General features: G+C 68.6%; 51 protein-coding genes (2 of these 51 running past the window's edge). 23 read left to right on the forward strand and 28 right to left on the reverse strand.

Annotation, left to right across the window (positions count from 1 at the left end; genetic code table 11):
* The 5 genes from sufD to FHR90_RS11535 form a co-directional block, all read right to left on the reverse strand.
* Positions 1-420, reverse strand: the 5' end (the start) of a protein-coding gene (sufD, locus tag FHR90_RS11515) for a Fe-S cluster assembly protein SufD (protein ID WP_176622422.1). Its footprint begins 849 nt before the window's first position; 420 of the gene's 1,269 nt are visible here — the first part of the coding sequence; it begins with the start codon at positions 418-420; its stop codon lies off the left edge, out of view.
* Positions 417-1,175, reverse strand: coding sequence for a Fe-S cluster assembly ATPase SufC (gene sufC, locus FHR90_RS11520; RefSeq protein ID WP_176622420.1), 759 nt, complete (start codon positions 1,173-1,175; stop codon positions 417-419). Before sufC ends, sufD begins: the two co-directional genes overlap by 4 nt.
* The gene (sufB, locus tag FHR90_RS11525; protein ID WP_176622418.1) at positions 1,172-2,662 is read right to left on the reverse strand and encodes a Fe-S cluster assembly protein SufB; all 1,491 of its coding nucleotides are present in this window, start codon (positions 2,660-2,662) and stop codon (positions 1,172-1,174) included. The genes sufC and sufB overlap by 4 nt, the downstream gene beginning before the upstream one ends.
* A gap of 3 nt (positions 2,663-2,665) precedes the next feature.
* Positions 2,666-3,214, reverse strand: a complete 549-nt coding sequence (locus tag FHR90_RS11530) for an SUF system Fe-S cluster assembly regulator (RefSeq protein WP_176622434.1) — start codon at positions 3,212-3,214, stop codon at positions 2,666-2,668.
* A 180-nt stretch (positions 3,215-3,394) separates the two neighbouring features.
* On the reverse strand, positions 3,395-4,708 hold the full coding sequence (locus FHR90_RS11535) for a DUF445 domain-containing protein (RefSeq protein ID WP_183275282.1): 1,314 nt from the start codon (positions 4,706-4,708) through the stop codon (positions 3,395-3,397).
* A gap of 149 nt (positions 4,709-4,857) precedes the next feature.
* Here FHR90_RS11535 and FHR90_RS11540 point away from each other — a divergent pair, with 149 nt between their 5' ends.
* The 3 genes from FHR90_RS11540 to FHR90_RS11550 are packed head-to-tail and all read left to right on the forward strand — an operon-like array spanning position 4,858 to position 9,757.
* Positions 4,858-7,710, forward strand: a complete 2,853-nt coding sequence (locus FHR90_RS11540; protein ID WP_183275283.1) for a phosphoenolpyruvate carboxylase — start codon at positions 4,858-4,860, stop codon at positions 7,708-7,710.
* Positions 7,711-7,769: 59 nt separating this feature from the next.
* A complete protein-coding gene (locus FHR90_RS11545; protein WP_176626118.1) occupies positions 7,770-8,651 on the forward strand; it encodes an MBL fold metallo-hydrolase in 882 nt (293 codons plus the stop codon).
* On the forward strand, positions 8,648-9,757 hold the full coding sequence (locus FHR90_RS11550) for a CatB-related O-acetyltransferase (protein WP_183275284.1): 1,110 nt from the start codon (positions 8,648-8,650) through the stop codon (positions 9,755-9,757). The genes FHR90_RS11545 and FHR90_RS11550 overlap by 4 nt, the downstream gene beginning before the upstream one ends.
* Here FHR90_RS11550 and FHR90_RS11555 read toward each other — a convergent pair.
* Positions 9,701-10,921 carry an MFS transporter gene (locus FHR90_RS11555; protein WP_183275285.1) on the reverse strand — a complete coding sequence of 407 codons (1,221 nt, stop codon included), beginning with the start codon at positions 10,919-10,921 and terminating at the stop codon, positions 9,701-9,703. The genes FHR90_RS11550 and FHR90_RS11555 overlap by 57 nt on opposite strands.
* A gap of 62 nt (positions 10,922-10,983) precedes the next feature.
* On the opposite strand from FHR90_RS11555, the gene FHR90_RS11560 reads away from it, so the two are divergent.
* Positions 10,984-11,496, forward strand: coding sequence for a DUF4232 domain-containing protein (locus FHR90_RS11560; RefSeq protein ID WP_183275286.1), 513 nt, complete (start codon positions 10,984-10,986; stop codon positions 11,494-11,496).
* Positions 11,497-11,566: 70 nt separating this feature from the next.
* Here FHR90_RS11560 and fusA read toward each other — a convergent pair whose 3' ends face one another.
* From fusA to FHR90_RS11595, 7 genes are all read right to left on the reverse strand, one after another.
* Positions 11,567-13,651, reverse strand: a complete 2,085-nt coding sequence (gene fusA / locus FHR90_RS11565) for an elongation factor G (RefSeq protein ID WP_394367835.1) — start codon at positions 13,649-13,651, stop codon at positions 11,567-11,569.
* Between the two features lie 250 nt (positions 13,652-13,901).
* On the reverse strand, positions 13,902-14,204 hold the full coding sequence (gene rpmB, locus FHR90_RS11570) for a 50S ribosomal protein L28 (protein WP_176623490.1): 303 nt from the start codon (positions 14,202-14,204) through the stop codon (positions 13,902-13,904).
* 172 nt (positions 14,205-14,376) lie between these two features.
* Complete coding sequence (locus FHR90_RS11575; protein WP_176623488.1) at positions 14,377-14,631, reverse strand: hypothetical protein; 255 nt, start codon at positions 14,629-14,631, stop codon at positions 14,377-14,379.
* Positions 14,632-14,682: 51 nt separating this feature from the next.
* Positions 14,683-14,934: a helix-turn-helix transcriptional regulator gene (locus FHR90_RS11580; protein ID WP_176623486.1), complete on the reverse strand. Its 252-nt coding sequence runs from the start codon at positions 14,932-14,934 to the stop codon at positions 14,683-14,685.
* On the reverse strand, positions 14,927-15,337 hold the full coding sequence (locus FHR90_RS11585) for a hypothetical protein (RefSeq protein ID WP_183275287.1): 411 nt from the start codon (positions 15,335-15,337) through the stop codon (positions 14,927-14,929). Before FHR90_RS11585 ends, FHR90_RS11580 begins: the two co-directional genes overlap by 8 nt.
* Positions 15,338-15,873: 536 nt before the next feature.
* Positions 15,874-16,419 (reverse strand): GNAT family N-acetyltransferase, encoded by a 546-nt coding sequence (locus tag FHR90_RS11590; RefSeq protein WP_176623482.1) that lies wholly within the window; start codon positions 16,417-16,419, stop codon positions 15,874-15,876.
* A gap of 123 nt (positions 16,420-16,542) precedes the next feature.
* On the reverse strand, positions 16,543-18,414 hold the full coding sequence (locus tag FHR90_RS11595; RefSeq protein WP_176623480.1) for an ABCB family ABC transporter ATP-binding protein/permease: 1,872 nt from the start codon (positions 18,412-18,414) through the stop codon (positions 16,543-16,545).
* 83 nt (positions 18,415-18,497) lie between these two features.
* Here FHR90_RS11595 and FHR90_RS11600 point away from each other — a divergent pair, with 83 nt between their 5' ends.
* The 9 genes from FHR90_RS11600 (at position 18,498) to FHR90_RS11640 (ending at position 28,163) form a co-directional block, all read left to right on the forward strand.
* Positions 18,498-19,340, forward strand: coding sequence for an NUDIX hydrolase (locus FHR90_RS11600; protein ID WP_183275288.1), 843 nt, complete (start codon positions 18,498-18,500; stop codon positions 19,338-19,340).
* On the forward strand, positions 19,337-19,747 hold the full coding sequence (locus FHR90_RS11605; RefSeq protein WP_176626803.1) for a DUF3574 domain-containing protein: 411 nt from the start codon (positions 19,337-19,339) through the stop codon (positions 19,745-19,747). Before FHR90_RS11600 ends, FHR90_RS11605 begins: the two co-directional genes overlap by 4 nt.
* 10 nt (positions 19,748-19,757) lie before the next feature.
* Positions 19,758-20,627, forward strand: a complete 870-nt coding sequence (locus FHR90_RS11610) for a LysR family transcriptional regulator (protein WP_183275289.1) — start codon at positions 19,758-19,760, stop codon at positions 20,625-20,627.
* 114 nt (positions 20,628-20,741) lie between these two features.
* Positions 20,742-22,181, forward strand: coding sequence for an aldehyde dehydrogenase (aldA, locus tag FHR90_RS11615; RefSeq protein WP_176622140.1), 1,440 nt, complete (start codon positions 20,742-20,744; stop codon positions 22,179-22,181).
* 19 nt (positions 22,182-22,200) lie between these two features.
* Positions 22,201-22,650 carry a cupin domain-containing protein gene (locus FHR90_RS11620; RefSeq protein ID WP_176622139.1) on the forward strand — a complete coding sequence of 150 codons (450 nt, stop codon included), beginning with the start codon at positions 22,201-22,203 and terminating at the stop codon, positions 22,648-22,650.
* A 25-nt stretch (positions 22,651-22,675) separates the two neighbouring features.
* Positions 22,676-23,533: an SDR family oxidoreductase gene (locus FHR90_RS11625; protein ID WP_176622138.1), complete on the forward strand. Its 858-nt coding sequence runs from the start codon at positions 22,676-22,678 to the stop codon at positions 23,531-23,533.
* A gap of 17 nt (positions 23,534-23,550) precedes the next feature.
* Positions 23,551-24,534 carry an AEC family transporter gene (locus FHR90_RS11630; protein ID WP_176622137.1) on the forward strand — a complete coding sequence of 328 codons (984 nt, stop codon included), beginning with the start codon at positions 23,551-23,553 and terminating at the stop codon, positions 24,532-24,534.
* Between the two features lie 122 nt (positions 24,535-24,656).
* Complete coding sequence (locus FHR90_RS11635; protein WP_176622136.1) at positions 24,657-26,171, forward strand: catalase; 1,515 nt, start codon at positions 24,657-24,659, stop codon at positions 26,169-26,171.
* A gap of 627 nt (positions 26,172-26,798) precedes the next feature.
* Positions 26,799-28,163, forward strand: coding sequence for a GGDEF domain-containing protein (locus FHR90_RS11640; protein WP_176622135.1), 1,365 nt, complete (start codon positions 26,799-26,801; stop codon positions 28,161-28,163).
* 18 nt (positions 28,164-28,181) lie between these two features.
* Here the strand turns inward: FHR90_RS11640 and iolG are convergent, their stop codons facing one another.
* Genes iolG through FHR90_RS11675 form a run of 7 tightly spaced genes read right to left on the reverse strand, consistent with a single transcriptional unit; the run spans position 28,182 to position 37,121 of the window.
* Positions 28,182-29,168 carry an inositol 2-dehydrogenase gene (gene iolG / locus FHR90_RS11645; RefSeq protein ID WP_176622134.1) on the reverse strand — a complete coding sequence of 329 codons (987 nt, stop codon included), beginning with the start codon at positions 29,166-29,168 and terminating at the stop codon, positions 28,182-28,184.
* A 32-nt stretch (positions 29,169-29,200) separates the two neighbouring features.
* Positions 29,201-30,022, reverse strand: a complete 822-nt coding sequence (locus FHR90_RS11650; protein ID WP_176622133.1) for a TIM barrel protein — start codon at positions 30,020-30,022, stop codon at positions 29,201-29,203.
* A gap of 12 nt (positions 30,023-30,034) precedes the next feature.
* Positions 30,035-31,549, reverse strand: a complete 1,515-nt coding sequence (locus tag FHR90_RS11655; RefSeq protein ID WP_246330221.1) for a CoA-acylating methylmalonate-semialdehyde dehydrogenase — start codon at positions 31,547-31,549, stop codon at positions 30,035-30,037.
* A gap of 18 nt (positions 31,550-31,567) precedes the next feature.
* The gene (iolB, locus tag FHR90_RS11660; protein WP_176622132.1) at positions 31,568-32,353 is read right to left on the reverse strand and encodes a 5-deoxy-glucuronate isomerase; all 786 of its coding nucleotides are present in this window, start codon (positions 32,351-32,353) and stop codon (positions 31,568-31,570) included.
* On the reverse strand, positions 32,350-33,237 hold the full coding sequence (gene iolE / locus FHR90_RS11665; RefSeq protein WP_176622131.1) for a myo-inosose-2 dehydratase: 888 nt from the start codon (positions 33,235-33,237) through the stop codon (positions 32,350-32,352). The genes iolB and iolE overlap by 4 nt, the downstream gene beginning before the upstream one ends.
* 49 nt (positions 33,238-33,286) lie before the next feature.
* Positions 33,287-35,131 carry a 3D-(3,5/4)-trihydroxycyclohexane-1,2-dione acylhydrolase (decyclizing) gene (gene iolD / locus FHR90_RS11670; RefSeq protein WP_221188265.1) on the reverse strand — a complete coding sequence of 615 codons (1,845 nt, stop codon included), beginning with the start codon at positions 35,129-35,131 and terminating at the stop codon, positions 33,287-33,289.
* A gap of 19 nt (positions 35,132-35,150) precedes the next feature.
* A complete protein-coding gene (locus FHR90_RS11675; RefSeq protein ID WP_183275290.1) occupies positions 35,151-37,121 on the reverse strand; it encodes a bifunctional 5-dehydro-2-deoxygluconokinase/5-dehydro-2-deoxyphosphogluconate aldolase in 1,971 nt (656 codons plus the stop codon).
* Between the two features lie 228 nt (positions 37,122-37,349).
* On the opposite strand from FHR90_RS11675, the gene FHR90_RS11680 reads away from it, so the two are divergent.
* The 5 genes from FHR90_RS11680 to FHR90_RS11700 all read left to right on the forward strand — a co-directional run bounded on the left by FHR90_RS11680 (position 37,350) and on the right by FHR90_RS11700 (position 42,475).
* Positions 37,350-38,498, forward strand: coding sequence for an ABC transporter permease (locus FHR90_RS11680; RefSeq protein WP_218061964.1), 1,149 nt, complete (start codon positions 37,350-37,352; stop codon positions 38,496-38,498).
* Between the two features lie 18 nt (positions 38,499-38,516).
* Complete coding sequence (locus tag FHR90_RS11685) at positions 38,517-39,347, forward strand: ATP-binding cassette domain-containing protein (RefSeq protein WP_246330222.1); 831 nt, start codon at positions 38,517-38,519, stop codon at positions 39,345-39,347.
* Positions 39,348-39,422: 75 nt separating this feature from the next.
* The gene (locus tag FHR90_RS11690; protein WP_176622690.1) at positions 39,423-40,367 is read left to right on the forward strand and encodes a sugar ABC transporter substrate-binding protein; all 945 of its coding nucleotides are present in this window, start codon (positions 39,423-39,425) and stop codon (positions 40,365-40,367) included.
* A 24-nt stretch (positions 40,368-40,391) separates the two neighbouring features.
* The gene (locus tag FHR90_RS11695; RefSeq protein ID WP_176622693.1) at positions 40,392-41,252 is read left to right on the forward strand and encodes a MurR/RpiR family transcriptional regulator; all 861 of its coding nucleotides are present in this window, start codon (positions 40,392-40,394) and stop codon (positions 41,250-41,252) included.
* A gap of 14 nt (positions 41,253-41,266) precedes the next feature.
* A complete protein-coding gene (locus FHR90_RS11700; protein ID WP_176622695.1) occupies positions 41,267-42,475 on the forward strand; it encodes a Gfo/Idh/MocA family protein in 1,209 nt (402 codons plus the stop codon).
* On the opposite strand, the gene cysK is transcribed toward FHR90_RS11700, so the two are convergent.
* Positions 42,439-43,491, reverse strand: a complete 1,053-nt coding sequence (gene cysK / locus FHR90_RS11705) for a cysteine synthase A (protein WP_176622697.1) — start codon at positions 43,489-43,491, stop codon at positions 42,439-42,441. The two genes, FHR90_RS11700 and cysK, sit on opposite strands and share 37 nt — an antisense overlap.
* 98 nt (positions 43,492-43,589) lie before the next feature.
* Here cysK and FHR90_RS11710 point away from each other — a divergent pair, with 98 nt between their 5' ends.
* The 3 genes from FHR90_RS11710 (at position 43,590) to FHR90_RS11720 (ending at position 46,555) form a co-directional block, all read left to right on the forward strand.
* Positions 43,590-44,039: an RrF2 family transcriptional regulator gene (locus FHR90_RS11710; RefSeq protein ID WP_176622707.1), complete on the forward strand. Its 450-nt coding sequence runs from the start codon at positions 43,590-43,592 to the stop codon at positions 44,037-44,039.
* Positions 44,040-44,179: 140 nt separating this feature from the next.
* Positions 44,180-44,812, forward strand: a complete 633-nt coding sequence (locus FHR90_RS11715; RefSeq protein WP_176622699.1) for a peroxiredoxin — start codon at positions 44,180-44,182, stop codon at positions 44,810-44,812.
* 12 nt (positions 44,813-44,824) lie between these two features.
* Positions 44,825-46,555, forward strand: coding sequence for an NADPH-dependent assimilatory sulfite reductase hemoprotein subunit (locus FHR90_RS11720; protein WP_183275291.1), 1,731 nt, complete (start codon positions 44,825-44,827; stop codon positions 46,553-46,555).
* A 12-nt stretch (positions 46,556-46,567) separates the two neighbouring features.
* On the opposite strand, the gene FHR90_RS11725 is transcribed toward FHR90_RS11720, so the two are convergent.
* On the reverse strand, positions 46,568-47,317 hold the full coding sequence (locus FHR90_RS11725; RefSeq protein WP_246330223.1) for a hypothetical protein: 750 nt from the start codon (positions 47,315-47,317) through the stop codon (positions 46,568-46,570).
* Between the two features lie 190 nt (positions 47,318-47,507).
* Between FHR90_RS11725 and FHR90_RS11730 the strand changes: the two genes are divergently transcribed.
* Together FHR90_RS11730 and parE are read left to right on the forward strand one after the other, a co-directional pair.
* The gene (locus FHR90_RS11730) at positions 47,508-48,086 is read left to right on the forward strand and encodes a hypothetical protein (RefSeq protein ID WP_246330224.1); all 579 of its coding nucleotides are present in this window, start codon (positions 47,508-47,510) and stop codon (positions 48,084-48,086) included.
* 57 nt (positions 48,087-48,143) lie between these two features.
* Positions 48,144-50,192 carry a DNA topoisomerase IV subunit B gene (gene parE / locus FHR90_RS11735; protein WP_176624364.1) on the forward strand — a complete coding sequence of 683 codons (2,049 nt, stop codon included), beginning with the start codon at positions 48,144-48,146 and terminating at the stop codon, positions 50,190-50,192.
* Positions 50,193-50,283: 91 nt separating this feature from the next.
* Here the strand turns inward: parE and FHR90_RS11740 are convergent, their stop codons facing one another.
* From FHR90_RS11740 to FHR90_RS11765, 6 genes are all read right to left on the reverse strand, one after another.
* The gene (locus tag FHR90_RS11740) at positions 50,284-51,186 is read right to left on the reverse strand and encodes a peptidylprolyl isomerase (protein ID WP_176624362.1); all 903 of its coding nucleotides are present in this window, start codon (positions 51,184-51,186) and stop codon (positions 50,284-50,286) included.
* Positions 51,186-52,688 (reverse strand): complex I subunit 4 family protein, encoded by a 1,503-nt coding sequence (locus FHR90_RS11745; protein WP_183275292.1) that lies wholly within the window; start codon positions 52,686-52,688, stop codon positions 51,186-51,188. Before FHR90_RS11745 ends, FHR90_RS11740 begins: the two co-directional genes overlap by 1 nt.
* Positions 52,689-52,756: 68 nt before the next feature.
* Entirely contained in the window at positions 52,757-54,571 is a 1,815-nt protein-coding gene (gene mutL, locus FHR90_RS11750) for a DNA mismatch repair endonuclease MutL (protein WP_183275297.1), read from the reverse strand.
* Positions 54,547-55,098 carry a DUF3035 domain-containing protein gene (locus FHR90_RS11755; RefSeq protein WP_176622520.1) on the reverse strand — a complete coding sequence of 184 codons (552 nt, stop codon included), beginning with the start codon at positions 55,096-55,098 and terminating at the stop codon, positions 54,547-54,549. Before FHR90_RS11755 ends, mutL begins: the two co-directional genes overlap by 25 nt.
* Before the next feature lie 114 nt (positions 55,099-55,212).
* Positions 55,213-56,040, reverse strand: a complete 828-nt coding sequence (locus tag FHR90_RS11760; RefSeq protein WP_176622518.1) for an aldo/keto reductase — start codon at positions 56,038-56,040, stop codon at positions 55,213-55,215.
* A 19-nt stretch (positions 56,041-56,059) separates the two neighbouring features.
* Positions 56,060-57,342: the 3' portion of a sugar porter family MFS transporter gene (locus tag FHR90_RS11765; RefSeq protein ID WP_176622524.1), read on the reverse strand. 202 nt of this gene lie beyond the right edge of the window; only the last 1,283 of its 1,485 coding nucleotides appear in the window; its start codon lies beyond the right edge, outside the window; its stop codon occupies positions 56,060-56,062.

Below are 57,342 nucleotides of genomic sequence, written 5' to 3' on the forward strand. Positions count from 1 at the left end.
CAGCATCGCATTGAGGGCGAGCAGCGCGCCCTCACCCGGCTCGTCGGCATCCTCGACGAGGGTGGTCGCAACCTCGGCCGACGGCACCGAGAGGCCCGCGGACACCAGCCCGTCCACCACCACCACCCGCGCGACATCCGCGAGACCCTGCGCGGCGAGAAACGGATGCAGGATCGCGCCGGCGCGGGCCTCGGCCTGCGCACCCTGCGCGCCAGGTGCGATGAAGCGCGCCAGGGCCGCGAGATCCGTGTAGCGGAACGCCTCGCTGCGCCGGGTCGGGATACCGTGCTCGGCGAGGAAGCCGCGCGCCGCCTCGCGCACCGGTGCGGCGCCGAGCGCCTCCCGCTGCGCATCGAACGCGGCGATCAGCGCGCCGGCATCGCTGCCCAAGCGCGGCGTGATGCGACGATCATGGCTCATGCCGCCTCCTGGATCAGCGCGCTGTAGCCCTCGCGCTCGATCTCGCGGGCCAGCTGCGCATCGCCGCTGCGGATGATGCGGCCCTTGCTCATCACATGCACCCGGTCCGGCACCAGGATCTCCAGCAGGCGCTGGTGGTGGGTGATGACCAGGGCGGAGAAATCCGGCGCGCGCAGCGCACGCACGCCCTCGGCGACGATCCTGAGCGCGTCGACGTCGAGCCCGCTGTCGGTCTCGTCGAGAATGGCCAGGCTCGGCTTGAGAAGCGCCATCTGCAACACCTCGTTGCGCTTCTTCTCGCCACCGGAGAAACCGACATTGACCGCCCGCTTGAGCATGTCGTCGGGCATCGACAGCCGCTTCCCCGCCTCGCGCGCCAGCTTGAGGAACGCCACCGCGTCGATCTCGTCCTGCCCGCGGGCCCGGCGCTGCGCATTGAGTGCGGTGCGCAGGAAATTGGCATTATTGACGCCAGGCAGCTCCACCGGCGCCTGGAAGGCGAGAAAGATCCCCGCCGCCGCCCGCGCCTCGGGCTCCATCTCCAGCAGATCCGCCTCGCCATAGGTCGCCGAGCCGCCGGTGACCTCGTAATCGGCGCGGCCGGCCAGCACATAGGACAGCGTCGACTTGCCCGAGCCGTTCGGCCCCATCACGGCATGGATCTCGCCGGGCGGCACTACAAGATCGATGCCGCGCAGGATCGGGGTGTCGCCGATCGCGGCCTTCAGTCCGCTGACGGTGAGGATGTGGCTCATCCAACGCTTCCTTCGAGAGAGATGGCGAGGAGCTTCTGCGCCTCGACGGCAAATTCCATCGGCAGTTCCTTCAGCACGTCACGGCAGAAGCCATTGACGATCAGACCCACCGCGTCTTCCTGGGACAGACCGCGCGAGCGGCAGTAGAACAACTGGTCGTCGGCGATCTTCGAGGTGGTCGCCTCGTGCTCGACCCGTGCGCGTCGGTTGCGATTCTCGACATAGGGCACCGTATGCGCGCCGCACTGGTCGCCGATCAGAAGGCTGTCGCACTGGGTGAAGTTCCGCGCGCCCTCCGCCTTCGGCAGGATGCGCACCAGGCCGCGATAGGTGCTGTCGGAGCGACCGGCGCTGATCGTCTTGGCGACGATGGTGCTGCTGGTGCCGGCGCCGATATGGATCATCTTGGTGCCGGTATCGGCCTGCTGGCGGTTGTTGGTCACCGCCACCGAATAGAACTCGCCCACGCTGCCGTCGCCCTGCAGGATGCAGGAGGGATATTTCCAGGTGATCGCAGACCCGGTCTCGACCTGCGTCCAGCTGATCTTCGCCCGCGCGCCGCGGCATGCGCCGCGCTTGGTGACGAAATTGTAGATGCCGCCGCGACCTTCGGAATCGCCGGGATACCAGTTCTGCACGGTGGAGTACTTGATGGTGGCGTCATCCATCGCCACCAGCTCGACCACCGCGGCATGGAGCTGGTTCTCGTCGCGCTGCGGCGCGGTGCATCCCTCCAGATAGCTGACCGAGGCACGTTCCTCGGCGATAATCAGCGTGCGCTCGAACTGGCCCGTGTTGCGGGCATTGATGCGGAAATAGGTCGACAGCTCCATCGGACAACGCACGCCCTTCGGCACGAACACGAAGCTGCCGTCGGTGAACACCGCCGAATTCAGTGCGGCAAAGAAATTGTCGCCGGCCGGCACCACCGAGCCGAGATAGCGCTGCACCAGCTCGGGATGCTCGCGCACCGCGTCCGAGATCGGGCAGAAGATCACGCCCGCCTCGGCCAGCGTCTTCTTGAAGGTGGTGGCCACGGAAACGCTGTCGAACACCGCGTCCACCGCGACCGGCAGGCGCGCCTCGACATCTTCCGCACCCTCGACGCCCGCGAGGATCGCCTGCTCCCTGATCGGGATGCCGAGCTTTTCATAAGTACGCAGCAGTTCCGGATCGACCTCGTCGAGCGATTTCGGCCCGGGCTTGCGCTTCGGCGCGGCATAGTAATGCGCGTCCTGATAGTCGATCGGCGGGTAGCCGAGCTTGGCCCAGTGCGGCTCTTCCATCGCCTGCCACTGCGCGAACGCTTTCAGCCGCCAGTCCAGCAGCCAGCCGGGCTCGCCCTTGCGCTCGGAAATCAGCCGCACGGTGGCCTCGTCGAGCCCTTTCGGCGCGACATCCATCTCGATATCGGTCTCGAAGCCCCATTTGTAGCCCGACTGTGTCGCGGCTCCGACGGCTTCGATGGTTTCGATCGTGGCAGCCATATCCTACTCCGCGGAGTTCAGCGCCGCTTCACGCGGCACGGTATCGAGCGCCGCCTCACGCGACACGGTATCGAGCGCCGCCTCACGCGGCGACGCAGCTCTCATCGGCGGCCGCTCCGAACAGCAGCCCGGGCCCCGAAGCTCGGCGAGAGAGATCGCCCTCAGCGCCGAACGGACCGCCTCGTTGACCGGTTCCCAGCGTCCGCGGACGTCGCAGCGCCCATACGCCTCGCAGCCACCTGTCCCTTCGATGCAGGTGATCAGCGCGATCGGCCCGTCGAGGGCCGAAATCACCTCGTCGAGCGCGATGTCCTCCAGCGGACGTGACAACCGATACCCGCCCCGCGCCCCGCGCGCCGAGGTCACGAACCCGGAGCCGGCCAGCGTCTTGAGGACCTTGGCCACCGTCGGCTCCGGAATCCCGGTCAGCGCGGCGAGATGCGGCGCTGTCGCCATGCAGGCGCCCTGCTCCCCGCCACCCTCGCGCTGGCAACGATCGAGCCTGATCAGAACGGCGACCGCATAATCGGTCAGTTTCGACAGCCTCAGCACCGCACCGCTCCCGATCACCAATCCTTCATTGCGGACCTCATCGGTCCTGATTGGTCAGATGCGACGTCCGGCCCTCAGCGTCAAGCCAAAACCGCCCCCGCCCGGCATGGCGGACCTGTCGCCCGCGCAAGACGCGCCGATCATTCGGCCTCACCTGTCACCGTCACAGCTTCCACCGCCCTAAAGAGCACCGCCGAGCCAGATCAGCGCGCCATTGATCGCCAGACCGGCCAGGAAGCCGAACACGGTGCCGTTGATGCGGATGAACTGCAGATCGCTGCCGACCCTCACTTCCAGCCGTTCGGCCAGGGTGTCGGCATCCCAGCCCTCGATCACCCGCGCGATGAATTCCGAGACCTGAACCTGTATCCTCGGCAGCGTCGCACCGAGCGCCGCCGCCACCGCCGCATCGACCCGTCCACGCAGCCCTGAATCCGTCTCCAGCATGCTCGACAGACGCTCCAGCGCCTGATGCGTCGCCCCGGCGATCCATGGCGCCGGGCTCTCGGCATCCGCCGCCACCGTCTGACGCAGCCGGACCCAGATCCCCTGCAACCAGTCCTGCATCGCCGGATGCGCCAGCATGCCGGAGAACGCCACCCCGATCTGCGCGGCCCGCTCAGGGTCGGTCTCGATGCGGTCGATCTCGCCGCGCATCCATTGCGTCACCGCCCCTCGCAGCTCCGAGCCCTCCGGGTCGAGCCGGTCAATCTCTTCCGACAGCGCCGCCAGCACGCGGCTCGCGACTGCGCTTCCCAACGCCCAGCCGACCAGCCGCCCGCCCTGTTCGCGCACCCGGCCCTCGACGAACTCGCGCAAGACCGGCTCGCGCTCGCGCAGCAGGCGCCTGGCCTGGGCAATCAGCGAGGTCATCACCGCCTGGTGACGGTCGCTTTCGAGTGTCGCGCGCAGCATCCGCCCCAGCACCGGCCCGGCCGCCCGCCCGCCGAGCGCCTGACGCAGCGCCGAGGCCAGCAGCGCCGGTCCCCGCCCGTCCTCCATGCCTTCGAGCAGCCGCGGCAGCAGCCGCGCCGCACCGCGTTCGAGCGAGGCGGCGACCGGCGGATCGCGCAGGGTGCGCGCCAGCAGCCCCGCCACGTCCAGCCGTGACAGCGCCGCCGAGAGCTCAGCCGCGGTCAGCAGCCGGTGGCCGACGAATCGCCCGAGTGCCGCGCCCAGCCGTGCCTTCTGCGCCGGAATGATCGCCGTATGAGGAATCGGTAGGCCGAGCGGGCGGCGGAACAGCGCCGTCACCGCAAACCAGTCTGCGAGGCCGCCCACCAGCCCGGCCGTCGCACTGCCCGCCAGCATCTGCCATATCGCGCGCCCTGGCGGCGTTGCGGCATGATGCGCCGCCCAGCTCGCCGCCAGCACGCCCAGCGCCATCGCCGCGAGCAGCCCGCCGGCGAAGGCACGGAACTGCCGCAGCCGCCGCGCCAGACGCGCCTCTTCCTCGGCGGCCGCATCGACGCCGCCGGACGCATGTTCAGTCATCGGCCCGGCTTAGCACGGCACCCCACCGGGCCCCAAAGGATCACCCGGACCTCGCGGCATTTGCCGCGATGCACCCAGACGGCGGTTGCAGCCACGCGCCGGAAATGAAACCTTCTCGTCCGTCGCATCCACCCGCAGCAAGGCAGCCCATGTCCGAGACAGTCGAGACCGTCGAGACCCATGCTGCGGAGCCTGCGCCCGCCGCGCCGTCGCTCGCGTCGCTCGACACGCTGCGGACCGTCGCCGCCCGGATCCTCGAGCGCCGCGCCCGCGACCCGTTCGCGAACCCGGTGATGGCCATCGCCATGCGCCTGTCGCGTCAGCTCGACGACGGCACCATCACCTTCGCCGATATCGCCGGTCTGATCCGCACCCTGCGCGACGAGGCGCTGATCGCCCGCGCCGGACGGCTGCGCCGCTATGTCGGACTCGACAACCCGGTCCCGGTCGAGGCGCGCTTCGAGGAGCTGGCCGCCCGGCTGGTTCGCCCCGACCCGCAGGACAGCCCGGTGCCGTTCGCGCAGTTCCGCCGCGCCGTCGAGCGGGCGCGCTTCAGCGCCGTGTTCACCGCCCACCCGACCTTCGCGGTGAAGCCCGAAGTGTATGCCGCCATTGCCGCCATCGCCGACACTCCCGGCACCGCCCTGCCGCCGATCGACAGCCACCGCCCCTCGCCACCGACGCTCGACGACGAGTTCATCTGGGCCACCGCGGCAATGAGCCGCGGCCGCGACGCGATCGATCGGCTCAACCGCGCCATGATCGCCGCCGCCGCCGACTGCTGGCCGCAGAGCTGGCGCTCGGTCCTGCCCTGCCCGATCACGCTGAGCTCGTGGGTCGGCTATGACACCGACGGACGCACCGATATCGGCTGGTCCGACACGATCCGCCTGCGGCTGCGGATGAAGTCGCTCCAGCTCTCCCGTCTGCGCACGCAGCTCGACACGCTCGACGACACCGCCACCGCCGCGCTGCGCACCCGGCTCGACACCGCGCTCGACACCGTCGCCGCCCAGATCGCCGCCTGCCCGTCGAACCCGACCCCGGAACAATCCGCGGACTTCGCCCGGGCGCTGATCGGCGGCGCATCGGATGCGATCCGCAACCCCGACGACCTGGCCGCCGATTTCAACGCCGCAATGGACGCGTTGCCGCCGGCCGGGCAGATCTCGCTCGCCACCTTCCGGGCGGGTCTCGTTGGCCACGGCATGGGTCTCGCGCACACCCAGGTGCGGCTGAACGCCACCCAGCTCCACAATGTGGTGCGCCAGCGCCTCGGCCTGACCGACAGCCCCGAGCATCCCGCCCGTCGTCGCGCGCTGCTGGCGGCGATCAACGAGCATCTCGACACCACCGTCGCGGTGCCGGTCGATATCGGTGCCATCCTCGTCGAACAGACCTCGGCGGCGCGGCTGATGATGACGGTCGCCCAGATCGCCAAGCATATCGACACTGCCAGCCCGGTCCGCTTCCTGATCGCCGAGACCGAGGGCGGCTACACGCTGCTCGCGGCCCTCTGGCTCGCCACCCTGTTCGGCATCGCCGATCGCATCGAGATCAGCCCGCTGTTCGAGACGGCGGATGCGCTCGAACGTGGCGCGCAGGTGATCGAGGAGGCGCTGCGTTCGCCGCACTGGCGCGCCTATCTGCGCCGCACCGGCAAGATGGCGCTGCAGTTCGGCTATTCGGATTCCGGCCGCTATGTCGGCCAGCTCGCCGCCACCTACCTGATCGAGCGGTTGCGCCTGAAGGTGGTCGACCTGCTGGTGCGCCACAAGCTCACCGAGGTCGAGGTCATCCTGTTCGACACCCATGGCGAGAGCATCGGCCGCGGCGCGCATCCGTTCAGCCTCGCCGACCGGCTCGACTACATCTCGCCGATCCGCTCATGGCAGTATTTCCTGTCCAACGGGCTGGCGCTGCGTGAGGAAAGCGCGATCCAGGGCGGCGACGGCTACCTGTTGATGGGCACCGAGCGCCTCGCCGAAGCCACCATCGCCACCATCGCCGCGCACGCCTTCTCGCAGACCCTCGACCCGAAGGGCCCCGACACCGACCCGGTCTATGACGAGCCGGATTTCTCGGCCGATTTCTTCACCGCGGTGGCGACCGAGATGCAGGCGCTGGTTGAGGACCCCGGCTATGCCGCGGTGCTCGGCGCGTTCGGCCCCTCGCTGATCGACCGCACCGGCTCGCGCCCACCCGCCCGGCAGAGCGACGGCGGCAGCGTGTCGGCGCGCATCCGCCACCCGCGCGAGCTGCGCGCGATCCCCAACAACGCCCTGCTCCAGCAGCTCGGCTGGTGCGCCAACACGCTGCAGGGGCTCGGGGCCGCCGCCGCCCGCCATCCCGAGACCTTCGACGCGCTGCGCGACGACTCCCCCCGCTTCCGCCGTGCGCTCGACTTCGCCGAGCATGCGCTGGCGCATTCCTCGACCGACGTGCTGCGCGCGATCGTCGTGAGCCTCGACCCCGGCGTCTGGCTCGACCGCGCCGATCACGCCACCGACCCCGCGCACCGGCAGGCCCTGGTCGGCGTTGCCCGCGCGCTCGAGCGGTTCGATCTGTGGGCGATCACCCAATCGATGTTCCGCCGCATCCAGTCGGACCATCTCGCACTCCGCGTCGCCTGGCCCGACATGCCGCAGATGGCGCTCGACACCCTGCTGCTGCATGCGATCCGTATCGCGCTGATCGACCATCTGTGGACGCTCTCGACCCGCATCCCCTATTTCTCGCCCCGGCATGGTGTCACCCGGGAAGCGCTCGACGACATGATCCTGCGTCTGGAGATTCCCACCGCCCAGCGCGTGCTGGCGGAAGCCTTCCCGGCCAGTGCGGAAATCAGCCAGACGCTCGATTTCGGCGAGCCCGGCCCGCAGATGCAGGAGGCCTCCTACTCGCGCGAACACGCCGAGATCTTCCGCCCGATCCAGACCTGCTTCGACCTGATCCGCGAGATCTCGATCGCGGTCGCGCACGATATCGGAGCCTTCGGCTGACCGCCCTCCACCTCGATGCGGCGGCACGCACCGCGCCGGCGCGTCCAACGGGCTGGCGGTTGACCGAGCCGGAGCCGCCACGCGCCACCCCGATCGCGTTCGCGCCCGGCATCCGCCGCATCGTCGCGGCCAATCCCGGCCCGATGACCTATCACGGCACCAATTGCTGGCTGATCGACACCGATGACGGCACCGTCGTGCTCGATCCGGGCAGCGCCGAGCCCGACCATCTCGACGCGATCGAGCGCGAGGCCGGTCGCATCGGGCTGATCCTGCTCAGCCACACCCATGCCGATCACCTCACCGGCGTCGCCGAACTCGCCGCCCGCACCGGCGCGCCGACCGCCGGCTTCCACCGCCCCGCGGGCGGGGACTTCACCCCCGACCTCCCGCTCGTCGACGGGCAGACCATCGCCGGGCTGCGCGTGCTGCATACGCCCGGTCACGCGATGGACCATCTGTGCTTCGTGCGGCCCGGCGGGATCGTCTTCGTCGGCGACCACATCATGGGCTGGTCCACCTCGGTGGTGCCGCCGCCGCCGGCCGGCGATCTGGTCGCCTATCTCGAACAGCTCGCCCGCCTGCGCGACCTGCCGGCCAAGGTGTTCCTCAGCGGCCACGGCCCGGCGATCACCGAGCCGGCCCGCCTCACGCGGATCCTGATCGACCACCGGCTGGCGCGCGAATCGGCGATCGAAGCGCTGATCGACGACACCCCGCGCGATCTCGACGCCCTGTTTCCGCGTGCCTACCCGCGCATCCAGCGCGCGCTCGGCTTCGCCGCCACCGCCAACCTGCTCGGCCATCTCGACAAGCTCGAACGCGACGGCCGCATCGTGGCCGAACCCTACACGCCCCCCGTCGACCGGCCGCCACGCCGCGACACGCCCTTCGACATGAGCCGTTTCGACAACCTCGCCTGGCGCCGCCCCCGGCGATGACCAGCCTCTACACGCTGCGCACCCCGCTCGGCGCGTCTTTCGTCTGGCAGGACGGCCGCCCCGTCGAGACCGGACGGCCGGGCGCGAGCAACGCATCGGTGCTGCTGACGCCGGGTCCGATCGACACGCTGCCGATCCTCGGCGAACCGCACATGCCGCCCAGCCTCGGCCTGCTGCTCGGCGACAGCCGCCCGTTGCCAGTGCGCCTCGCGCCCACCGCGCGGCCGGACATGCTGCGCCTCAGGCTCGACGATGACGGGGTGTGGAGCGAGGCCCTCGCCATACCAAGCCACCATCTCCCCCGCGCGGCCGAGGAAGCGGTCGGCGCGATCGACATCCTGCTCGCCGCGTCCGACCGCGCCGCCGCCCTCGCCCGCCTGGCCGACGCCGCCCCCGAGACCGCCGCGGCCGCCGCCTGGCTGCTCGCCAAGCCCGACGCGCTGCGTGCCATCGCCCTGCTGCGCGACCATCCCGCCTGGCCGGTCCTGTTCGCCGGCCTGCAATCGGCGGCCAGCGGTGGCACGCGCCGTTTCGAGCATGACACCCGCCACCGCCTCGCCCCGCTGATCGCCCGCTACGGGTGGAGCATCGGCTGCAACAGCTACGGCGCGCCCGACGTGCTCGATCACGACCAGGGCGCGAGCCTGTCGATCGGCAGCTATTGCTCGATGAACAGCTTCACCGTGGTGCTCGCCAACCACACGAGCCGTACCGTCACCACCTACCCGTTCCGCACGCTGGCCAACTGGTGGCCGACGATGCGCGAGCATCCCGAGATCGAGGACCATGTCGGCGCCGACGTGGCGATCGGCAGCGATGTCTGGGTCGGGCGCGGCGTGGTCGTGTTGCCCGGCACCACAGTCGGCGACGGCGCCATCCTGGGCGCCAACACCGTCGCACGCGGCGTGATCCCGCCCTATGCGGTGGTGGTCGGCAATCCCGGCCGGGTGATCAGGCGCCGCTTCGCCGATGCCGAGATCGAGCGCCTGCTCGCCATCCGATGGTGGGACTGGCCGGACTGGCAGGTCGACCGCTTCTCGCCGCTGCTGTCACGTCCCGACCTGTCCGCGTTTTTCGAGGCGGTCGACGCTCTGTCGACGCCCTGACCTCGGGCCGGCCGAAGGCACCCCCGCCACCCGGCGCAACCCGAGCAGCGACACCCCGGCCAGCATCAGCAGCGCCACCGCGCCGATCAGTGCCTCGCGATAGCTGCCGGTGGCGTCGCGGACCCATCCCGCCAGCGGCGGCCCGAGTGCCGAGCCGAGACAAAACCCGCCAACCAGCCAGCCATGGATGCGGGCCGAATCCCGCAGCCCGAAACACCAGCCGTTGAGATAGGCGAGCAGGTCGATCTCCGCCCCGGCCGCCAGTCCGATCAGCAGCGCCGCGACCCAGCTCGCCTGTCGTCCTGCCCCGAGCAGGCAGAGTGCTGCCAGGGCGGGCAGCAACACCACGCCGGCCGCCAGTAGCGGCGGATGCCAGCGGTCGAGCAGCCAGCCGCTAGTCGCCCGGCCGACCAGTGCGGCAAGCCCGATACCGCCGGCAATCGCCGCCGCACTTCCCGGCGACAGGCCGCGGTCGACCAGCAGCGGCACCAGATGCACGATCAGCCCGGCGACACAGGCCGCGATCAGCGCGAACGCCCCCGCCAACAGCCAGAAGGCTCCGCTGCGCCGCGCCGCGCGCAGCGTCCAGCCATGCGTCACCAAACCCGGGTCGGCCCGGTCCGGCTCCGACGGCGCGCTCCCAAGTCCGATCCAGACGACCGCCGCACCCAGCACCGCCACCCCCGAGAGGAGCCATGGCCCGTCGCGCCAGTCCGCTGCCATGACCCGCGCCAGCGCCAGCGGCACCGCGATTCCCGCCAGTCCGGTGCCGCACAGGGCAAGCCCCAGACGCAGGCCCGGCCGGGCCGATCCCTGCGTCAGCACCACCCGACTCCACAGCACCGCCCCCGTCGCACCGCCGCCGAGCGCGGTCAGCAGCCAGACCGCCCCGTAAGCGAACCGGGTCGATACCAGCCCCATCGCCGCGAACCCGGCCGCCATCGCCAGGCCCGACGCCGTCGCCACGCTCCGGGCCCCGAAACGGGCCATCGCCGGCCCGACCAGGGGTGCGGCGATCATCTGACCGGCCATCAGGCAGATCGAGGCCGAACTTGCCGCGGCCCGCGACCAGCCGAACGCCGCCTGCAGCGGCCCGATCATCGCGCCGACGGCATAGAACGCCATGCCATTGATGCCCACCGCCATGCCCAGCATCGCCAGCATCACAACCCGGCCCGGATATGGCGTTATGACCGATGTCCTTCTCATCGATCCGGGAAACCCCGATGCGTCTTGCCGCACTCACCCTCGCAGCACTCGGCTGGGTCGCGCCCGCCCTCTTCCATCCGGCCTGCGCCGCCCCCGCCTGCAACAGCCACGACCTCGCCCTGCTCACCGATGCGCAGGGCGGCGATTTCAACGGCATGTCCCATGCGGGGACCATGCTGATCCTGCACAATAGCGGCAAGACCGCATGCAGCCTGCCGACCCGGCCGAAGATCGCGCTGACCGCCGCCGACGGCCGACCGGTGGAGACCCGCGCGACCCGCCCCGCCGGCGGCACCGGGCAGGCCGCCGGAGCCACGATCGCGGTGCCGCCGGGCGGCGAGGCGCAGGCCTCGCTGCGCTGGGTATCGGGCGACGTCTACGACCACGGCCATTGCGCGGATGCCGCAGCCCTGCGTCTCGCGCTGCCCGATGGCGGCCTCGACACGCCGATCGCGGCGCATCTGTGCGGCCCGTCCGGCCAGCCCGCCGGCATCGAGCAGGGCGACCTCGTGCCGCGATCGGGGCACTGACCGGCAACGAACGAAAAGGCCCGCCCCGTTGCCGGGGCGGGCCTGTCGATGATCGATCCGCGAGCGGAGATTACGACGACTTCGCCATGATCTCGTCGGCGATGTTGCGCGGCACCGGATCATAGTGATGGAACTGCATGGTGAACGACGCACGGCCCTTGGTCATCGAGCGCAGGTGCGAGATGTAGCCGAACATCTCCTTCAGCGGCACCTGGGCACGGACGGTGACGGTCGAGCCCGCACTCTCCTGGTTCTGGATCATGCCGCGGCGACGGTTGAGGTCGCCCACCACGTCGCCGACATGGTCGTTGGGCGTGGTGACCTCGACATCCATGATCGGCTCGAGGATCACCGGGCCAGCCTTCTTCATGCCCTCGCGGAAGCAGGCCTTGGCGGCGATCTCGAAGGCGAGCGCCGACGAGTCGACGTCATGGTACTTGCCGTCCGTCAGCGTGAACTTGAAGTCCACGGTCGGGAAGCCGGCGAGCACACCGGTCGAGGACTGCATCCGGATGCCCTTCTCGACGGCCGGGATGTATTCCTTCGGCACCGTGCCGCCGACGACCTTGTTCTCGAAGGCGATGCCCTCGTTGCGCTCCTGCGGCGCGAACTCGATCTTCACCTCGGCGTACTGACCCGAACCGCCCGACTGCTTCTTGTGGGTGTAGATCTCGGTGTGCGGCTTGGTGATCGTCTCGCGATAGGCCACCTGCGGCGCGCCGATATTGGCGTCCACGCCATACTCGCGGCGCAGGCGGTCGACGATGATCTCCAGATGCAGCTCGCCCATGCCCGACAGGATGGTCTGGCCGGTCTCCTGATCGGTCTTAAGGCGCAGCGAGGGGTCCTCGCCTGCGAGCTTCTGCAGCGCGAGCGTCATCTTTTCGACGCCGTCCTTGGTCTTCGGCTCGACCGAGATGTCGATCACCGGCACCGGGAAGGCCATGCGCTCCAGCACCACCGGATCGTCCTGGTCGGCGAGCGTGTCACCGGTCTGGGTGTCCTTGAGCCCCACGAACGCGGCGATATCGCCGGCATGGACCTCCTTGAGCTCCTGACGCTTGTCGGCGTGCATCTGGAACATGCGCCCGATGCGCTCCTTGTGGCCCTTGGTGGTGTTGAGCACCATGTCGCCCGAGCGCAGCACGCCGCGATAGACGCGCACGAACGTCAGCGTGCCGTACTTGTCGTTGATGATCTTGAAGGCGAGGCCCGCGAACTTGCCGTCCGGGTCGACCGGGATGATCGGCAGCTTGTTCTCGTCGACTTCCTCGTCCTCGGGGGGCGCAATGCGGATACCCTCGACGTCGTTCGGCGCTGGCAGGTAGTCGATCACCGCATCGAGCAGCGGCTGCACGCCCTTGTTCTTGAAGGCGGTGCCGCACAGGGTCGGGCGGAAGGTGCCGTCGATAGTGCCGCGCTTGAGCGCGCGCTTGAGCGTCGCGACCGAGACGTCACCGTTCTCGAAATACTCTTCCATGCCGGCATCATCGACGGCCAGCGCGGTGTCGAGCAGGTTCTGGCGATACTCGGCCGCCTTCTCCTTGAGATCGTCGGGGATCTCCTCGTAGTGGAACTTCGCGCCCAGCTCGCCGCCTTCCCAGATGATGGCGCGCATCTCGACCAGGTCGACCACGCCGAGGAAGTTCTCCTCCGCGCCGATCGGCAGCTGCAGGGGGAGCGCGACGATGTCGAGCTTCTCCTTGAGCGTGTCGAAGGCGCGGTAGAAATCCGCACCCGTGCGGTCGAGCTTGTTGATGAAGATGATGCGCGGCACATTGTAGCGGTCGGCCAGGCGCCAGTTGGTCTCGGACTGCGGCTGCACGCCGGCGACGCCCTCGATGATGAACACCGCGCCGTCGAGCACGCGCAGCGAGCGGTTCACCTCGATGTTGAAGTCGATATGGCCGGGGGTGTCGATGATGTTGATGCGGTGGTCGTTCCACTCGCAGGTCACGGCGGCGGAGGTGATGGTGATGCCGCGCTCACGCTCCTGTTCCATGTAGTCGGTGGTCGTGTTGCCGTCATGGACCTCGCCGATCTTATGCGACACGCCCGTGTAGTACAGGATGCGCTCGGTCGTGGTGGTCTTGCCCGCGTCGATATGGGCGGTGATGCCGATATTGCGGATCTTCGAGAGCTCGTTGCCGGACACGATGAAACCTCCGTGACGCGGCCCCTGCCCTCGTGCGGGCGCGGATGGTGCCGCCGATCGTCGATATGGACCAATGTGGCAACGCCGCCTCCCGCATGGCCCCCTCTGGCTCGCAAGCCGGGGTCACGATGGATGCGGCGCTGGCCGGGCCGTCCGGTCACGGACGGCCGATATGCGCGATGGCGCCTGACATGCGTCAGGGCCGCCCGATTTGCAACCCCAAACCGCGCGAACCGCGCGGCTGGCGGCCTCAGGCGGTCGCGGTCGCCTTCTTCGCCTGGGCGCGGCGGATGCGGCGCTTGAGCACCTGGGCCGCCTCGGGCAGCTTGCGGTTGGGGGTCGACAGCAGGAACGCGTCCAGCCCGCCATTGTGCTCCACGGTGCGCAGCGCGCGGGTGGTGACACGCACCTTCACCGCGCTGCCGAGCACGTCGGAGAGCAGAGCCGTCTCCTGCAGGTTGGGCAGGTAACGACGGCGGGACTTGTTGTTGGCGTGGCTGACGTTGTTGCCCGTCAGCACGCCCGTCCCCGTCAACTGGCAGCGGCGCGACATGGTGAAACCCTCGATCTCAGACACCGGGGCGCATGCGGCCCGCGATACACATAACAAAAGGCCGCACATCACCTCCGAACGGAAGCACGTGCGACGACAAGGCGGCGCTTATCTCCAAACAACCGCGCTTCGTCAAGGATTAACCGCCCGCCATACCCCGATTCGGTGCCGTTCAGGCCTGTCCCACCGGCCGGTCGGCGCTCGGATCGAGTTCGCCGGCCTGCACCGCCGCACGCGCGTTATCCAGCACGCCGAGCATCGCCTCGCGGTCCATCTGCCGCGCCAGCAACCCCAGCGAACCGCCCAGCAGCGCGGAGGCGATGGCCATCGGCGGCAGCTTCTCGCCCAGCATGTAGGTGATGGCCTGGTCGACCACCGCACCGGCATGGCTGAGCTCGGACGGGATCTCGGGGATGTCGTGTGGCATGGGCGCGTCTCCGTTCATCTGCGCGGGGTCGGGGCCTGATGGCTGATTCGGTCAGCCCCGCGCAACCCCCGCGTCATTGCGGCGGTCGATGAAGAACAACTCATCGACGCTGGCGCGCAGCGTCTCGGCCAGACCGAGAGCAAGCAGAACGGACGGGACGAACACACCGTTCTCGACGGTATTGATGGTCTTGCGCGACACCCCGAGTTCCATCGCCAGCGCCGCCTGGGTGAGGCCGGCATCCATGCGTGCCTCGCGCAGACGGTTTCCAAGCCGCCGTTCGAGGATCGGCAGTTCACTCATCGACGGGCATGGCGGCACGGGCGGATCGGGCGAGGCTGTATTGCTGTGTCGGCATCGCGCACAGCAGCGCGATCGCGACCAGTACCGGCAGATGGCCGCCCCACCGGCTGTCGATCACCAGCGCGGTCAGCAGCATCAGCACGCAGGTGGTCCAGGCGCGTTGCGTGGCCAGCAGGCGATGGGCATGGTCGAGTTCGTCGAGACCCCGCGCCTGCCGCCAGGTCAGTCCGGCGACGCTCAGCCCGGACACGCCGACGAGAAGAGCCAATTTGTCGTCCGTGCCGCCGTGATCGCGGAACCCGTGCCACAGTTCCGTGAGCAGACAGACCAGCATGAGGGCCATCAGGCCGATACGAAGTCGCCGCCGGCTGGTCTCCTTCCGCTCGGAAGCGTCCCTGTGCAACCATCTGCTCCGGGGATCTTCGCGCCGCGTCAATCGCCTCAACCAGGAAGGTCCATCGCCCACGAGTTCGCCGGCCACCACGAGAGCAACCAGCAAGGCCGCGTTCACGGCGTAGAGCGGCAGAGCCGTGACCCGTGTCAGCCATGTCGAGCTCAACCAGACCGTCCCGACGGTTGCCAGCATCACCGGCAATGTCCGCATCAGGTTGCGCCGACGGCTCGATTGCAGCAGGGCGCGGTCATCGTCGGAACGGATCATCGATGACCTCCATGTCGGAACAACCCGAGCGTAGTAACCTCAGGGTGACACGGTCAACAGAATTCACGCCGTCGGAGAACGTGCGCAGTGCTGCGCCGATCTCCTACCCGGTCAAGGCGGAAGTCGAATTGCGGCGCATGGGCCGGTCTCCGTGCCGCCCGGCATCATGCCGATGGTCGAGAACGGACACGCCGCGCGGAGACTGCGGTCGTCACAGGCCGATGATCGACACGACGGATGATGCCCGCCAGCACACAGGCCGTGCGGTGCGGCAGAAGTCAGGGCCCGACCCAGCGAGCCGCCTGCGACGACCATTCGTCCGCCAGCAGCCCGTATATCAGCGAATCCCGCACGCCGATATGTGTCTGCCATTCGGCTCGCAGCCGTCCCTCCAGGGTGAAGCCGAGCGCCGTCAGCAGCGAGATCGACGGCTGATTGTCGGGGTCGGTATCGGCGAAGACGCGCCGTTGTCCTTCGGCGAACAACCGCTCGATCAGCATGGCGACGGCTTCGCGCGCATAACCATGCCCCTGTGCTCGCCGCGCAAGCAGATAGCCGATCTCGGACACGCCGTCGCGCCTGCGACCTGCCGCCACGAAGCCGATCGCGACCTCTTCATCGGCCCGCAAGATCGCCCACGAGCGCCAGTCCGACGGATCGTCATCGGTGAAATACGCGCGCAGATCCTCGATGTGTTCAAAGGGCGCGCGGGACCACCACCGCATCGCGTCTGGATCGGCCATCGTCGAAAACAAGGCATCCGCGTCGGAGGGAACGCGTGGACGCAGTGCCAGGCGGTGCCTTACGGCCTGCGGGACTGTCATTGTTGCTGTCCATGCCGGAGATGCCTGCCATGCGAAACAGCCGGGACGAGGCGTGCGACCTCGGTCAAAATGGCCTCCTGAACGGCCGCGTCCGCAACATATTGAAATTCCGCAGCTTGTCTCTCAAAACAGAAGATCTTCCCGATGCGCCCGTTCGTCCGCCTGTGCGGCCCACATGGCCGCATAGACACCGCCCGCCTCCAGCAGTGCGCGATGGTTGCCGCGCTCGACGATGCGGCCGTCCTGCATGACGATGATCTCGTCGGCGTCCACCACGGTGGCGAGGCGATGTGCGATCACCAGGGTGGTGCGGCCGGCCGAGACCGTGCGCAGGGCGGTGCTGATTTCCTGTTCGGTGTGGATGTCGAGCGCGCTGGTGGCCTCGTCGAGGATCAGCACGCGGGGGTTCTTCAGGATCGTGCGGGCGATCGCCACCCGCTGCTTCTCGCCACCCGACAGCTTGAGCCCGCGCTCGCCGACCATGGTGTCATAGCCATCCGGCAGGGCGGTGATGAAGTCGTGGATCTGCGCCAGCCGGGCGGCGCGCTCGACCTCCTCGGCACTGGCCCCGATGCGGCCGTAGGCGATGTTGTAGCGGATGGTGTCGTTGAACAGCACCGTGTCCTGCGGCACCACGCCGATCGCGGCGCGCAGGCTGGCCTGGGTCACGCAACGGACGTCTAGCCCGTCGATCGACACCGAGCCGGATTCGACGTCGTAGAAGCGGAACAGCAGGCGTGAGAGGGTGGACTTGCCCGCACCGGTCGGTCCCACCACGGCCGTGCGATGGCCGGGGGCGACCGAGAAGCTGATGCCCTTCAGGATGGTCCGTTCCGGCTGGTAGCCGAACACCACGTCGTCGAAGCGCAGTTCGGGCGCGTCCACCCCGGCGGCGAGATGCGCCGGCAGCACGGCGGCATCGGGACGGTCGGTCACCTCCTGGCTCTCGTCGAGCAGCTCGAACATCCCCTCCAGATCGACCACGCTCTGCCGCAGCGTGGCATAAATGAAGCCGAGGAAGTTCAGCGGTACGTAGAGCTGCATCAGATAGGTGTTGACCAGCACGAACTTTCCCACCGTCAGATGCCCGGCCGCGACGTCGCGGGCGGCGAGCAGCATGATCAGCGCCAGTGCGATGGCGATGATCGTCACCTGGCCGAGGTTGAGAAGGTTGAGCGTCACCTGGGTCTTGACCGCCGCCGCCTCGTAGCGCGCCTGGGCGGCGTCGTAGCGGCGCATCTCGTGCGCCTCGTTGGAGAAGTATTTCACCGTCTCGTAGTTGAGCAGGCTGTCGATCGCCTTGGTCGAGGCCTCGGAATCGCTGTCGTTCATCGCCCGGCGGATGCGCGAGCGCCACGACGCGAAGGCAATGGTGAAGGTCGCATAGAGCGTGACCGCCACCAGGGTGATCGCGGCATAGCGCCAGTCGAACACATGCCAGATCACCGCCGTGACCATCACCGTCTGCAACAGGGTAGGGATGATGTTGAAGATGCCGAGCCGCAGGATCGCCTCGATCGCCACCGCGCCGCGATTGATCGCGCGCTGCAGGCCGCCGGTCTGGCGGTCGAGATGGAAGCGCAGCGACAGCGCATGCATGTGTGCGAAGGTCTGCATCGAGACGACGCGCACCACGCGCTGCTTCACACGGGCGAACACCGCGTCACGCAGCTCGCCCGCACCGCCCGAGACGATGCGCAAAACGCCGTAACCAAGGATCAGCCCGGTCGGCACGGTGAGCACCTTCAACGGGTCGCCATGCCGGGTCAGCGCATCCACGGCCTCGGCGAACACCAGCGGCACCCAGATCGTCGCCACCTTGTCGACCAGCAGCAGCACGATCGCGGCGACCACGCGGAGGCGGGTGCCGACATCGTCGCGCGGCCACAGATAGCCCAGCAGGCTAAGCAGCGCGCGCCGCGCCTCCCGCCGGGCGCGGGCGGGATCGCCCGGGTTGCGGGGCGTGTAGGCGGTGTCTCGTCGGGGGCTGCTCATCGCGCCTCAATGTGGCCCACGGACGGGGATACGCAAGGGCGTGCCCTGTTTACGCCGTCGCCCGCCCCCGGCAGATTGCCACGATGGACATGCCGATAACCGACAGGCTGCTGCGCCACATCGCGGACTGCAACAACACCACCCTCCCCGGCGGCCGGCTGCGGCTCGGCGGTGCGGGGGTCGGCTGGATCGACGCCGCGACACTGAGCCTTCTGGACCCTGCCCTGTCGGCCGCGAGGGCCGTCGCCACGGCCGACGGGCTGGACATTCCCGACCAGGACGGCCTCGACCTTCTCGCCCGTCACCTCGCCGCGACGGGCGCGATCCGCTGGCGCGACGAGCCGTTCGACGTGCGCGAGACGCCCGACGGGCCGGTGCTGGGCACGCTCGACCGCGGCGCGCTGCCGATCTTCGGCGTGCGCGGCATCGGCGTGCATCTCAACGGGCTGGTGCGGCGTGCGGACGGGCTGCATCTGTGGGTCGGGCGCCGGGCCGCCGACAAGCTGCTTGATCCGGGCAAGCTCGACCATCTCGCCGCCGGCGGCATCCCGGCCGGCTACGACGCCCATGCCGCGCTGCTCAAGGAGGCGGAGGAGGAGTGCGGCCTGCCGCCCGCGATCACCGCGCAGGCGGAGAAGGTCGCCGACCTGCATTACGTCATGCAACGCCCCGAGGGGCTGAGGCGCGACACGCTGCGCTGTTACGACCTGGTTCTCGACGAGGATTTCCGGCCCGAGCCCGTCGATGGCGAGGTGGAGGGCTTCATGCTGTGGCCGCTCGCCCAGGCGATCGCGGTGATGCGCGAGACCGACGACTTCAAGTTCAACGTCAACCTGGTGCTGATCGATCTCGGCCTGCGCCACGGCCTGTTCGACGCCGAGGAGGCCGCCAGCCTCGGTGCCGCCCTGTATGGAGCCCCGCAATGAAGCCCCTCGCCCCCCTGGCGGTCGCCCTGCTGCTCGGTGCCTGTAGCGCAGCACCGCCCGTCGGGACCTGTCCGGCCGGGCTCGCGCCACAGATCGAGGCGCATCTGTATTTCGGCCTCACCTCGGTCGGCGGCGTGCCGATCCCCGAGGCCGACTGGACCGATTTCGTCGCCCGCGAGGTGACGCCGCGGTTCCCGGACGGGCTGACGGTCATCGACACCACCGGCCAGTGGCGGGATCGCACCGGCAGCCATGTGGTGCGCCAACCCTCGCGGGTGATCGTCATCGACACCGATCCAGGCCCGGCCACCCTGGCGAAGCTCCAGGCGATCCGCGACGCCTACCGCGCGCGTTTCCACCAGCAATCGGTCGGCCTGACCACCACCGAGCTGTGCGCGGGCTTCTGAGCCGGTCGCCATGCACCCGCTGAAACTCGCCCAGCTGCGCTTCTTCTGCGCCGTGGTCGAGGAGGGCTCGGTCGCGGCGGCGGCGCGGCGGCTGAACTGCGTCGCCTCCAATGTCACCACCCGCCTGCGCGAGCTCGAGCAGTCTCTCGGCGAGGAGCTGTTCCAGCGCGAGCGCGGGCGGCTGCTGCTGTCGCCCACCGGGCGCATCTTCTATCGCGAGGCGCTGCCGGTGGTGGCCTCCGCCGCGCGGCTGGCGCGGCTGTTCGACGATGCCGGCCAGCCGCGCGGGCTGCTGCGCATCGGGGCGCTCGACGTCGCCCTCGACGGGTTTCTCACCCGCCACCTGCCGGGCTTCATCGCGGCCCATCCCGGCATCGAATTCAGCCTGCTGCGGCGGCCGTCCTATGTGCTCGAACGCATGCTCGCCGATGGCGAGATCGACCTCGCCCTCACCGACGGACCGATCGCCCACCCGCTGCTCGACGGCCGCGCGGCGTTCGCCGAGGATCTGTGCATCGTCACCGCGGCCGCCATCGGCGATCTCTCGGCGGTCGACTGGTCGTCGGCGCAGGTCTTCCTGTTCGACACCGACTGCTTCTATCGCGACCTGTTCACACGCTGGCTGAATACGCACGAGCTGCGGCCGGCCGGCATCCAGACCATCGAATCCTACGATCTGATCGCCGCCTGCGTGCGGGCGGGCCTCGGCGTGTCGTGCGTGCCTGCAACCATGATCCCGGCCCGGAATGCCCGCGAAGGTCTTGCCATCCACCGCCCCGACGATCTCGGCCCGAGCGAGGTGCATTTCGTCTGGCGCAGCGAGGCGCCCGAACGCAGCCTGCTGCTGCTGGTCGACTGGCTCACCAGCCGGCCGGACTGACGGCCCGTCTCGTTTCGTCAGCACTCCCCTCAGAACAGATCAGGCGCGCTCGCGCCAACCCGTCCCTATCTCAGCCGCTGATCACGCACACGGCAGGACGAGGTTACGAGCCCCATGCAGATCCATCAGCTCTTCATCGACGGCGCCTGGACGCCGGCCGAGACAGGCGCCACCATCGAGATCACCAATCCGGCCAATGCGCAGACCATCGGGCGCGTCGCACGCGGCAGCGCTGCCGATGTCGACCGTGCGGTCGCCGCTGCCGCCGCTGCGTTTCCGGCCTGGAGCCGGCTGACCGCGACCCGGCGCGCCGATCATCTCTATGCGCTGAACCGACTGATCGAGCGCGACCATGAGCGTCTCGCCGGCCTCATCACCGCCGAGATGGGCAAGCCGCTGCGGGAGGCCCGCGCCGAGGTCGATTTCGCCATCGGCCTGATCCGCTTCGCCGCCGAGAACACCCGCCGGCTGCAGGGCGAGATCATCCCCGGTGCGCGCGACGACGAGAAGATCCTCATCGACCGGGTGCCGCACGGCGTCGTTGGTGGCATCGCCGCGTGGAATTTTCCTTTCGCGCTCTGCGCACGCAAGATCGCGCCTGCCATCGCCGCCGGCAACACCATTGTCGTCAAGCCGCATGAGCTGACGCCGCTGTCGGGCCTGGCACTCGCCGGGCTGATCGCGGAAGCCGGGCTGCCGCGCGGCGTGGTCAACATCGTCACCGGCGACGGGCCGGAGGTCGGCGTGCCGCTGGTCGCGCACCCGGACGTGCGGCTGATCACCATGACCGGTTCCACCCCGGCCGGGAAGAAGATCATGGAGGCGGCGGCGAAGCACCTCAAGGAGGTGCGCCTCGAACTCGGCGGCAAGGCGCCGTTCCTGGTGATGGAAGATGCCGACCTCGACGCGGCGGTCGAGGCGGCGGTCACGGCGCGCTTTGCCAATGCCGGGCAGGTCTGCACCTGCAACGAGCGCACCTACGTACATGAAGCGGTGTATGACCGCTTCGCGGAAGCCCTGCGCGAGCGCATTGCCGCCCTGCGCGTGGGCGACCCGACCGACCCGAACACCGATATCGGCCCCAAGGTCAGCGCGGCCGAACTCGACAAGGTGCACGCGATGGTCGAGCGCGCCGCCGCCCAGGGCGCGCGGGTCGAACTCGGCGGCCATCGGCTCACCGGCGGCGATTTCGACCGCGGCCAGTACTACGCCCCTACCCTGCTTACCGGTGTGACGCAGGAGATGGACGTGGTGCATGACGAGATCTTCGGACCCGTGCTGCCGCTGCTCAAGGTGCGGGACTTCGACGAGGCGCTCGAGCGGGCCAATGACTGCCGCTACGGCCTGTCGGCCTATCTGTTCACCCGCGACATCGCCCGCATCATGCGCGTCGGGCGCGAGCTGAATTTCGGCGAGATCTACATCAACCGCGGCGCCGGCGAGGAGCCGCAGGGCTTCCATCACGGCTACGGCGAGAGCGGCCTCGGCGGTGAGGACGGCCAGCACGGGCTGGAGGCCTACGTGCAGCCGAAGACCATCTATCTCAACGCCTGAACAACAAGGAGCAACCCCAATGACGACACGCATCATCCTGCCTCTCACCGCCGCCGCCGCGCTGGCGGCCCTGCCGGCGACTGCGGCCGATCTGCAGACCGCGTCGGGACAGGCGCAGATCCTGGTCCGGAGCAGCGCCTCGTGGAACGGCAAGCCCTATGCGCATTATCCAACCACGGCGCCGCAGCTCACCGTGCTGCGCCTGACCATCCCGCCACATTCGGCGCTGCCGTGGCATACGCATCCGGTGCCGAATGCCGGCTATGTGCTGGAAGGCCAGCTCACCATCCATGACAAGGCCTCCGGCGCGACGAAGACCTTCCATCAGGGCGAGGCCTTCACCGAGAGCGTCGACGACCCGCATCGCGGCGAGAGCGGCGACAGCCAGACCGTGCTGATCCTGGTCTATTCCGGCACCGAGGGCGAAAAGACCACCGTGCCGCTGCCTGGACAGAAGGCCGAATACTGAAAACTGACCCACGGGAGCGTTCCAGATGAGCACCATTCTGATTACCGGAGCGGCCACCGGCTTCGGCGCCGAGACGGCGCTGCGGCTGGCGGCCGCCGGCCATCACGTCATCGCCGGCGTCGAGGTGCCGGCCCAGGTCTTCGCCCTGCAGCACCAGGCGAAGGCGCGCGGGGTCACGTTGCAGGTCGAGACGCTCGACGTCACCGACCCCGCCACCCCTGCGCGGGCCGCCGGCTGGGAGGTTGACGTGCTGCTCAACAACGCCGGCATCTCCGAGGGCGGCTCGATCGCCGACATCCCCGGCGCCAACCTGCGCCGGCAGTACGAGGTCAACATCATCGGTCCGGTGCTGCTGACCCAGGCGGTGCTGCGTGGCATGATCCGCCGCGGGTCGGGGCGCATCGTGTTCATGTCGTCTGTCGCCGGGCTGACCACCGACCCGTTCGCGGGTGCATATTCCTCGTCGAAGCACGCATTGGAGGCGATCGCCGAAGCCCTGCGTCAGGAAATGCAGGAATTCGGCATCGAGGTCGCCACCATCAATCCGGGACCGTTCCTGACCGGGTTCAACGATCGGATGTTCGAGACCTGGAAGGACTGGCAGGACGACCCCGCCGCGCGGCTGTTCGACTACGCCAAGCTCGCCTTCCCGCACGAGCAGTACGACATCGAGCCGGTGATCGAAACCACGATCGGTGTGCTGACCGGGAAGATCGAGCTCTATCGCAATGTCGAGCCGAAGCAGATCATCGCGCAGCAGAAGCAGATGCTCGACGCGGTCTGGACGCGCAAGACCAAGACGGGCCTGGGCCAGCGCGCCGAACTGGTGCAGAAGGCCTATGACATCGCTCCCGGCACGCCCGTCGCCGACCAGCGCGACTGAGTGAGGGCCCCGAGACCGTGCTGCAGATCCTTGACGTGCTGGCGCCGATCTTCGCGCTGATCGGGCTCGGGGCCGTAACGGAACAGCGCGCCTGGCTCGGGCCGGGCGCGCTGGATGCGCTCAATCGCTTCGTGCTGCGCATTGCCCTGCCGGCGGAGCTGTTTCATCTGACGATCGGCCTGTCGCTGCCGGATCTCGATCATCCGGGCTTCGCCCTGGCCTATGGCGCGGCGATGCTGGCGACCTCGGCCATTGCCTTCGCGCTCGACTGGCGCCGGCCGGTGGACCGCACGCACAGGCTGTCGGGTGCCACGATCGAGGCGCTCGCCGCCGGCTATGCCAACACCGCCTTCATCGGCATTCCGATCTGTCTCGGGGTGTTCGGCGCACAGGCCTCGGCGGCGATCACGCTGTCGACCCTGCTGGTGGTGTGCGTGCTGTTCGCGCTCGGCATCTTCCTCGTCGAGCTCGAAGGCCAGGACGGCGGTGGCCGGACGGCGATGGTGCTGCGTGTCGGCGGGACGCTGCTGCGCAATCCGATCATCTTCGCGCCACTGACCGGCCTCGCACTGAACGCCGCGAGCACCCTGCTGGCGCTGCCACGCACCGGATCCTCGCCGCTGCTGGCGTCGGGGTCGACCTTCATCGACCTTCTCGCCGCCTCGGCGACGCCCTGCGCGCTGCTGACCATCGGCATGTTCCTCGCCGCAACTCGCCAGCAGAGCGCGTCGCGCGTCGCGGTCTGGCGTGTCACCGCGCTCAAGCTGGTGGTGCAGCCGGGCCTGACCGTGGCGGCCGCATGGCTTTGCGCCCTGCCGGCCGTCTGGACACACGAGGCTGTGGTGCTGGCGGCATTGCCGACCGGAACCGGGCCCTTCATGCTGGCGCGGCTCTACCGCCGCGAGGCGGCGGTGGCGAGCCGTGTGACGCTGTATTCGACGGTGTTGTCGGCGTTCACGCTGGGCGCGCTGCTCTATGCCATCGAGCGCACCCGTTCGTAAACATCGCCAACCGGACTGGAAGGTTCGGCGGAACCGATCACAGTGATCGATACCATAAGCTGGCCTTGCGCGGTGCCGCATGCGACTGATTCGGGCATCCGAAGATGTCGTGCGAGGAAGCCATGTCCACTCAACGCCCGCTGCTGACCACCACCGCCGGCGCGCCGGTCGGCGACAACCAGAACAGCCTCACCGCGGGCCCGCGCGGCCCGTTGCTGCTGCAGGACTACCAGCTCATCGAGAAGCTGAGCCATCAGAACCGCGAGCGCATTCCCGAGCGGGTGGTGCACGCCAAGGGCTGGGGGGCGTACGGCACGCTCACGGTCACCTCCACCGAGGTGACGAAATACACCAATGCGAAGCTGTTTTCGGAAATCGGCAAGACCACCGACCTGCTGATCCGCTTCTCGACGGTGGCCGGCGAACAGGGTGCGGCCGATGCCGAGCGCGACGTGCGCGGCTTCTCGATCAAGTTCTATACCGAGGAGGGCAACTGGGACCTGGTCGGCAACAACACCCCAGTATTCTTCGTGCGTGACCCGTATAAATTCCCCGACTTCATCCGCACCCAGAAGCGCCACCCGAAGACCAACCTGCGCTCGCCGACGGCGATGTGGGATTTCTGGTCGCTCTCGCCCGAGAGCCTGCATCAGGTGACGATCCTGTTCTCCGATCGCGGCCTGCCGGTCTCGCCGATGCACATGAACGGCTACGGATCGCACACCTTCTCGTTCTGGAACGATGCCGGCGAGCGCGTGTGGACCAAGTTCCACTTCAAGACGAAGCAGGGCCACAAGCACTACACCAATGACGAGGCGGCGGACGTGATCGCCAAGTCGCGCGAGAGCTATCAGGAAGAGCTCTACGGCGCGATCGACCGCGGCGAGTTCCCGAAATGGACGATGTATGTCCAGATCATGACCCAAGCGCAGGCTGACGCCCTTGCCTTCAACCCGTTCGACCTCACCAAGGTGTGGCCGCATGCCGATTTCCCGCTGATCGAGGTCGGCGAGATGGAGCTCAACCGCAACCCCGACAACTATTTCGCCGAGATCGAGCAGGCGGCGTTCTCGCCCTCGAACGTGGTGCGCGGCATCAGCTTCTCGCCCGACAAGATGCTGCAGGCGCGGGTGTTCTCCTATGCCGACGCACATCGCCACCGGCTGGGCGCGCATTACGAGGCGCTGCCGGTCAACCAGCCGAAATGCCCGGTCAACCACTACCATAAGGACGGGCTGTTGCGGTTCTTCGCCTCCAACAAGAACATCGAGGCTTATTACGAGCCCAACAGCTTCGATGGCCCTGTCGAGGACCCGCGCTTCCTCGAGCCGCCGATGGAGGTGCACGGCCTCGCCAAGCGCTGGAACCACCGCGAGGACCATGAGGACTACAAGCAGCCGGCCGCCTTGTTCAATCTGTTCACCGCAGAACAGAAGCAACGGCTGTTCAACAACATCGCCGGCGCGATGTATGGCATCCCGTCCTTCATCATCGACCGGCAGCTCGGCCATTTCGAGAAGGTCGATCCGGCCTATGCGGCCGGCATCCGCGCTGCGCTGGCCGCGATGGACCCGCAGCACGAAGCCAACAAGACCGAAAAGGATGTTGACGCCATGGCCCTGCATCCGGTCGGCTGAGCGCTCTCATCCCCGGTGCGAGGAACGGAGGCGGCCCCTGTGGGCCGCCTCTTTTTTTGACCTCCGCGTGACGAGCGGGCATGGTCTTCATACGCACTCAGGCCGGGCCGCCGACGTCTTGCGATGACAGACGTCACGATAACGTCATGACCGAGCGGGGATTGAAACTGTCGATTGTAAGTTTTTTCTATCATTGCGCGGTAGAACTCTGCCAAAACATGTCTCATTACGTTTTTTTGAGACTGATATGCGCTTAATGAGACGGTTTATTCGGAAGTGTCAGGGCCCGGCCGCTGGGTCTCGATGCCTGATCGTCGGGTCCTGGCGAGGCGAAGCGAGCATTACGGAATATGGCCAGGGCCATCGCCAACGCTCCGAGGTGAGAGTTGATGTCACGCCGATCAAGGACCATGCCGGTTCGGTCTCGGGCCCGTCGCGTTGATGCGCCCCGGCCATGCGCACGGCTTCCCTCCGCAGTCCGAGATTTCCTCCCCGCGCGTTCGCTGGAACGGTGCCGGGGAGGTCGTCAACCTGATGGTACCCTTTGCGCCTGACCCCCGCGATCGCCCGCGCATCGATGCCGCTGCGACGAACCCGTCCACAGGGCAGCTTGCCATTGGCCGACCGGTGACCGGTCGGCTGCCGATCGGGCGCGACGCGCTCGCACAGGTGCGCAGTATCATCGCGGCCCTGCCGGCTGCGGTTTTCATCACCGACCGCAGTCTGATCTGCCTGGCAGCCAACGAGCGCTTCGTACGGCTCAGCGGTGCCGCCTCCGCCACCCTGCTGACCGCGCGACCGCTCGACGGCATGGTGCCGGCCGCGCTGGTCACCGCCGTCGACGATGCGTTCGCGGCCATCCGCCGCGGCCAGGCGGCGGACCCCGCCGAGGTCGAGCTGAGCGGCACCATCTGGCAGGTCAGTTTCGGCCGTATCGACCCCAGTGCGCCGGAAGAGCTGCTCTTCGTGATGCTGTCCGACGTGACCCGCTTCGCCCACGCCACGCGCGAGGCGATCCAGAGCAATGACGACCTGCGCGAATCGCTGCGTCGCGTCACCGTTGCGGCCGAGACCGACAGCCTCACCGGGCTGCCGAACCGCCTGTCCTTCGAGGCGACCCTGACCCGCGAGATCCGCCGGAGCCGACAGCTCGGCACCGGGCTGACGGTCGCGCTCATCGACATCGACTTCTTCAAGAGCTTCAACGACACCTACGGCCATGTGCGCGGCGACGAGTGCCTCGCCCGCGTCGCCCGCGCACTCGCCGAAGCACTCACCGAGCCAGGCGATTTCATTGCACGGTTCGGCGGTGAGGAATTCGTCTGCATCCTGCCCGACGCCAGGCAGCGACCCGGCGGGACGCTGCTCGCACGCCTCGGCGCCGCGGTGGCCGACCTGCAACTGGAGCATGCCGCAAGCCCGCACCGCGTGGTGACCGTCAGCATCGGCGCCTACAGCCTCGACAGCATCGATGACGTCGATACCGAGGACCAGACCCGCCATGCCCTGCTGCAGAAGGCCGACGACGTGCTGTATGCCGCCAAGGAATCCGGCCGCAACACCTCCCTCATCGCCGACAGCAGCGGCTTCGTCGCTGTCTGCCGCCCGCAGGCCGATGAACAGCCCGCCGCGCCGGACGATGCCACGGAGGCCGCCCCCTCGCCCGACCCCGCCGCGAACCCCCAGCGCCGACGCTTCACGGTGGAGGAAAAGCTGCACGTGGTCATGGTCGGCCTGCGCGATGAGAAAGCCGGCACCGCCCTGTGCATCCAGCAGGGCATCCCGACCGCGCTTTACGCGGCCTGGATCCTCAACTTCATCGATGCGGGCCGCGCGCGCCTCTCCGACGAGACCGTCCAGCCAGAGGCCTCCGCCCCTCTCGCCTCGCCTCCGGACGCCGCCGCGACGCCGCCCGACCACGTCGTGCTGCGCGACATCATCATCGACCTGCTGATCGAGCAGCGCCGTCTCCGGCAGGGCCGGCCGGACTGATCCCGGTCCGCAACCTGCTCAGACGGATTGCGGCAGCCCGGTACGGGCGGCTTCGGTGGCCGCATCGGCCAGGATCTGCGCGCGCAGCCCATCGCGTCCGTCGGGATGCGGTGCGGCACCCGACACCACGCAGTCGATGAAGGCATCGAGTTCGCGCCGATACGCCGGGGTATAGCGCTCGAGGAAGAAATTCATCACCGGCGCGGCCCTGAAGCCGTCTGCGGTCGCGAGTTCGACCGTGCTCTCATGCAGGTTGTGTGCACGCAGCATGCCGCGCGCGCCATGCACCTCGATGCGCTGGTCGTAGCCGTAGCTCGCGCGACGGGAGTTCGAGATCTGGCAGATCCTGCCGGACGCCGTGCGCAGCATGACCGCCGCCGTATCGACATCGCCCGCAATTCCGATGGCGGGATCGACCAGGGCCGAGCCCATCGCCATCACCACCACCGGTTCCTCGCCGAGCAGGAAACGCGCCATGTCGAAATCATGGATCATCATGTCGCGGAACAGCCCGCCGGAGCGGCCGATATAGGCGAGCGGCGGTGGCGACGGATCGCGTGACAGGATGGTGACCAGCTCCACGTCGCCGATCTCGCCGGCCCGCAGCCGCGTCTGCAGTTCGGCGAAGTGCGGATCGAACCGGCGATTGAAGCCGATCATCAGCTTCGCCCCTGTCTCGGCGACGATGTCGAGGCAGGCACGGATGCGCTCCGAACCGAGATCGACCGGTTTCTCGCAGAACACCGCCTTGCCTGCGCGTGCGGCCGCCTCGATCAGTTCGGCATGGGTGTCGGTGGACGAACAGATCATCACCGCATCGACCGAACGATCGGCGAGGATGTCATCGACGCTGCGCACCGGCACGCCCAGTTCCGCGCCGAGCGACCCAGCTGCGGCCGGGAGCGCGTCAGCGACGGCGGCGAGCCGGGCCTTGCTGCTGGCGGCGATGTTGCGGGCGTGCAGGGCGCCGATACGCCCCGCGCCGAGCAATCCGATCGAGATCACGTCAGATATCCTTTACAAGAAACACAGATGGCTCAGGCCGCGGCACAGGCGGCGGCCACACTGCCTGGCACGGTGAAACTGTCGCGGAACCGCGCCAGCGCGAGCTCGTCCTCGGTGGAGGCGAAGGCTTCCAGCCCGATCGGGCCGCAATAGCCCAGGCGCAGCAACTCCGCCGCGATCGCCGGGTAGTTGATCTCGCCGGTGCCGGGCTCGCAGCGGCCGGGAACGTCGGCGACCTGGATCTCGCCGATCCACGGCAATGCGGCGCGGATCAGCGCGATCAGGTTCCCCTCCCCGATCTGGGCATGGTACAGATCGAGCATCAGCCGCAGCTCCGGGCGATCGACCGCCCGCACCAGAGCGAGACAGTCCTCGGCGCGGCCGAACGGCACGCCGGGGTGATCGACGGGGGCGTTGAGGTTCTCCAGCACGAACATCACCCCGTGCCGCCGCCCGAGTTCGGCGATGCGCTCCAGCGTGTGCTGCGCCTTGAGCCACATCGCGCCGCTGACATGGCTCGCGGGACGCACCGGCCGGCCATCGCGATCGAGGCCGGTGCCGTGCAGGTTGAGGCGCGGGATGCCGAGACGCTGTGCAACCGGAATCGACAGCGTCGCGGTTCGCAGCAACTCGTCGGCCCCGTCATCGTCGGCGAGGCGGCCGGAGACGTAGCCGGTCATCGACGAGAAGGTCGCACCGCTGGCGGCCAGCGCGTCGATGTCGTGGCGTGTCCAGTCCCAGATCTCAACCGCGAAGCCGAGTTCGGTGATGCGTTGCACGCGCTCGACGAGAGGGAGATGGCGAAACACCATCTCCGCGCAGACGGCAAGCGGAAACGAGGAGGGTCCGGGCATCGCGCGCCGCCCTCACCCCAGCGTCGGCATGGTGAATTCCGCGCCAGCCCGCGCGCCCTGCGGCCATCGCGAGGTGACGGCCTTGAGCTTGGTGTAGAAGCGCACGCCCTCGGGCCCGTGCATGTGGTGATCGCCGAACAGCGACGCCTTCCAGCCGCCGAACGAATGAAACGCCATCGGCACCGGGATCGGCACGTTCACCCCCACCATGCCGGCCTGCACGCCATGCACGAACGCGCGCGCGCAATCGCCGTCGCGGGTGAAGATCGCCGTGCCGTTGCCGAATTCGTGCGCGTTGGTCAGCTCGAGTGCCGCAGCGAAGTCCGGCACACGCACCACGCTCAGCACGGGCCCGAAGATCTCCTCGCGGTAGATCCGCATCGCTGGGGTCACGTCATCGAACAGCGAGCCTCCGGTGAAGAACCCCTCATCGAGCCCCTGCTGATGGAATCCCCGCCCGTCGACGACCAGCTTCGCACCCTCCTCGACGCCGGCATCGACATAGGAGCGCACGCGGTCGCGATGTGCCGCGGTGACCAGCGGGCCCATCTCGGCCTGCGGATCGGTCGACACACCGATGTGCAGCGCGCGCACCCTCGGTGCGAGGGCCGCGACCAGCGGATCGGCGACCGCGCCCACCGCAACGGCGACCGAGATCGCCATGCAGCGCTCGCCGGCCGAGCCGTAGGCCGCGCCCATCAGCGCATCGACGGTGCGGTCGAGATCGCAGTCGGGCATGATCACGGCATGGTTCTTCGCCCCCCCGAGCGCCTGCACGCGCTTGCCGTGCGCGGTGGCGGTCTGGTGGATGTGGCGCGCGATCGGGGTGGAGCCGACAAAGCTCACCGCCTCGATGCCGGGATGGGCGAGGATCGCCTCGACCATGTCCTTGTCACCGTGCAGGACCTGGAACACGCCCTTCGGCAGCCCGGCCTCGGCGAACAGCTCGGCGAGCCGCAGCGCGGCGGAGGGGTCGCGCTCGGAAGGCTTGAGGATGAAGCAGTTGCCGGTGGCGATCGCCATCGGCGCCATCCACAGCGGCACCATCACGGGAAAGTTGAACGGGGTGATGCCGGCCACCACGCCGAGCGGCTGGCGGAAGCTGTAGGCGTCGATGTCGCGTCCGACCTGTTCGGTGAACTCGCCTTTCAGCACCTCGGGGATCGAGGTCGCGTATTCCACCACCTCCATGCCGCGGGTGACCTCGCCGAGCGCGTCGGACAGCACCTTGCCGTGCTCGGCCGAGATGATGGCGGCGAGATCTTTCGCGTGGCGCTCGATGAGGTCGCGCAGGCGGAACATCACCCGGGCGCGGGCCAGCGGCGGGGTCGCGGCCCAGGAGGGGAAGGCGGCGCGCGCGGCGGCGACGGCAGCATCGAGATCGGCGGCGTCACCCAGCACGACCTCACGGGCGACGGCCCCGGTCGAGGGATTGAACACCGGGGCACGGCGCGGGCTGCGGGAGGTCGCCGGAGCGCCGTCGATCCAGTGCGAAACCAGCGCCGATGATGATGTCTGCATGTCCATGCGTCGCTTTCCTCGTGCTCAGTAGGGCAGGTGCGCGTGTTCGGGCGCCATGGTGAATTTCCAGGCGCGCACCGGTCCGGCCATCACGTTGAGATAATACAGATCAAAGCCGTGCGGCGCACCGACCGGATGATAGCCGCGCGGCACCAGCACCACGTCGCGATCCCCCACCGCCAGTGTCTCGTCGAGCGAGAGATCGTCGGTGTACACGCGCTGGACGGCAAACCCGCGTCCCAGCCTGAGGCGATGGTAGTAGCTCTCTTCCAGATAGGTCTCGGTCTCGCTCGCCGTGTCGTGCTTGTGCGGCGGGTAGGACGACCAGTGGCCGCCGGGGGTCACCACCTCCACCACCAGCAACTGCTCGCCGGGCGCATCCTCGGGCATGATGTTGCGCACGATGCGGGTGTTGGTGCCGGTGCCACGCACCAGCTCGGCATTCTCGCCGGCGGCGATGATCCGCGCCGGCAGCCGCCCCGTCGCGGGTGCGGCGCAGATCGCGAGTTCCAGCGTGGTTTCTGCCGTCACCTTGAACAGCGTGCGCGGCGGCAGATACAGGCAGTCCGGCGTGGGATCGAACGGGGTCTCGCGGCCGGTCCGACCGGTGGCGAGACCGCCGCCTTCGAGCACGCCGAACCCCTCGACGATCACCAGGCACAACTCGTTGTGGACATCGCCATCGCGCTCGAATGTCTCGCCGGCGGCGAGGCGCATCACCTCGAAGCCCACATGCGACCAGCCCGCGTCCCGCGCGGTGATCCGCTGGAGCTGTCGTCCGGCGGCGGGATGGCGCAGCAGCGGGCTCATTTCAGCCCCGCCCGTTCCAGCACTCCAGTCAGATGATGATGCCCCTTGCGCGCATATTCGAGCGGGTTCGCGCGGGCCGGGTCCTGCTCGGCCTCCACCACCACCCAGCCGCGATAGCCGGGCAGTTCGGCGAACACCGCATCGTAATCGATGCTGCCGTCGCCCGGCACGGTATAGACGCCTGCGATCACCGCATCGAGGAAGCTCAGATCGGCGGCCTCCGCTTCCGCGCGGATCGCGGGGCGAACATCCTTGGTGTGCACATGAGCGATGCGCCCGCGCCAGCGTCGCGCCAGTGCGGCCGGATCAGTACCGCCCCACAGCGCATGGCCGGTGTCCAGCAGCAGGCTGACGTCCTCGGACGTGCCCTGCATCATGCGGTCGATCTCGGCGCCATCCTGCACCACGGTGCCCATGTGATGGTGATAGGCCAGACGCAGACCGTCGCGCGCGTGGAGCAGCCTTGCGAACGCATCAAGCCGGGGCAAGAAGATCGCCCATTCCGCCTCGCTCATGCGCGGGCGGCGCGACAGCGGGGTGGCACGATCGGTATGCACGCTGCGCGTGGTCTCGCAGACGATCATCACGTCGCAGCCCATCTCGCGCAGCAGCGCGACATGCGCGCGCGCCGCCTCGTATTCGGCTTCCGCGTCGCGCTCGATCAGCGCGGTCGAATACCAGCCCGACACACAGGCCAGCGCGAAGGGCTCGAGTGCGGCACGCAATGCAGCGGGCTCGCGCGGAAACTTGTTGCCGAGTTCCATGCCCTCGTAACCGGCCTCGCGCGCCTCGGCGAGGCAGGTGGCCAGCGGCGTCTCGCCGCCGAGCTCCGGCAGGTCGTCATTTGACCAGCCGATGGGATTGCTGCCGATCCTGACTGTCATCGTCGTGGACTTTCCCGATCTGTCTTATGCTTGATGTTCAGGCGTGAATTCAGACCTGGGCCGCGCGTGCGGCCAGGTAGCGCGAACGCGCCGCGCGCACCGTGTCGAGTTCGGAGAGCTCCGGCACCGCCACATCCCACCACGCGCCGCCTGCGCCCGTGGTGTGGGCGGGATCAGTGTCGATCACCACCACGCTCGGACCCTCGCGGTCGCGGGCCGCAGCGATCGCCTCCGCCAGAACGCCAAGATCGCCGGCCTTGACCGCATGCGCGCCCTGGGCCGCCGCGTGCGCGGCGAAATCGATCGCCGGCAGGTTCACATAGGACGGTGCGGCCTGCCACAGATTGTTGAACGACGGGCAGCCGGTGGAGCGCTGCAACCGGTCGATGCAGCCATAGCCGTGATTGTCGAGCAGCACGACGATCAGCCGCAGGCCAAAGGCGCAGGCGGTGGCAAGCTCGGAATTCATCATCATGTAGGAGCCGTCGCCGACCATGACGATGACCTCGCGCTCCGGTGCGGCCATTTTCGCGCCCAGCCCGCCGGCAATCTCGTAGCCCATGCAGGAAAAGCCGTATTCGAGATGGTAGCCGCCCGGCTGACCGGCCCGCCACAATTTGTGCAGCTCGCCCGGCAGCCCGCCGGCGGCACAGACCACGATGTCGGACGCCGCCGCCCCGCGCAGCACCGCGCCGACCACCTGCGCGTCGGTCGGACGCGTGCCTTCCGAAGGGGCCGCGTCGAGAACGCCATCGGCGAAGCGCCGCCAGGAAATGCGCGCGCCCTGCACGCGCGCCGTCCAGCCCGGATCGGCCGTCCACCCGCCCAAGCCGGCAGCAACCTCGTCGAGCCCCGTGCGCGCATCGCCGACCAGCGGCAGCGCGCCATGCTTGGCCGCATCGAAGGCCTGCGTGTTCAGTCCGATGATGATCGCATCGGCCGCGAACAGGGCGTTGGAACCAGAGGTGAAATCCTGCAGCCGCGTGCCGACGGCCAGCACGACGTCCGCCTCGCGCGCCGCGTCGTTGGCAGCCTCGGTGCCGGTCACGCCGATCGCCCCGAGATTGAGTGCATGATCGTCGGCGATCGCCGACTTGCCGGCCTGCGTCTCCGCCACCGGGACACCGTGCGCTGCGCAGAAATCAGCCAGGCGCTGCTCGGCTCCCGAATACAGCACGCCGCCGCCGGCCACCGCGAGCGGCCGACGCGCACCGCGCAGCGCCGCGATCGCAGCGCCCAGCTCGCCCAGATCAGGGCGCGTGCGGCGGGGGCGATGCACACGGCGCTCGAACAGGGATTGCGGAAAGTCCCAGGCCTGCGCCTGCACGTCCTGGCACAATGCCAGCGTGACCGGGCCGCATTCTGCCGGATCGGTCAGCACCGCGATCGCACGCTGGAAGGCCGGCACCAGCTGCTCGGGGCGGGTCAGCCGGTCGAAATAACGCGAGACCGGCCGGAAACAGTCATTGGCGCTGACGGTGCCATCGCCGAAATCCTCGATCTGCTGAAGGACGGGATCGGGCTTGCGGTCGGCGAACACGTCGCCGGGCAGCAGCAGGACCGGCAGACGATTGACATGCGCCACGGCGGCGGCCGTCACCATGTTGAGCGCGCCCGGCCCGATCGATGTGGTGCAGGCCATCATCCGCTTGCGGCGTGCGGTCTTGGCGAAGGCAATCGCGGCATGCACCATCGCCTGTTCGTTATGCGCGCGCAGCGTCGGCAGGCTGTCGCGCGCGCCATAGAGCGCCTCGCCCAGCCCGGCGACGTTGCCGTGACCAAAGATCGCCCACACGCCGGCGAACATCGGCTGTTCCTCGCCGTCGATCTCGACGAACTGCGCCTGCATCGCGCGCACCAATGCCTGGGCGGTGGTCAGTCTGACTGTCGACATCACGATCTCTCCCGAACCCTCACGCCGCCCGCTCGGCCGCACAGTCATGGGTCGCATCGCCGCGACAGTCCCAGGCGCGCACCAGCCCCGCGAAGGTCTCCGCCATGCGGGTGACGGCGAGATCGTCATCGATCCGCCCGGCCAGCCAGTCGCGCGCCGGAGCGGCGAAGATGCTGCGCCCGATGGCGAACCCCTTCACCCGCGCCTGACCCGCACAGGCGGCAAAGGAGGCGACCAGCTCATCGAGGGGCGCATCGAGGCCAAGCACGACGATACCGCGGCAGAACGGATCATGCGCTGCGATCACCCGCTCGATCTGCGCCCAGGCGGCGGGATCGCGCTGCGGCTCCAGCTTCCACCAGTCAGGCTTCAGTCCGGCGGCATAGAAGCGCTCGACGACGCGGGCGACGGTGTCGGAGGCAAGCGCGCCATTCTTGCCGGCGATGATCTCGATCAACAGGTCACGACCCTGTCGGCGGCAGGCGTCCTGGACACGCTGCAGCTCGCGGATCTGGCGCGTCATCAGCTCTTCGGGGTCGTCGGGATGGGCAAAGCAGAGGCATTTCGCCACCTGTGCGGTCGGCCATTCGATCATCGCCGCCGCCAGGCTGCCCGGTGTGGCACCGTCCGGGCCGCCCTCGAACTCCAGCGGCCGTGAGCCCGTGCGCTCCACCGGCCGCGCGGTCCACAGACCGGCATGCGAGGCGGCGAACAGCGCGTCACGGCCATAGCGCCCGTCGAGAAACATGCCGAACCCGCCTTCGGCCGCGCCGCCATGCGCCTCGGCCACCAGGCGGGCCGCACGCACTGCCAGCACCTTGAACGCGGCGATGCGGCGGCGATCCGCACCCACCTCGTCGGCGATCGCCTCGAGCTGGATGCGATGGTCGCAGGCCAGCGCGATGATCCGCTCGGGAGCTGCCGGGCGTGTCGTCACCCAGTGCAGGTGATTGAGCGCCGCATCGTGGCGCAGCGCCCGCAGCTTGCTGCCATGAACGAGGAAATGATCGAGCTCGACCTCGGAGGGGATCTCCGGCGAGCACAGCAGGCGCGACACAGCAATGGCACCGCACGCATTGGCCCGCGCACAGGCCTGGGTCAGGGGTTCGTCGCGCAGCCAGCCGCGCAGGAATCCCGACAGGAAGGCATCGCCCGCCCCGAGCGTGTTGTAGACCTCGATCGGAAAGCCTCGGCCCTGGGCGCCATCCTCGATGCGGTCGGGAATCGCACCCTCATAGACCACGCAACCCAGCGCACCGCGCTTGCACACGATGGTCGCGCCCGGCGCGCGCAGGCGGATCGAGCGCAGCGCGGCGAGCGTGTCGGAGCTGCCGCCGGCGATGTGGATCTCCTCCTCGGTGCCGACGATGAGATCGCAGGACCCCAGCACGGGCGAGAGTTCACGGGTGACGAAATCCGACGCGATGAAGCGCTGCTCGCCGGCATCGTGCCCGGCCAGGCCCCACAGGTTCGGGCGATAGTCGATATCGAGGATCACCCGGCCACCCTGGCCGCGCACCAGGCGCATCGCCGCGAGCTGGGCGGCGGCGGAGGCGGGCTTGGAGAAATGCGTGCCTGTGACCAGCACCGAGCGCGTACGGGCGAGCAGGCCTGCGTCGATGTCGCTCTCGTCGAGGGCGGCATCGGCACAGTCGCTACGGTAGAAGATCAGCGGGAAGGTATCGGCATCGCGCACACCGAGGATCGCGAGCGCAGTCAGCCGGGCGGGATCGGTGTGGATGCCGTCGGTGACCACCCCCTCGCGCGCCATCTGCTCGCGGATGAAGCGGCCGAACGCCTCGTCGCCCACGCGGGTGATGAGCGCCGAGCGCAGGCCGAGACGTGCGGTGCCGATGGCGATGTTGGCCGGGCAGCCGCCGACCGCCTTGGAGAAGCTCGCCATGTCCTCCAGCCGGCCGCCGATCTGCTGACCATAAAGGTCGACGGACGCGCGACCGATGGTGACGACGTCGATGTCATGCTTCGACATGGCTGCCCTCCTGCTGGCTTGGCCGGATGCATGGACCCGTTCCGCTGGATGGTCAATACGGAATAGAATTTCCGTTCCATTTTGTGCACTGCAGAAAACGCCGCGTGTTTCGATGACTTCGCGGAAGTCAGTTGACATCGAATGCATACGGACGGAATAGGCGTTCTATTCCAGGGCACGTTCAGAAGGCCCGCCACCACAGCACCTCCACGCGACGGGAGCACGCCCATGACCCCAGGGACGATCGACCGCACCATCGACGCCGCCATGCCCGCCACCGCTCCGGCCGCTGACCGTGACGAGCGGCTGCGCCAGACCGGTGCGTTCACCCAGCTCATGCGCCGCCCCGAGCTTGGCGCGATCGGCGGCCTGATCGTCGTGGTGGCGTTCTTCGCCGTCACCGCCAGCGCGTCGATGTTCAGCCTCGACGGCCTGATGAGCGTGCTCAATCCCGCCGCCCAGCTCGGCATCATGGCCATCGCCGCTTCGCTGCTGATGATCGGTGGCGAGTTCGATCTCTCGATCGGTTCGATGGTCGCCTTCGCCGGGCTGGTGTTCGGTGTGCTGCTGGTGAGCTGGCACCTGCCGCTGCCGGTCGCCATCGCCGGCACTCTGGTCGCCGCCGGGCTGATCGGTGCCCTCAACGGCCAGCTGGTGATCCGCACCCGCCTGCCCTCCTTCATCGTGACGCTGGCCTTCCTGTTCATCCTGCGCGGCCTGTCGCTGGTCGGCCTCAAGATCGTCACCGGAGGCTCCACACAGATGCGCGGCTTCACCGATGCCAGTGCCGACAGCCTGATCCGGCCGCTATTCTCCGGCTCTGCGTTCTCCGGACTGTTCGGCTGGCTGGCGCATCATGGCATCGTCGCCTCACTGCCTGACGGCTCGCCGGCGACGCAGGGAATCCCGATCGCGGTGGTGTGGTTCGTGGTGTTCACCGCGCTCGCCACCTGGGTGCTGCTGCGCACGCGGCTCGGCAACTGGATCTTCGCCTCCGGCGGTGATTCCAACGCGGCGCGCAATTCCGGCGTGCCGGTGGACCGGGTCAAGACCGGTTTGTTCGTTTTCTCGTCGGTTGCCGCGGCACTTGTCGCGATCCTGACCGTACTCGATGCCGGCTCGACCGATGCGATGCGCGGCCAGCAGAAGGAATTCCAGGCGGTGATCGCCGCGGTGATCGGCGGCTGCCTGCTCACCGGAGGCTACGGCTCGGCGGTGGGCGCGTTCTTCGGCTCGGTCATCTTCGGCACCGTCTCGATCGGCCTGACCTACACACAGTTCGACAGCGACTGGTTCCAGGTCTTCCTCGGCGCGATGCTGCTGATCGCGGTCATCTTCAACAACCAGCTCCGGCGCAAGGTCACCGGCGAGCGCTGATCGGGAGGACATGAGGTCATGGACGGCATGATGATGCATCACCACCAATCCCCCACCGAGCTGCCACCGCGCGGCACACCGCTGATCGAGATCAATGACGTGCGCAAGGAATTCGGCCATGTCATCGCGCTCGCCGGCGTGTCGCTCACGCTCAATGCCGGCGAGGTGCTCTGCCTGCTCGGCGACAACGGCGCGGGCAAGTCGACCCTGATCAAGACGCTGTCGGGCGTGCACCGGCCGACCTCGGGCCGCTTCCTCGTCGAAGGCAGGCCCGCACAGTTCTCCGGCCCCCGCGACGCGCTCGAGGCCGGCATCGCCACCGTGTTCCAGGATCTGGCGATGATCCCGCTGATGTCGGTGACGCGCAATTTCTTCATGGGACGCGAGCCGGTGCGCGGCGTCTTTCCATTCCGGCGGGTCGATTTCGCCCATTGCCGCGACGTCACCCACGCGGAGATGCGCAAGATCGGCATCGACGTGCGCGACCCCGACCAGGCGGTCGGCACGCTGTCGGGCGGCGAGCGGCAATGTGTCGCCATCGCCCGCGCCGTCTATTTCGGCGCAAAGGTGCTGATCCTCGACGAGCCCACCTCGGCCCTCGGCGTGGCGCAGACCTCGATGGTGCTGAAATACATCGATCACGTCCGCGCCGCCGGGCTCGGCGTGATCTTCATCACCCACAATGTCCGTCATGCGTTTGCGGTCGGCGATGCCTTCACCGTGCTCAACCGCGGCCGCACGCTCGGCGCCTGGCGCAAGCATGAGACCAGCATGGACGAACTGCAGACGCTGATGGCGGGTGGCAAGGAGTTGCAGAGTCTGTCTGCAGAACTCGGCGGCACGGTCTGAAATCCTGTTCGGCGAATGCGCCGGAAGGATCAGGTCGAAAACAAAAAACAAAGCGAAATCGGGAGAACCTCACAGATGAAACGTTTCACACTCGGCGCCGTGCTCGCGGCCGGTGTCGCACTTGTCGCCTGCGCAGGCGCGCGCGCCGAGGACAAGCCGGTCACCATCATCTTCGTCGATCACGGCCAGGCGGCCGATCCGTTCCACAATGTCATCAAGAAGGGTGCGAACGACGCGGCGAAGCAGATGCATGTCGATCTGACCATCCGTCAGCCCGACACGTTCGACATGACCCAGATGGCCAACCTGATCACCGCGGCCACCAATCAGCACCCCGCCGGTCTGGTGACCACCGTGCCGGATGCGGATGCGCTCGGCGGTGCGATCCGGCGCGCGGAGGCGTCTGGAATCCCGGTCATCACCACCAACTCCTCGCCCGCCACAGGCCACAAGGTCGGCGCGCTGATCAATGTCGGCCAGGACGAGGAAACCGCCGGCCGCGCGGCCGGAAAGGCCATGGCCGAAGCCGGCGGCAAGCATGCGATCTGCGTCAACCAGGAGGTCGGCAACGTCGCCCTCGAGCAACGCTGCAGCGGCTTCGCGGAGGGTTTCGGCGGCAGCTCGAAGACGTTGCCGGTGGAAATGGATCCCGGCGTGACCAAGTCCAAGATCACGGCAGCCCTGCGCGCCGATCCGTCGATCGACAGCATCATCGCCCTCAACGCCACGGTGGGCGGCGAGACCGCGGTGCAGGCGGTCAAGGATCTCGGCCTGACCGGCAAGGTGCATGTCGCCAGCTTCGACCTCTCACCCGGCTTCCTCAAGGACATCGCCGACGGCTCGGCGGCCTTCGCCGTCGACCAGCAGCCCTATCTGCAGGGTTACCTGCCGGTGGTGTTCCTAGCGCTGAAGGCACGTTACGGTCTGAAGCCGGGCGGCGACATCGCCTCGGGCCCGTCGCTGATCACCAGGGCCGATGCGGCCAAGGTCGAGAAGCTGTCCGCCGAAGCGATCCGCTGAAGGGAAGCCTGCCCATTGTCCGACATGTCGTCCCGATCGCTCGAACCCGCCGGTGAGACCCCGCGCGACTTCAAGAGCCTGCGCGAACTGATCCTCGCGCGGCGGGACGACATGCCCAAGCGGCTGGTGCAGGTCGCCGACTACGCCGTGGCGCATCCGCAGGAGATCGCCTTCGCCCGCGTCGCCGATCTCGCCCAGGCCGCCGGCGTGCAGCCGTCGACGCTGGTCCGCTTCGCGCAGTCGCTCGGCTATTCGGGGTTCTCCGACCTTCAGGCGGTGTTCCGCGCCCATGCCCGGCGCCGCTGGCCGGAATATCGCGAGCGCCTCGAACAGCTCGGCGAGCCCGACGCGGCCGACCCGGCCGACCCCTCCCCGGCCGGGCTTCTGGCCGGTTTCGTGCACGCCTCCCGCGTCTCGCTCGACCATCTCGAGCAGACCGTCGAGCCGGAGGCGCTGGAGCGCTGCATCGCGCTGCTGTGCGAGGCTCGCAACATCGTGCTGCTCGGCAACCGACGCGTCTATCCGGTCGCGCTCTACCTGCTCTATGCGCTGCGCCGGCTCGGCGTACGCGCCGAATGTCTCGACAATGCCGGCAGCCTCGCCGAACGCCATGCCGATCTGCTTGGCGAGGGCGACGTGGTGCTCGCCATCAGCTTCACCCCCTATGCCGCCGACACGCTCGCCCTCGCCACAGCCGCCGCGAAAGGTGGCGCGCGCGTGGTCGCCATCACCGACAGCCCGTTCTCGCCGCTGACCCAGCTCGCCGAGACCTGGCTGGAAGTGGCCGAGACCGACCATGCCGGCTTCCGCTCCCTTTCGGCCACCTTCGCGCTGGCCACCACCCTCGCCGTCGCGGTCGCCGAACGCCGCGCCCACCGGCCCTGACAGGACCCGCCCCGATGAGCATCGCCACCCTCTCCTCCCCGGGCACGATCGGCGTCGGGCTGGTCGGCAGCGGCTTCATGGGCCGCGCCCACGCCCAGGCCTTCCGCGCCGTCGGCGGGCTGTTCGACCTGCCCCTCCGTCCGCGCCTGTCGATGCTGGCCGATACCACGATGGACGGCGCCACCCGGGCCGCCGCCTCGCTCGGCTTCGAGCACGCCTGCGACGACTGGCGCGAACTCGTCGCCGACCCGAACGTGGATCTCGTCGCCATCACCACCCCCAATGCGCTGCATGCGCCGATCGCGCTCGCCGCCCTTGCCGCGGGCAAGCACGTCTATTGCGAGAAGCCGCTCTCGGTAACGCTCGACGAGGCCACCCGCATGTGCGCGGCCGCGCGGGCCGCCGGCACCGTTACCGCAGTCGGCTTCAACTACCTCGCCAACCCGATGCTCCAGGTCGCGCGCGAGATCGTCGCCAGCGGTGAGATCGGCGAGATCACCTTCTATCGCGGCATCCATGCCGAGGATTTCATGGCCGATCCGGCGGCACCGTTCTCGTGGCGCTGCCGTCCCGACCAGGCCGGCGGCGCGCTGGCCGATATCGGCAGCCACGCGCTGTCGATGGCCCGCTTCCTGCTCGGCGATGTCGAGCGCGTGTTCGCCAGCCTCGATACGATCCACCACCGCCGCCCCGATCCGGCCCGGCCGGGGACGATGCTGCCGGTGACCATCGACGACAGTGCGCACATGCTGCTGCGTTTCCACGACCGGCCGCTCACCGCCCATGTCTGCACCACCTGGCTCGCCTCGGGCCGCGACATGCAGCTCGGTTTCGAGATCGCCGGCACCAGAGGCGGGCTGTCCTTCAGCCAGGAACGCTTCAACGAGCTGCGCCTGTATCGCGCCGGCGAGGCGCCCGGACGCAGCGGTTTCCGCACCCTCCATGCCGGTCCGGCGCATGGCGACTACGGCGCGTTCTGCCCGGCACCCGGCCATCAGATCGGTTTTGGCGACCTCAAGACCATCGAGGTCGCCCGGCTGCTCGGCGCCATCGCCGGCCATGGCACGCCGATCGTCGATTTCGACTCGGCGGCGATGATCGCCGCGCTGTCCGACGCCGCGCGCCGCTCCTCGCTCGAGGAACGCTGGATCAGCCTGCCGCGCGACGCCCCGGCGGCCGCTGCGGCCTACGCCAGCCCGGCGAACAGCGAGGTGGACAGATAGCGCTCGGCGAAGGAGGGCGAGATGGCGATGATCTGCTTGCCCTCGTTCTCCGCCTGCCCCGCCAGCCGCAGCGCCGCATGCAGCGCCGCGCCCGAGGAAATGCCGATCGGCAGCCCCTCGATTCGCGCGCAGCGCCGCGCCGCCGCGATCGCCTCGCGCTCGCTGACCGTCAGCACCCCGTCCAGCAGCCCCTGATCGAGCACGCCTGGGCGGAAGCCCGGACCGATGCCCTGGATGCCATGTGGGCCCGGCTCGTCGCCGTTGAGCACCGCGCTCTCGGCCGGCTCCAGCCCGAACACCTTCAGGCCAGGCTTGCGCGGCTTGAGCGCGCGCGCGATCCCGGTCGCTGTGCCGCCGGTACCGATGCCGGCCACCACGATATCGACCCCGCCATCGGTGTCGCGCCAGATCTCCTCGGCGGTCGTCAGTGCATGGATTTCGGGGTTGGCGGGGTTGTCGAACTGGCGCGGCATCCACGAATCGGGCGTGTTGGCGAGGATCTCGTTGGCGCGCGCGATCGCGCCCGCCATGCCGAGCTTGGCCGGGGTGAGCTCGAGCTGCACATCCATCAGCCGCAGCATCTTGCGCCGCTCGATCGACGCACCCTCCGGCATGGTCACGATCAGCCGGTAGCCGCGCGAGGCGGCGACGAAGGCGAGCGCGATGCCGGTATTGCCGGAGGTGGGCTCCACCAGCACGGTGCGACCGGGTGTGATCAGCCCTTCCGCCTCCGCCTTGAGGATCATCGCCGCCCCGATGCGGTCCTTGACCGAGCCGAGCGGGTTGAAGAATTCCAGCTTGAGCATCACGTCGGCGCAGGCGGCGTCCTCGCAGGCGAGCCGCGGAATGCGCACCAGCGGCGTTCCGCCGACCGCCTCGACGATGTTGTCGTAGATCCGGCCGCGGGGGGCGGAGAGCTTGCCGCTCCAGACGGCGGCCTCGACCGCATCGCGCGGGGTTGCTTCGGGGGCGGGGCGCGTCGCGGGACGCTTGGAGAGGGTCTTGCTGTGAGCCATCTCCTTTCAATACACGCAAACGCCGCGTAGATCATCCCCGTTCGAGATGTTATTCTCGCGTTCGTGACGTGAAAGCCCGGAGGGAGACAGACCGCATGATGCTGCTCAGACGCGACAGGGCGATGACCGCTGTGGCGGTGATGCTCGATGTGGCCTTCCATGCCGGGCGCTCGGGCACGGTCAGTGCCGCCGACATCGCGGAGCGCGCCGGCATGGCGCGGCGGGGAATCGAGCCGCTGCTGCAGACGCTGTCGCGCAGCGGGCTGCTGGAGAGCGTGCGTGGGCCGCGTGGCGGCTACCGCCTCGGCTATCCGCGCCGCGACATCACCATCGCCGACATCATCACCCGCGTGCTGGAAGACGATGCGCCGGCCGAAGAGACGCCGAAGGGCCCGCTGTTCGTCGAGGTGATCGAACCTTTCTGGAGCGAGCTCGATACCGAGCTGCGCGCCCGACTGGCCAAGCTCACCCTGGACGAGCTGATGCGGCGCGCCGAGGCGGCGGGTCTGGCGCGGCCTCTTGCGGAACCGATCAGCTTCTCCATCTGAATGTCACATGGCGGGTATGTGATTTGCCCGCCATCCACGCCATTGCGTCGTCCATTATCTTGACGCACGAGGAGTTCTGGCGCTTTGGTCGCGCCGCTTTCCAACGCAACGCCTTCACCTGACAGGGACGGACCACCCCAATGACCGTGCAACTTGGCCAGATCGCGCCGGATTTCGAGCAGGACACCACCCAAGGACGCATCCGCTTCCATGAGTGGCTCGGCTCGTCCTGGGGCGTGCTGTTCAGCCACCCGAAAGACTACACTCCGGTCTGCACCACCGAACTCGGCGCCGTGGCGGCGCTGAAGGAGGACTGGGACAAGCGCAACGTCAAGGTGATCGGCCTGTCGGTCGACCCGGTCGACAGCCATCACGGCTGGGAGGCCGATATCGCCGAGACGCAAGGGACGGCGGTGAACTTCCCGATGATCGCCGATCCCGACCGCACCGTGTCGAATCTCTATGGCATGGTCCATCCCGAGGCCGACCCGACCATCACCGTGCGTTCGGTGTTCGTGATCGACCCGAACAAGAAGGTGCGTCTGTCGCTGACCTATCCGCCGAGTGCCGGGCGCAATTTTGCCGAGATCCTGCGCGTGATCGACAGCCTCCAGCTCACCGACCGTCACAAGGTCACCACCCCGGCCAACTGGACGCCGGGTGAGGACGTCATCATCGCCCCATCGGTCTCCGACGAGGACGCAAAGGCGAAGTTCCCCGGTGGCTGGAAGACGCTCAAGCCCTATCTGCGCCTCGTCAAGCAGCCTGTCTGAAAGCATCGTCCGATGACCACACCCGCCCGCCCCCCTTCCGGCGTCGAGACACTCAAGACCGCCAGCGACTTCCTGCGTGGCGATCTTGCCGCCGAGCTGGCGGCGGGCGGGATCCAGGTCTCGGAGGATGGCTACAACCTGCTCAAGTTCCACGGCAGCTACGAGCAGTTCGACCGCGACACCGCCACCGCCCGCAAGCAGGCCAAGCTGGAGAAGGACTACCAGTTCATGGTGCGCGTGCGTATGCCCGGCGGGCGGCTCACGGCGGCGCAATACCTCGCCTTCGACGCGCTGGCCGACCGCTATGCCAACGCCACCCTGCGCATCACCACCCGCCAGGGCATCCAGTTCCACGGCATCCTCAAGGGCGATCTCAAGGCCTCGATCGCCGACATCAACCATACGGGGCTGACCACGCTGGCCGCCTGCGGCGATGTGGTGCGCAATTTGATGACCACCGCCGCCCCCCGGCGCGACGCCCGCCATGCGCAGGTGCAGGCCGATGCGGAGCATCTCTCGCGCGTGCTGCTGCCGCGCACCCGCGCCTATGCGGAGATCTTTCTCGACGAGGAACCGGTCTCACCCGAGCCGCAGGAGATCGAGCCGCTCTACGGCCCGACCTATCTGCCGAGAAAATTCAAGATCGGCATCGCCCTGCCTGGCGACAACACGATCGACGTCCTGACCCAGGATCTCGGCATCATCGCCCTGTTCGATGAGGCCGATGTGCTGACCGGCTACCTGATCGCCGTCGGCGGCGGGCTGGGCATGACCCATAATCGTGCCGACACCTTCCCGCGCCTTGCCACCCCGGTCTGCGTGGTGCCGCCCGACCGGCTGGTCGACATCGTGGAAGCGGTGATCCGCCTGCAGCGCGACCATGGCGATCGCACCGACCGCAAGCGCGCACGGCTGAAATACGTCGTCCATGACCGCGGCATCGAGTGGATCATCGCCACCCTGGCCGAGTATTATGGCGAGCCGCTCACCCCGCCGCCCGCCCTGCCCTCGCTTGCGGTACCTGATCTGCTCGGCTGGCACGAACAGGGCGATGGCAACTGGTGGCTCGGTGTGCCGGTGCCCTCGGGCCGAATCGCCGATTACGACGCCGATGCCGGCGAGGGCCTGGCCAATGTGCGGCTCCGCAGCGCGCTGCACGAGATCGCCACCCGGTTCGGCCATGTCGCGCCGATCATGACGCCGCAGCAGGACGTGCTGCTGTCGGATGCGCGCCCCGAGGACCGCGACGCGATCGACGCAATCCTCGCCGGGCATGGCGTCGTGCCGGCGAGCCGGCTGACCCCGCTCGCCCGCTTCGCGCTCGCCTGTCCGGCGCTGCCGACCTGCGGCCTCGCCCTGCACGAGGCGGAGCGCGTCCGTGAGCCGCTGGTGCTGCAGTTCGAGGCGCTGCTGGCGAAATATGGCCGTGCCGATCGGTCGATCTCGCTTCGCATCACCGGCTGCCCGAATGGCTGCGCACGCACCTATACCGGCGATATCGGCCTGGTTGGCCGGATGCCGGGGCATTACGCGCTCTATGTGGGGGGCGATTTCGAGGGCACGCGGCTGTCGTTCCGGCTGCTCGACCGGGTACCGGATGCCAAGCTGATCCCGAGCTTCGAGCCGCTGGTCGCTGCCTGGGCCGAACAGGGGCGCGACCATGAGGGCTTCGGCGATTTCTGCGACCGGCTCGGCCGCGATCGTCTGCTCGCCCTGATCGATCACGCCGCCCAGGCGGCGTGATCGATCAACCAGTCATTTGCTGGTGGTTTTCTTGACGGCCTTCTTCTTCGACGTGGTGTGATGCGTCGTGCTGCGATGCGTCGTGGTCGGCGCCGCGACCGGCGCCGGAGCCGCTTCGGCGGGTGGAGCGACGCCGACGCCGGCCTGCACGGTGACATCCACCGACAGCGGCACGCGCGGACGGCCCTGGCCGGGGATCAGGCTGACCGCGAAGTGATCACCGCCCGCGTAGGCGGTGGTGGCGGTGTAGCTGATATAGGTCGCGTTATAGTAGTTGTAGATGAACGCCTTGCCGTGATCCGGCAGCGTGGTCAGTACGAATGAGCCATAGGACGAGGCATCGGGCTGCGCGACCTTGATCGCGCAGGCGCCGTCATCGCTGCGCACCGACATCTTCGCCGTGCCGGCGCCGTTCGGCGCGATCGCCACGGGCGTGACCTCGCACAGCGCCGAGGCACGGATCGCGGCGAACGGATTGACCGGCGGCGAGGCGACGGGGATCTGCGGATGCGCGCAGCCGGCCAGCAGCGACAATCCCAGGCACGGTGCGGCCAGCTTCAGCCCGGCGCGCGGCTTCATATCGTTCGATCGCTCGGCGTTGAGGGACACGAGGCTTCGCTCCACAGATGACCGTCCGCGGAGGGACAGCCGGTTTTGTCTGGTTCGTTGTCGTTCCGGGCACAGGCCCGTCAGGGAATGCAGCGTGGTAAAGCGATGAACGCGGACCGGCAAGGCCCCCATCCATTGCGGCGATTCGGCCACACCGACCCTCGATCGCTGAAGTTTCGATACTTTCTCCTTGCCGATCCGTCAATTACGGGGTCAGCTTCAGACATAACATGATGTGGCGCCGTGGCGGGTTTCCGGCGGGCCGCGGTTGCCTTTGCCGCCCAGTCCTGCCAATGGCTGCTGCGATAATCCGATGCCGACATCCCAACCGGAGTGTGCGTTGATGTCCCAAGCCCTGTCGGCCAAGCGCCGTTTCCGCCATCTGGCCGCCGGCCTTGCCGCGACCTTTGCCGCCGCGATCGGCGCGGGTTCCGTCAGCGACCTGCACGCCACCACCTGCGGGTTGAATTCCGCCCGTACCGCCTTCGACGTGCAGGGCCTCAAGAGCGAGCTGATGGTCACCGCGCTGTCATGCAACCAGCAGGAGCGCTACAACGCCTTCGTCGCGAAATTCCGCCCCGACCTGCTCAGCCAGGAAGAGGCGCTGAACCGCTACTTCAAGACCGCCTATGGCCGCTCTGCCCAGAAGGAGCACGACGACTACATCACCCAGCTCGCCAACGTGCAGTCCGATCGCGGCCTGAAGGCCGGCACCGCCTTCTGCGACCAGCGCATGGCGATGTTCGACGAGGTGGCGATCCTCAACGACGCCGCCGACCTGTCGGGCTATGCCGAGGCCAAGGACATCGTCCAGCCGGCCAGCTACGAGACCTGCGCGGCTCCCGAAATCCCGACCCGTTCGATGCGCGTTCGCCGCATCAATTCGGTTGGCCATCGCTCCGGTCGCAGCCACCGGGCCTGAAAGCCCGGTCTTGGTCGATCGCTTGACGAATCCGGCCCGGTCGGGCCAGAACACAGCATGAACGATCTGTTTTCGCAGACGCCCTCGCCTCGCCCGCAAACGACTGCGGACGTGCCGGTTCCGGCACCAAGGCGTGCCCCGCCTCGCGCGACCGAGCCGGCGGGCTACTCCGCCGCCGATATCGAGGTGCTCGAGGGACTCGAGCCTGTCCGCCGCCGTCCGGGCATGTATATCGGCGGCACCGACGACACCGCCTTCCACCACCTCGCCTCCGAGATCATCGACAATGCGATGGACGAGGTGGTGGCCGGACACGCCACCACCATCGAGGTCAGCCTCGCGCCGGACAACTGGCTGACCGTGCGCGACAACGGGCGCGGCATCCCGGTCGACGAGCACCCGAAATTCCCGGGCCTGTCGGCGCTGGAGGTGATCTTCACCACCCTGCATTCGGGCGGCAAGTTTTCCGACAAGGCCTATGCCACCGCCGGCGGCCTGCATGGCGTCGGCTCGTCGGTGGTCAATGCGCTGAGCGAGCGCCTCGAGGTGGAGGTCGCCCGCGATCGCGCGCTGTGGCGCATCGTCTATGCACGCGGCAAGGCCGAAGCGCCGCTGACAAAGGTCGGGGCGATCAACAACCGTCGCGGCACGACGCTGCGCTTCCGGCCCGATGCGGAGATCTTCGGCGCGCAGCATTTCTCGCCGGCGCGGCTCTACCGCTTCTGCCGGGCGAAGGCGTTCCTGCATCGTGGCGTGACCATCGTCTGGCGCTGCGATGCGAGCCTGCTGCGCGGTCGCAACGACATCCCCGAGACTGCCGAGCTGCATTTCCCCGGCGGGTTGCGCGACAGCCTCACCGACGAGCTCGGCGAGGCGCCTGCCCTGCTCGGCGAGCTCTGGGCCGGCGAGGCCGAGCTGCCGCGCGGGCCGAACAATGCCGCCAATGGCCGTGTCGAATGGGCAATCGCCTGGCTGGAAAGCGGCGAATCGGCACTCTCCGCCTACTGCAACACCATCCCGACCCCGCTCGGCGGCACCCATGAGACGGGGTTCCGCAATGCGCTGCTGCGCGGCCTGCGCGCCTGGGGCGAACAGCGCAACCAGGCCAGGCGCTCGAACGCGATTACCGCCGAGGATCTGCTCGGCTGCATCGCGGCCAAGCTGTCGGTGTTCATCCGCGAGCCGCAGTTCCAGGGCCAGACCAAGGAAAAACTGACCTCGCCGGAGGCGGCGCGCCTGGTCGAGACCGCGCTGCGCGACCGTTTCGACCACTGGCTCGCCGGCCATCCCGCACAGGCGGACGGTCTGCTGGCCTTCGTCATCGAGCGCGCCGAGGACCGGCTGCGCCGTCGCGAGGCGAAGGACACGCCGCGCAAATCCGCCACCAACCGGCTGCGCCTGCCGGGCAAGCTGGTGGACTGCACGCGGTCGAACACGGCCGAGACCGAGATTTTCCTCGTCGAGGGTGATTCCGCCGGCGGCTCGGCCAAGCAGGCGCGCTCGCGCGAGACGCAGGCGATCCTGCCGCTGCGGGGCAAGATCCTCAATGTCGCCTCAGCCTCGACCGAGAAACTGCGTCAGAACCAGGAACTGCGCGATCTGGTCGAGGCGCTGGGCTGCGGGGTCGGTGAGCGGTTCGATCTCTCCCGCCTGCGCTACGGCCGCGTCATCATCATGACCGATGCCGATGTCGATGGCGCGCACATCGCCTCGCTGCTGATGACCTTCTTCTACCGCGAGCTGCCCGAGCTCATCCGCGCCGGGCATCTCTATCTCGCCCGCCCACCGCTCTACCGGCTCACCCAGGGGGCAAAGACGGTCTATGCGATGGACGATGCCGACCGCGAGCGCCGGCTGAAGCGCGATTTCAAGCCCGGCGCGAAGGTCGAGACCAGCCGCTTCAAGGGTCTCGGCGAAATGCCGCCGGACGATCTCAAGCGCACCACGATGGACCCGAAGCAGCGCACCCTGCTCAAGGTCTGCATCCCCCCTGAGCAGCGCGCCGAGACCTCGACGCTGGTGGAGAGCCTGATGGGTCGCAAGCCGGAACTGCGCTTCCAGTTCATCCAGGATCATGCCCGCCAGGTCGAGGAGCTTGATGTCTGAGCCTCGTTCCCCTGACTGGGCTCCGCCGGGCAGATAGGCTGGGGTCGGATCGGTGCTCCGACGGCGTCGATGTCAGGCGCAGTGCGGACGGTCAGGATGCCTTGCGCACCGGCAACGGCATCTCGCACAGCCCGACATGGCCCGGCATGTGCACGAACCACGCGCTGCGCGGCCCACGCTCATAGGCGAGCACCGCACGGTAGCTCGCACTGTCGGTGCGCAACGCCCGCAGGTCGAGCCGCGCGGCCACCGGCACATCCGAGCCGATCCGGACCGGACCGACCGGCACATCCATCGAGCGATCGGTGTAGAAGCCGAGCGGCCCGGTGCCCCGCTTCAGGCTGGACAGCCGCTCCATCCCCCACACCACCCGGCCGACGAGCGTGACATTGCCGTCCAGCGCCCGCGGCGACTGGCCGATCACCGCATAGAGTTCCGAGCCGTTGCCGCTGTCGGGCGCAGTGTCGCGCCCCACCCCGACCATGCCGTAGCAATGCGCGAGTCCCACCCGCCCGGCGGTCCCGGCAATCGGGAAGCCGTCCGACAGCCCGACGCGGGAAGCGTAGGGATCGGCATCCGGCAGATCGGTGATCTCGAGACCGGACGCTGGACGATCGACCTCCATCGGCAGGGTGACAGCGGCGTCGCCGAGCGGACGCGGGTGCTCGTCCTTCGACGGATGCGGATCCTCGGCCGCCGGATCGGCCCATTGCACGACATAATTGTCCTGCACCCGTACCACCGCAGCGGTGTCGAAATAGCCCGATCGGGCCAGTCGCAGGATGTTGGCCACCGCCCTGGGGGCGAAATCCGGCGCCAGCTCGATCACCACCGGGCCGCCGTCGACGGTCAGGTAGAGGCTGCGCGCCGGATCGATCCTGCGCCAGTCGGCAGCAGGCGCGTGGTCGAGGATCGCCTGCAGCGACGGCTCGGACGCCGCCTGTGCCGGGCCGGCCAGCCCGCACAGCGCCACCGCCAGCCGCCCCAGGCGCATCAGCGGAACTGGGCGGACGGAGCGATCGAGGCCACCGCCTCCGGATGCGCGAACGCCATCACCCGCGGATTGAACACCCGGGTGAAGCTGGTCGGATAGACGCCCATCCACAACACGATCAGCGCCAGCGGCACCAAGGCGGCCAGCTCGACGCCGGCGAGGTCGCGGCTGGTGGCGGGCGTGCCCGCGAGCGCGCCGCGCGGGGCACCGAAAAAGCTGCGCCAGTAGAGCATCAGCATGTAGATCGCGCCCAGGATCATTCCCGATCCGGCCAGCAGCGCGGTCCAGAACCCGATATGGATCGCACCCGCGATCACCAGCAGCTCGCCGACAAACCCGCCGGTGCCCGGCAGCCCGATGCCGGCCATCGCGAACAGCATCGCCAGCAGGGCGAGCTTCGGCATCGAACCGGCGGCGCCCCCGAAGCCCGCCAGCTCGCGGGTGCCGGTGCGCAGGGCAAGCATGCCGAGGGCCAGGAACATGCCGGCGATGATGATGCCGTGCGCGAGCATCTGGAACAGCGCCCCGTCGATGCCCTCGGCGTTGAGCGTGAACAGCCCGATCGCGACGATGCCCATATGCGAATAGCTCGACCAGGCGATCACCTGCTTCATGTCGGTTTGCGCCAACGCGATGACCGCCGCGTAGATCACCGCGACGATGCCGAGCGCGATCAGGATCGGTGCGAAGCGATGTGCGGCGTCCGGCAGCAGCAGGATGGCGAAGCGCAGCAGCCCGTAGGCGCCGGCCTTGGCTAGGACGCCCGAAAGCAGCGCGGTCACCGGCGCCGGCGCTTCGCCATAGGCCGAAGGCAGCCAGCCATGCAGCGGGAAGATCGGCAGCTTGACGCCGAAAGCGAGCACGAAACCGACGAACAGCCAGGCTTGCACGGCGGGGGCGAAATGCGTCCCCATCAGCACCGGCAGGTCGGTGGTACCGGTCGCCTGCCACAGATAGACGACGTCCAGCAGCATGAACAGCGAGCCGCCGAAGGTGAACAGGAAGAACCGCACCGACGCCGCCACCCGCGCCGGCCCGCCCCAGATGCCGATCAGCAGCGCGCCCGGGATCAGGGTCGCCTCATAGAAGATGTAGAACAACACCAGGTCCAGCGAGGAGAACAGCCCGACCAGCGCGGTCTCCAGCAGCAGCAGCGCGATCATGTAATCGCGCACCCGCTGGGTGATGATGCGCCATCCCGCCAGGATCGACACCGGCACCAGCAGCGTCGACAGCACCACGAACAACAGCGAGATGCCATCGAGGCCGGTGTGATACGTCACCCCGAACCCGCCCAGCCAGGCCAACCTGGTCTGCGCCTGGAACCCGACCGCGTGCGGGTTGAACACCGCCCACAGCCCCAGCGAGAGCAGGAAGTTCACCCCGCTCACCCCGAGCCCGATCGCCCGCGCAACACCATCCGCCTTCGGTACCGCCAGCAGCGCCAATGCGCCCAGCAGAGGCAGATAAAGCACGATGGTCAGCAGCAGCGAGGAGGACATCTGAGGTTCCGGTACGGTCTCGATCGCGTCCGTTCTAGAACATGATCGTTGCGGGCGAAACTGGCGCGCTACCGCCGCCCGAACAGTGTCTCGATCTGTGCCTTTGACAGCTTCAGATAGGTCGGCCGGCCGTGACTGCATGTCGCGGCCCGCGGGGTCGTTTCCATCTGGCGCAACAGCGCGTCCATCTCGGCGCGGTCCAGCCGGCGGCCGGCGCGGATGGAGCCGTGACAGGCGAGGCGCGCCAACGCCGCATCCAGCCGGCGTTCGAGCGCGTCCGCCTCCAGTGCGTCGCTCAGCGGGTCGGCCTCGAGCTGCTCGGCGAGGTCGCGCAGCAGGGGGGTCGGGTCGGGTGCGCCCAGCAGCGCCGGCAGCGCACGGACCAGGACCGCGCCGCCGCCGAACGCTTCGATCTCCACGCCGAGCCGCGCGAGCAGCGATGCCTGCCCGGCCAACGCCGCCGCGTGGCCGGGCGGCAGATCCACCACCAGCGGCATCAGCAGCCGTTGCGCCCGCACGCCGCCTTCGAGATACTGGGCGTGCAGGCGCTCGTGCGTCAGCCGCTCATGGGCGGCGTGCTGGTCGACCAGCACCAAGGACCCGTCCGCGGCCACCGCGATCACATAGGTATCGAGCACCTGCGCGACCGGCGCGCCGAGCGGATAGCCCGCCACCGCCTCCGGCACCTCGGCGGGAGCGGGCAGCACGCGCGCGCTCGGTGCGCCGAGCTCGAACCGCGCCGCCGGCCGCGACGCATAGGCGAGCGTCGCCTCGGCGAAGCCTGATGCCGCCGGGACCGGCTCGGGGGGAGCCCAGATCGCGCCGCCAGGCCGGCGCATCTGGGTCAGCGCCGACGCCGAGCCCACCGCCAGCCCGAGCGCGCGGCGCAGCGTCCCGATCACCAGCGCACGCACCGTCTCCGGCTCGGCGAAGCGCAACTCGGTCTTGGCAGGGTGGACATTGACGTCGAGACGATCGACCGGAATGTCGAGATAGAGCGCGGCCACCGGATGGCGGCCGGCGGCGATGACGTCGCGATAGGCGACGCGGACCGCACTTCGCAGCATCGGATCGGCGACCGGGCGGCCATTGACGACCAGCGAGATCCCGTTCGCCGTGCTGCGCGTGGTGGCCGGGCCGGCGGCCAGCCCGGTCAGGCGCATGCCGTCGCGCGCGCCGTCGATCAGCCGCCAGGGCTCGTCGCGGCCATAGGCGTCAGCCTCGCCGAGCAGGGCGGCGATACGGTCATCCCGCGCCTGCGCGGGCAGGTCGAAGACCACCCGTGCATCGACACTCAGCCGGAATGCAACGCCCGGCGCGGCAAGGGCCAGACGACGCAGACCCTGGATGACGTGCTCGGCCTCGACGCGCGGGCTGCGCAGGAACTTCCGCCGCGCCGGAGTGGCGAAGAACAGATCCTCGACGCAGACGCGGGTGCCTTTCACGCCCGGGTGCGGGGCGGCCGGGGCGATGACGCCGCCGGCGACCGTGATCTTCCAGGCCTCGCTTGCGCCTTCGGGCCGCGAGATCAGCGACAGCCGCGCCGCGGCCCCGATCGAGGGGAGCGCCTCGCCGCGAAACCCGAGCGTCGCGATCCGCACCAGACTCTCATCGACAAGCTTGGAGGTGCAATGACGCTCGATGGCGAGGCCGAGTTCGGACGGCGACATGCCGCACCCGTCATCGACCACCTCCAGCCAGTCGATGCCGCCATTGCGAAGGCAGACCTCGATGCGGGTGGCACCGGCATCGAGCGCATTCTCGACCAGCTCCTTGGCCGCTGCCGCCGGCCGCTCGATCACCTCGCCGGCGGCGATGCGATCGACGATGTGGTCGGGAAGACGCCGAAGCGCGGAAATCAGAACAGGCCGAGAAAGGAGGATTTCTTCGGCGCCGGCTGCACGGGCGTGGCACCGCTGGTCGGGCTGACACCCTGCTGGGCCGCGCCTTGCAGGCGCTTGCTCTCCTTCGGCGCGTCGACCAGCGGATTCTGGCCGACCGGCGGCTTCCAGAACATGATGCCGTCGACGAAACTGCGATCGGGGCTGTCGAGCTCGCCATTCACTCCGGCACGGCCGAGGCTCGGATCGGGGGTGCCTGCCTGTGCGAGCATCGCCTGCTGGCCGGGGCTGGACGCGGCCGCATCGCCCTTGATCGCCACGTCGGGGGCGAGGGTCTCCAGCGCCTGGTTGCGCTGATCGGCGAGCTGCGGACGCGGTGCGCCGGGGGTCGGTGTCGGCAGACGCTCCGATGGCGGCAGCGACAGCGGTGGCTGGGTGGTGACGGCAAATTCGTCAGGCGAGTTGCGGCTCAGCCCGAAGCTGCGCTCGAGCTGCTCGCCCGAACAGGCCGAAAGGCCGCAGAGCGCGGTCGCGGCGAGGCTGAGGACGGTGAGGCGCGCGGCGTTCATGTCAGGCAAAACTCGATCTGCTGGCGGGCTTTGCGACCCTTGCGGGCCGCGTAGCCTTTTAGCGTCGAATCGAAGCCAGCGGCAACAAAGCCGCGCCCGGGCCGAAGCGTCTGCTCAGAAGCTGTCGGGGTCCGGCCCGACACGCTCGCCGGTGCCGAGACCGGCAATCGCCGCCATATCGTCCTCGCTGAGGCCGAAATCGAAGATGTCGATGTTCTGCGCGATCCGCGACGGGGTAGCGGATTTCGGAATCGCCACCACGCCACGCTGCATGTGCCAGCGCAGGATCACCTGTCCGGGGCTTCTGTCGAGTCGGGCGGCGATGGCGCCGATCACCGGATCGTCGACCGCGCCCTGCGCGAGCGGGCTCCAGGCTTCGGTGACGATGCTATGCGCCTGATGGTAGGCGACCAGCTCGTCCTGGGGCAGTTTCGGGTGCAGTTCGATCTGGTTGAGTGCCGGGATGATGCCGCTGGTCTCGGCGAGACGGTCGAGATGGGCGATCTGGAAGTTCGATACCCCGATCGCCTTCGCGCGCCCCTCGGCGTGGATGCGCTCGAACGCCTTCCAGGTCTCTTCGTAGAGCCCGCGACGCGCCTGCGGCCAGTGAATCAGATAGAGATCGACATGATCGAGGCCGAGGCGGTCCAGCGAGGCATCGAAGGCGCGCAGCGTGCTGTCATAGCCCTGGTCGTCGTTCCACAGCTTGGTGGTCACGAATAGGTCCTCGCGCCGGATACCGCCGTCGATCGCGGCGGCGAGCGCGCGGCCCACCCCGGTCTCGTTGCGGTAGATCATCGCCGTGTCGATGCTGCGGTAGCCGGCATCGATGGCGAGGCCGACGCAGTGCGCCGCCTCGTCGTCGCTGATCTTCCACACACCGTAGCCAAGCTGGGGGATCGCACCGCCCTGGCTGAGCGCGATCGATGGAACATGAGGCATCGTCTGTCTTTCCCTTCCTTCAGGCAGCGGCTTCGTCGCCATAGCCCTCGGCGGTGATGCGGTTGTGACCGCGGGTCGGACGGAAGGTCCCGTCCTGAAGTGCTGCCTCGATGTCCTCGAGGCTGGCTCCGGCGGTCTCCGGCACGAAGAACCACACGAAGGCGAAGGACAGCGCATTCACCGCGGCATAGAACCACATCGTGCCGCCGAGCCCGATCCAGCCGACCATCGACAGCGCGGTGCCGGTGACCAGCAGATCCGAGCCCCACAGCACCGCCGCGTGCAGCGAGGTCGCCTGACCCCGCATCGACAGCGGGAACATCTCCGCCCCCAGCAGCCAGCCGACCACCTGGATCGAGCCCGAGTTGAACAGCATGAAGGCGAGCAGGAAGCCCACGATCAGCCAGCCCTCGACACCGCCCGGGGCGTGCGCCTTGGCGTCACCGGTCGCGCCGGTCAACCAGAACATCACCCCCAGCCCGATCAGCGACAGCACCGAGCCCGGCGTCATCAGCAGCATCAGCCGCCGCCGGCCGATGCGATCGACGAAGCGCGAGCCGAGGAAGGTCATGATCAGATACACCGTCGCCACGCCCAGCGAGGCGAGCAGGGCGGAAGACGCGCCGAAGCCGACGCCGGAGAGGAAGGTCGGCGCGTAGTAGATCATCATCTCCAGCCCGCCGCACTGGGTGAAGAACGCGACCCCGAGGGCCGCGACCAGTGCCGGACGCACCCAGGGCTGGGCGAGGCCACGCCAGCCACGATTCTCGGGGCGGGTGTCGTGTGCGACGCGATGGATCTGCTCGGCCTCGTGTCGGATCTCGCGTCGGCTGTCGCGCAGCCTGGCGAGTTCGTCGAGCGCCTCGCCCATGCCGACATTCTCCGCCGTCCAGCGCGGCGATTTCGGCATGAAGAACATCGAGAGGCAGACGATTGCCGCCGGGATCGCGGCAATGACCACCATCGTGCGCCAAGACCACGCCTCGCGCAGGGTGAAGCCGACGATGTTGGCGAACAGGATGCCGACTCCGATGGCAATGTTGAACATCGTCACCAGCGTGCCCCGCCGGTCGGTGGGGGCGAGCTCGGAGATATACATCGGTACCACCTGGGTGGCACCGCCGACGGCAAGACCGAGCAGCACGCGGGAAGCGATCAGCCAGTCCACCGTGGGCGAGAGCGCGCAGGCGACGGCGCCGGCGACGAACACGGCGGTGACGATCATCACCGTGCGCCGACGGCCGATGGTCTCGGAAATCCAGCCGGTGGCCAGTGCGCCGATCACCGCGCCGGCGAGAATCG

Source organism: Endobacter medicaginis (assembly GCF_014192375.1).
GTDB classification, from domain to species: domain Bacteria; phylum Pseudomonadota; class Alphaproteobacteria; order Acetobacterales; family Acetobacteraceae; genus Endobacter; species Endobacter medicaginis.

Excerpts from the sequence above, each read along its gene's own strand:
- sufC (WP_176622420.1), bottom strand. The coding sequence starts at position 1,175 with ATGAGCCACATCCTCACCGTCAGCGGACTGAAGGCCGCGATCGGCGAC.
- sufB (WP_176622418.1), bottom strand. The coding sequence starts at position 2,662 with ATGGCTGCCACGATCGAAACCATCGAAGCCGTCGGAGCCGCGACACAG.
- FHR90_RS11535 (WP_183275282.1), bottom strand. The coding sequence starts at position 4,708 with ATGACTGAACATGCGTCCGGCGGCGTCGATGCGGCCGCCGAGGAAGAG.
- FHR90_RS11540 (WP_183275283.1), top strand. The coding sequence starts at position 4,858 with ATGTCCGAGACAGTCGAGACCGTCGAGACCCATGCTGCGGAGCCTGCG.
- FHR90_RS11550 (WP_183275284.1), top strand. The coding sequence starts at position 8,648 with ATGACCAGCCTCTACACGCTGCGCACCCCGCTCGGCGCGTCTTTCGTC.
- FHR90_RS11555 (WP_183275285.1), bottom strand. The coding sequence starts at position 10,921 with ATGCTGGCGATGCTGGGCATGGCGGTGGGCATCAATGGCATGGCGTTC.
- FHR90_RS11560 (WP_183275286.1), top strand. The coding sequence starts at position 10,984 with ATGCGTCTTGCCGCACTCACCCTCGCAGCACTCGGCTGGGTCGCGCCC.
- rpmB (WP_176623490.1), bottom strand. The coding sequence starts at position 14,204 with ATGTCGCGCCGCTGCCAGTTGACGGGGACGGGCGTGCTGACGGGCAAC.
- FHR90_RS11575 (WP_176623488.1), bottom strand. The coding sequence starts at position 14,631 with ATGCCACACGACATCCCCGAGATCCCGTCCGAGCTCAGCCATGCCGGT.
- FHR90_RS11580 (WP_176623486.1), bottom strand. The coding sequence starts at position 14,934 with ATGAGTGAACTGCCGATCCTCGAACGGCGGCTTGGAAACCGTCTGCGC.
- FHR90_RS11590 (WP_176623482.1), bottom strand. The coding sequence starts at position 16,419 with ATGACAGTCCCGCAGGCCGTAAGGCACCGCCTGGCACTGCGTCCACGC.
- FHR90_RS11595 (WP_176623480.1), bottom strand. The coding sequence starts at position 18,414 with ATGAGCAGCCCCCGACGAGACACCGCCTACACGCCCCGCAACCCGGGC.
- FHR90_RS11600 (WP_183275288.1), top strand. The coding sequence starts at position 18,498 with ATGGACATGCCGATAACCGACAGGCTGCTGCGCCACATCGCGGACTGC.
- FHR90_RS11605 (WP_176626803.1), top strand. The coding sequence starts at position 19,337 with ATGAAGCCCCTCGCCCCCCTGGCGGTCGCCCTGCTGCTCGGTGCCTGT.
- FHR90_RS11610 (WP_183275289.1), top strand. The coding sequence starts at position 19,758 with ATGCACCCGCTGAAACTCGCCCAGCTGCGCTTCTTCTGCGCCGTGGTC.
- aldA (WP_176622140.1), top strand. The coding sequence starts at position 20,742 with ATGCAGATCCATCAGCTCTTCATCGACGGCGCCTGGACGCCGGCCGAG.
- FHR90_RS11620 (WP_176622139.1), top strand. The coding sequence starts at position 22,201 with ATGACGACACGCATCATCCTGCCTCTCACCGCCGCCGCCGCGCTGGCG.
- FHR90_RS11625 (WP_176622138.1), top strand. The coding sequence starts at position 22,676 with ATGAGCACCATTCTGATTACCGGAGCGGCCACCGGCTTCGGCGCCGAG.
- FHR90_RS11635 (WP_176622136.1), top strand. The coding sequence starts at position 24,657 with ATGTCCACTCAACGCCCGCTGCTGACCACCACCGCCGGCGCGCCGGTC.
- FHR90_RS11650 (WP_176622133.1), bottom strand. The coding sequence starts at position 30,022 with ATGCCCGGACCCTCCTCGTTTCCGCTTGCCGTCTGCGCGGAGATGGTG.
- FHR90_RS11655 (WP_246330221.1), bottom strand. The coding sequence starts at position 31,549 with ATGGACATGCAGACATCATCATCGGCGCTGGTTTCGCACTGGATCGAC.
- iolB (WP_176622132.1), bottom strand. The coding sequence starts at position 32,353 with ATGAGCCCGCTGCTGCGCCATCCCGCCGCCGGACGACAGCTCCAGCGG.
- iolE (WP_176622131.1), bottom strand. The coding sequence starts at position 33,237 with ATGACAGTCAGGATCGGCAGCAATCCCATCGGCTGGTCAAATGACGAC.
- iolD (WP_221188265.1), bottom strand. The coding sequence starts at position 35,131 with ATGTCGACAGTCAGACTGACCACCGCCCAGGCATTGGTGCGCGCGATG.
- FHR90_RS11675 (WP_183275290.1), bottom strand. The coding sequence starts at position 37,121 with ATGTCGAAGCATGACATCGACGTCGTCACCATCGGTCGCGCGTCCGTC.
- FHR90_RS11680 (WP_218061964.1), top strand. The coding sequence starts at position 37,350 with ATGACCCCAGGGACGATCGACCGCACCATCGACGCCGCCATGCCCGCC.
- FHR90_RS11685 (WP_246330222.1), top strand. The coding sequence starts at position 38,517 with ATGGACGGCATGATGATGCATCACCACCAATCCCCCACCGAGCTGCCA.
- FHR90_RS11690 (WP_176622690.1), top strand. The coding sequence starts at position 39,423 with ATGAAACGTTTCACACTCGGCGCCGTGCTCGCGGCCGGTGTCGCACTT.
- FHR90_RS11695 (WP_176622693.1), top strand. The coding sequence starts at position 40,392 with ATGTCGTCCCGATCGCTCGAACCCGCCGGTGAGACCCCGCGCGACTTC.
- FHR90_RS11700 (WP_176622695.1), top strand. The coding sequence starts at position 41,267 with ATGAGCATCGCCACCCTCTCCTCCCCGGGCACGATCGGCGTCGGGCTG.
- cysK (WP_176622697.1), bottom strand. The coding sequence starts at position 43,491 with ATGGCTCACAGCAAGACCCTCTCCAAGCGTCCCGCGACGCGCCCCGCC.
- FHR90_RS11710 (WP_176622707.1), top strand. The coding sequence starts at position 43,590 with ATGCTGCTCAGACGCGACAGGGCGATGACCGCTGTGGCGGTGATGCTC.
- FHR90_RS11715 (WP_176622699.1), top strand. The coding sequence starts at position 44,180 with ATGACCGTGCAACTTGGCCAGATCGCGCCGGATTTCGAGCAGGACACC.
- FHR90_RS11720 (WP_183275291.1), top strand. The coding sequence starts at position 44,825 with ATGACCACACCCGCCCGCCCCCCTTCCGGCGTCGAGACACTCAAGACC.
- FHR90_RS11730 (WP_246330224.1), top strand. The coding sequence starts at position 47,508 with ATGTCCCAAGCCCTGTCGGCCAAGCGCCGTTTCCGCCATCTGGCCGCC.
- parE (WP_176624364.1), top strand. The coding sequence starts at position 48,144 with ATGAACGATCTGTTTTCGCAGACGCCCTCGCCTCGCCCGCAAACGACT.
- FHR90_RS11740 (WP_176624362.1), bottom strand. The coding sequence starts at position 51,186 with ATGCGCCTGGGGCGGCTGGCGGTGGCGCTGTGCGGGCTGGCCGGCCCG.
- FHR90_RS11745 (WP_183275292.1), bottom strand. The coding sequence starts at position 52,688 with ATGTCCTCCTCGCTGCTGCTGACCATCGTGCTTTATCTGCCTCTGCTG.
- FHR90_RS11755 (WP_176622520.1), bottom strand. The coding sequence starts at position 55,098 with ATGAACGCCGCGCGCCTCACCGTCCTCAGCCTCGCCGCGACCGCGCTC.
- FHR90_RS11760 (WP_176622518.1), bottom strand. The coding sequence starts at position 56,040 with ATGCCTCATGTTCCATCGATCGCGCTCAGCCAGGGCGGTGCGATCCCC.